The sequence below is a fragment of the Trinickia sp. genome (assembly GCF_036503415.1).
GTDB lineage: Bacteria > Pseudomonadota > Gammaproteobacteria > Burkholderiales > Burkholderiaceae > Trinickia.
On the sequence record NZ_DASXWY010000211.1, the window covers coordinates 1 to 56478 of the forward strand.

Consider the following 56478-nt stretch of genomic DNA (forward strand, 5'->3'; position numbering starts at 1 on the left):
CGCGAGCGCGGCGCGGCCCATGCGGGCACGGGCAAATGAGCACAGTGAGAGACCGACGATGAACGAGCAGCACCTGATCGAGATGGCCAACCGCATCGGCGAGTTCTTCGAGTCGATGCCCGATCGCGACGAGGCCCTCGCTGGCATCTCGGAGCATATCCGGCGCTTCTGGGAGCCGCGCATGCGGCGGGCGATTCTGGCGACACTCGACGATGCTCAAGCGAGCGCCGCGATGCTGCCGATCGTCAAAGACGCGCTGGTCCGGACACGCGAGAAGCTCACGCCGGCCGAAGCCGCTTGACGTTTTCCCCCGGGGAATCGCTCCCCGGGGAAACAGCAATCATCAACCGTTTTCGCGCCTCGCCGCGAACCAGCTCTCGCAATGCCTTGCCAGTGCACTGGCATCGGTTGCCGGACGGCCGCGCGCACAAATGTAGCCGTCGGGCCGCAGCAGATAGAACGCCGGGCGAGTCCTTCCGTAAGCCTCCATCAGCGGCGTGCCGCTTCCGCTTTGCGCATCGGTCACATGCCAAATGCGCACATTCCCCGCCAATACACGCTCGACGAGCGAGGCAAGCTTCTCGATGCTCGGATCGGGCGGGGTGGACCTCGCGGCAAGCGCGTCGGTGGCATCGAACCCCCTCGGATTGTCGCCGGGCGCGCCCACCAGTAAAAAGAGCGAAAAGTAGGCTGGGTCGTGCAGATCGAAAATGCAGCCGGTGCCCGGGGCCCGGCCGAGCGGGCCATCGATCACATGCACGAGTGCATCCGGCGCGCGCTCGCCGGCACGTGGGCCTCCATCGAGCACGCGCTCGAGCGTGAGCGCGCTGCGCCGGTACTGGATCGAGAGCTCGCTCACCATCAGGCGCGCCGCATCGCGCAGCGGCCCGAATGCCGCGAGGATCGGCATCGCCCGTTCGCGCAACAGCTTCAGCGCCCCCCGTTCGGCCTCGGCCAACTGAGTAATGAAGTTCGTCTGCCGCAGCACGTCGCGCTCGATGGGGTGACGCTCCGCCTGATAGGTATCGAGCAGATGCTCCGCGGCGTGCCCTTTGAGCACGCGCGCCAGTTTCCAGCCCAGGTTGAATGCTTCCTGGATGCCGGTGTTCATGCCTTGTGCGCCGGCCGGACTATGCACGTGCGCCGCGTCGCCCACGAGGAAAGTACGCTGCACGCGCAATCGCTCGACCATCCTGCTGTTCAATCGAAAGTACGACGACCATTCAAGCCCCGACAACTCGAGCGGACGATGGATGCGGCGCCCGGCAGTCTCGCGAAAAAGCGCGAGCGGTGGATCGCCGGGCGGATCGTCACCGTCGCGCGAACTCGCCTCGGCGTGCTCCCGTGGCTTTGCCTTTCCATCGGCGACCGGCTCCGGATGATCGGCGATGAACCGGTGGCGGCCGCCGCCCATCGGGAACAGGGCCGCCAAGCCTTCTCCCGATGCGAATAGATGGAACTCGTCGTCGGGCAAATCCCAATCGGCATGCAGGTCTGCCAACATGAACGTCTGTTCGAACGTCTTACCGGCAAAGCTGAGTCCGAGCAAGCTGCGCACCGTGCTATGAGCGCCGTCGGCCGCGACGATGAATGGGACGTGCACCGTCTCGCGCCGGCTGTCGGCATCAACGAGTTCGGCCTCGGCGCGCGCGGCCCCCTGCGTCAGGCCGACCAGTTCGGTACCGCGTTCCACCGTCACGCCGAAAGTGGCGAGATGCTCGGTCAGGATGCGCTCCGTCACCGTCTGATCGAGGCACATCAAGTAGGGATAGCGCGTGTGCAACGGGTCGAAATCGAGCCGCGCGAGCCGATGACCGTTCGAATACAGGTTGGCGGCTCGCAACCGGTGACCGGCCGCGAGAAACGGCTCGACGACGCGATGCTGCTCCAGGAGTTCGAGCGTGCGGGCTTGTATGCCGATCGCACGCGAGTGCGCCGCCGGTTGCGGCGCTCGATCGATGATGCGCACGGCGACCTGCGCACGTGCGAGGCTCATCGCGGCGGCAAGCCCGGTTGGGCCCGCGCCGACGATCAGCACGGGCTGCTCGTTTGCGGCGGCGGCCATGCGTTTTCCTCCGGCGAACCACGACTCGCCTAGTGTACGCTGGCCGCCCGCTGGCCGGCGCGGCGAACGCGCTTTTCGCGTGGCACGGCGAGTGTGGGAAAATGCCGCGTTCACCGCTTTTCCTGCCGTCATGGATTCTCTTTTCGCTCGCGCTTACGCGGCCCATCGTGACGGAAGGCTCGCCGACGCCGAGCGCGATTATCGCGCGGCGCTCGCCGCCGACCCCACGCACGCCGACGCCCTGCATCTGCTCGGGGTACTGCGCCATCAGCAAGGACGACACGCCGAAGCTGCCGATCTCGTCGGCCGCGCGGTACGGCTGCGTCCGGACGACGCCGGTCTGCAGCTCAATCTCGGCAATGCGCTGAAGGCGCTCGGCCAACTGGACGGCGCCATCGAGCGGTTTCGAAACGCGCTGACGCTTGCACCGGAGTTCCCGCTCGCGCATTACAACCTCGGCAACGCCTATGCAGCGGCGGGCCGGCACGCGGACGCCGTCGATGCATTCGAGCGCTCGCTGCTTCTTACGCCCGACGACGCGCCGACCTGGAACAATCTCGGCAACGCGCTGCACGCGGTCGGACGGCACGACGACGCGATCGAGGCGTTCAAGCAGGCGCTGGCCCTGCGCCCCGATCACGCAGGCGCTCATAACAACCTCGGCATGGCCTATGCGGCACTCGGCCGAGCCGATGACGCCATCGTCCATTTCCGCCGGGCCCTGGCGCTCGAGCCGCGCTTCATCGCCGCACACTTCAATCTGGGTAACACCCTCGACGCGACAGGCCAGCACGAGCAAGCCGTCGTGGCATTCGAGGCGGCACTGGCGCTGCACGCGCCATTTGCACCGGCACTCCTCGGGCTCGGCAATGCGCTCGCCGCGCTGGGCCGTCATGCGCACGCGATCTCCGCACTCGAGCGCGCGGTCGGGCTCGATCCGCGCATGAGCCTCGCCTGGCTCAGTCTCGGCAACGCGCACCACGCGCTTTGCGCGCACGATGCAGCGTTGCGCGCCTACGATCAGGCATTGCGGCTGCGTCCGGAACTCGCTTCGGCCCGGCTCAACCGGGCGCTGACGCTGCTTGCGCTCGGCGACTTCGCACGGGGCTTGCCCGAATACGAAGCCCGGCTGGAACTCGCGGCGACCGCCGACGCGGCGTCGGGCCGCGCGGTGCAACGTGCCCTGCCCCGCTGGCATGGCGAGCCGATCGAAACGCGGACGCTGCTCGTCGAAACCGAACAGGGCTTCGGCGATACGCTTCAATTCATGCGCTTCGTGCCGCTCGCGCGCGAACGCGCGGGGCGTGTCGTATTTGCCGTGCAGCCCGAGCTGCTGCCGCTCGTCGAGCCGCTCGGGCCGCTTTGGCGGGTCAAGATCGTCGCACGCGACGAAGCTCATCAAGTCGAAGCCGATCTGCAGTGCCCTCTACTGAGCCTGCCGCTTGCGCTCGGCACGAGGCGCGACACACTGCCCGCCCAACGCCGCTACGTCGAAGTACCCGGGGCTTACCGGCGCCGCTGGCGAGGCTCGCTGGGCGGTCACGCGCGTTTCAAGGTGGGGATTGCATGGGCCGGCCGCATTCAGGCCCATGAGACGCGCACGATGCCGGTCGACGCACTCGCGCCGCTTTTCGCGCTTGCGGGCATAGACTGGATCGTTCTGCAGCCGGCTATCGGCGAACTCGATGCGCAATCGCTGGCCATACACGCCAAGCGCGCGTCGATTCATCGTTACGAAGGCCGGATTCGCGACTTCGCCGATACGGCCGCCATCGTCGAAAGGCTCGATGCCGTGGTTTCGATCGATACGTCGATCGCCCACCTTGCCGGCGCCCTGGGCAAACCGCTTTTGCTGATGCTGCCGTTCGCCGCCGATTGGCGATGGTTCACTGCCGAGCCCCGCACGCCGGCGCAAGGCAACATGGCTGGGGAGCCCACTCCGTGGTATCCGAGCGCACGCCTGATTCGCCAACCGACGCCCGGTGCATGGCTGGAGGTGACGCAAGCCGCCGCGCGGCTTTTGCGGGGCGAACTCGGTCTTTGACGAGGCTGGATCCGTCGGAAACGTTTCGACGAACGACGAGAGCCTTGCGCCTTATGCCTACAGAATGCCGCCGCGCTCGCGAATTTGAGGCCAGGCAAGCTTCATGTAATACAGCATCGACCAGATCGTCAGGACGGCAGCGAGATAAATGAGCCAGACGCCCCACACGTGTGTCGCGATGACCCACCCGCCGATGCGCAGCGGCGCCCCGAAGAGCAGCATCGGAATCGCAACCATCTGGCAGGCTGTCTTGAACTTGCCGAGCTGATTGACCGCCACGCTTTTCGATGCTCCGATTTGCGCCATCCATTCGCGCAGGGCTGAGATCGCGATTTCGCGCCCCACGATCACGAGCGCGATCGCCGCTTCGATTCGGCCGAGCTGTACCAGGATCAGGAGCGCGGCCGTCACCATCAGCTTGTCGGCCACGGGATCGAGAAACGCACCGAACGCCGAAGTCTGATTCCATTTGCGGGCGAGATAGCCGTCGAACCAGTCGGTCAGCGCGGCGAGCACGAAGATGACGCACGCCGCCGCGTTGCGATGCGGCTCGCTCATCCACGCGTCCGGCACATAGAACACGCCAACGACGAGCGGAATCAGCACGATCCGCAGCCACGTCAGGAAAATCGGAAAATTGAACGGCATGAGCGAATGGCCGGCGGCCCCGCGAAGTTGACGGAACAAGGAGACGCCATTGTGCCGTGTCGACGGACCCGCCACAAGCCAAGCCGCAGCCAAGCCGCGGCGGTAGGCGGACTCGGCCGCCGATGCCCTTCGCGCCCCTTCAGTGCAGTTGCCTGTAGATCTGCTCGGCCAACGCGAGCGAAATACCTTCGACGCTTGCCAGATCCTCGACACTTGCCGCCACCACGCCGCGCAGCCCGCCAAATCGCGCCAAAAGCCGCTGCCGGCGTTTGGCGCCGATGCCCTCGAGCTCTTCCAGCCGCGAGGTCTGACGCGCCTTGGCACGCTTGGCGCGCATGCCGGTAATCGCAAAGCGATGCGCCTCGTCGCGAATCTGGGCGACCAGCATGAGCGCAGCGCTCTCCTTGCCGAGCTCCAGCGGTGCGCGGCCGTCGGCGAACACGAGGGTCTCGAGTCCCACCTTGCGCCCTTCTCCTTTCGCCACGCCGACGAGAATCGAGCGGTCGATCCCCAGCTCCGCGAAGACCTGGCGCGCGACCTCGACTTGCCCTTTGCCGCCATCGATCAGCACGATATTCGGCAGCGTGCCGCCGGCCGCGGTCGGTTCGGCCGCATCGGCGGCGAGCCCCGGATCGGCTGCCGCCTCGGGCTGCAGCTCGGCTGCGCGATCGTCCGCGTTGCCCGCGGCCGACTCGACCATCTTCTCGTAGCGGCGCGTCAACACCTGGCGCATGGCCGCGTAATCGTCCCCGGGCGTGATTCCGGTGATGTTGTAGCGCCGGTACTCGCTCGACTGCATCTTGTGATCGCGGTACACGACGCACGATGCCTGTGTGGCCTCGCCCATCGTATGGCTGATGTCGAAGCATTCGATACGCAGATGCGCGAGATCGTCGCATTCGAGACCGAGCGTTTCGGCGAGTGTGCGTGTACGCGCTTGCTGCGAGCCCTGCTCCGACAGCAGCCGCGTGAGCGCAAGACGTGCATTGTTCTCGGCCATTCCGAGCCAGACGCGTTTTTGGCCTTGCGGTTGACGCACGAGCGTGACCTTGTGGCCCGCCTGCTCGCTCAGGAGCTCGACGAGTTCGCGGCTCGCCGGAGCGTGGCTGACGACGAGCACCGGCGGTACCCGATTGCCGAGATAATGCTGCGCGATGAACGCTTCGAGGACCTCGGCTTCGATGCCCGCCGCGACGCCGGGTTCGGGCATGTCGTCGGCGTCGAGCGGCGCGGGCGCATCGAGCGCAGCCTCCAACGCCGCCTCCTCGACGCCGGGCGGGGTGTCGACATGCGCCGGGAAATAGGCCTTGTCGCCGAGGTGCCGCCCGCCGCGGACCATTGCCAGATTGACGCAGACGCGTCCGCCTTGCGCGACGACGGCGAGGATGTCCACATCGCTGTCGCTGCCGACTTCGATCGCCTGCTGATGCAGGACCGTCGACAGCGAACTCATCTGGTTGCGCACGGCCGCGGCCTGCTCGAACTTCAGCTCCGCCGCGAAGGCATGCATCTTGGCCTCGAGTTCTTTCATCACCTCGTTTTGGCGACCGAGCAAAAAGCGCGATGCGTTTTCGACGTCGCGCGCATAGTCCTCCTCGTTGATAGCACCGACGCACGGCGCGGTGCAGCGCGCGATCTGATGCAGCAGGCAAGGCCGCGTGCGGTTGTTGAACACCGAGTCCTCGCACGTGCGCAACTGAAACACGCGCTGCAGGATCTGGATGCTTTCGCGCACCGCCCACGCGCTCGGAAACGGCCCGAAATACTGATTCTTCTTGTCGACGGCTCCGCGGTAATACGCCATGCGCGGAAACTTGTGCCCCGTCAGCTTGAGATAGGGATAGGACTTGTCGTCGCGAAACAGGATGTTGTAACGCGGCGCCAGCGCCTTGATCAGATTGTTCTCGAGCAGCAGCGCTTCGGCTTCGGAGCGCGTCACCGTTGTTTCGATGCGTGCGATGCGCGTGACCATCATCGCGATGCGCGGCGAGAGCTGCGTCTTGGTGAAGTAGCTCGAGACGCGCTTTTTGAGGTCGCGCGCCTTGCCCACGTAAAGCACTGCACCGAGCTTGTCGTAGTACCGGTAGACGCCGGGCATATGCGGCAATTGCGCGAGGATGCGCTTGGGCTCGAAGGCGGGTTCGGGGGCGTGCGGTTCGGTCATGCGGATGTCGGACGGAAAGCGCCGCGCCTGGCTGCGAGCCGGCACGGCGTGCTTTAGAATCGCCAGTTTAGAACATTTGCGCCGGCTCCCGCGCCCGCGCGGCGCGCTGCATCATGTCCGATCCGTCCCATCCGAGCGCCTCGGCGCCAGCGAGCGCAGCGTCGTCCGTGCTCGCCTGCGACATCTTTTGCGCCGTCATCGATAACTTCGGAGATGTCGGCGTCTGCTGGCGTCTGGCCCGCCAGCTCGCCGGCGAACATGGCTGGCAGGTGCGCTTGATCGTGGACGATCTTCCTACTTTCGCGCGGCTCGAGCCGGCCGTCGATGTCGCCGCATCGAGACAGACAGTGGCCGGCATCGAGATCGAGCAATGGCATGACGTTCATGCCGGCGAAACGCTGCAAGTCGCCGATGTCGTCATCGAGGCGTTCGCATGCGAATTGCCGGCGCCCTATCTCGCCGCAATGGCACGACGCGAGCGCGTGCCGGTCTGGCTCAATCTCGAGTACCTGAGCGCCGAGGACTGGGTGGCCGGCGTCCACTTGAAGCCCTCACCGCATCCACGCCATGCGCTCGTGAAGACGTTTTTCTTCCCCGGTCTCGGGCAGGGCACGGGCGGTGTCATCAAGGAGCGCGATCTCGACGCGGCGCGCGCACGCTTCCTTTCGTCCAGCGAAGCGCGCCAGACGTGGTGGCAGCGCATGACGCTCGGGCCGCCCCCCGGCCCCGAGGCAACGGTCATCTCGCTGTTCGCGTACGAAAACCCGGCCGCGCAAGCACTGCTCGCGCAATGGCGCGACGCGCCGGGCCCCGTGATATTGCTCGTGCCGGAAGGACGCATCTCCGGTGCGGTCGCGCGCTTTTTCGATCTTGCTTCGTTCAAGGCCCCCGCACTGGCGGAGCGTGGCAACCTGCGCGCGCATGCGCTGCCGTTCGTGCCCCAGGCTGCCTTCGACGAGATGCTCTGGGCAAGCGACCTGAATTTCGTGCGCGGAGAAGACTCTTTCGTGCGCGCGCAATGGGCGCGGCGGCCGTTCGTCTGGCACATCTACCCGCAAGCCGACGCCGCCCATCTGCCGAAGCTCGATGCCGCGCTCGCCCACTATGCGGCCCCGCTGCCCGCCCCGGCTCGCGCGGCGATGGATCGCTTCTGGCACGCCTGGAACGGGGCCGGCACGCCCGACTGGGCGGACTTCTGGTCCCACCGGGAGGCCTTTTATGCGCGCGCCGCCAGTTGGGCCGATGAGCTCGCGACGCTCGGCGATCTCGCATCAAACCTAGCGCAGTTTGCAAAAAGCCAGTTAAAATAAGCGGTTATCTCCAACGGCGGTCTGGCGTTTTCAAGCGATGTCTTCAAGCGATCGATGCCGTTGAGCAACAGGAAACCTCATTCGCAAGGACAGTGTTTTTTATGAAGATCGCACAAGAACTCCGCACGGGCAACGTCGTGATGATCGGCAGCGATGCCATGGTCGTCCAGAAAGCCGAATACAACAAATCGGGCCGCAATGCCGCCGTCGTCAAGATGAAGTTCAAGAACCTGCTGACCGGCGCGGGCATGGAAACGGTCTACAAGGCGGACGACAAGTTCGACGTCGTCGTGCTCGACCGCAAGGAAGTGACCTACTCGTACTTTGCCGACCCGATGTACGTGTTCATGGACGCCGACTACAACCAGTACGAAGTCGAAAAAGAGATGATGGGCGATGCGCTCAACTATCTCCAGGAAGGCATGGTCTGCGAAGTCGTGTTCTACAACGAAAAGGCGATCTCCGTCGAACTGCCGACCACGGTCGTGCGCGAAATCATCTACACGGAACCGGCTGTGAAGGGCGATACGTCGTCGGGCAAGGTCCTCAAGACGGCCAAGATCAATACCGGCTTCGAGCTGCAAGTCCCGCTCTTTTGCAACATCGGCGACAAAATCGAAATCGACACGCGCACGCACGAATATCGCAGCCGCGCGTAAGCAGTTTGAAAGAAAAGTAAGGGCAAGCACCCTGCCGAACCGGGCGCCCCATCGGGGCGCTTTTTTTTTCGTATGAGTGGTGTATGGTTGAGAAAACTTTACCGGTCGTTTTTTCCGTCCCTGGCCCGACAAACCCGCAGCGATGCCTGGCGTTTTTTGCTAGCCCGCTGTTTTGAAAGCAAAAACTTTTATGGCGTGAAACCTGCTTGTCGCAATGATTGCCGCTTCGGCTCACGTTTTCGCCCGCCGGCCAAGCCCCGGCCCACTCCCGGCCCGGTCCGCCGGGCGAGCCGCTCCCTTGAATTGATTGATTGCCGCCCGCAATGCCACATGCTCTGATTGTCGAAGACGATCCCAACAGCCTGTCCGGCCTGTCCGCGATCGTCGCAGCAGACGGATTTTCCGTCGACACCGCCGTCTCGCTCGCCGAAGCGCGGGCCGCGTTGAGCCGCTTCATTCCCGATGTCGTGCTCATCGATCTGAACCTGCCCGACGGCAGCGGCCTCGATCTCCTTTCGCACCTGCCCGCCCAGCCGGATGGCGTACTGCCGGTGATCGTGATGACCGGCAATGCGACGGTCGAAAGCGCGATCGAAGGGCTGCGCCACGGCATTTGGGATTACCTGCTCAAGCCCGTCAACATCCCGCGCCTGCGCAGCCTGCTTGCACGCATTCCGCGGCCCTACGAGCTCACCGAGGAAGTCCAGGCATTGCGTGCGAAGTTGCGCCGGCTCGGCCGCTTCGGTCCGATGATAGGACGTAGCAATGCGATTCAGCACGTCTACGATTCGATCGAGCGCCTCGCACCCACCGAAAGCGCGGTACTGATTGCCGGCGAAGCCGGAGCCGGAAAGGAAGTGGCGGCCCGCACGCTGCACGAGATGAGCCGGCGTCGCAAGGGTCCGTTCGTGGTCTTCGATTGCCGCGGCTTCGCGCGCGACACCGACAACGATCGGCCGCTCGATAGCATCCTGCTCGGCCAGGAGCCCGGTATCGGCGCAGAGCGCCGCGAGCCGGGGCTGTTCGAGCAGGCGGCCGGCGGGACGCTGTTTCTGGACGAGATCGCCGAGCTGCCGCTCGCGCAGCAAGAAACGCTCGTTCGTGCGCTGGATTCGCAAACCTATACGCGTGTCGGCGGCGCGAATCCGATCAGTCTCGATTGCCGGATCGTCGCGACGATGCGCAAACCGCCTCGCGAAGCGGTCAACGCAGGCGTCTTGCGAGAGGACCTTTGGCTGCGACTCGATGCGGCTTCCGTGGCGCTGCCGCCGTTGCGTGAGCGCGACGACGATGCGGTGCTACTGGCGGAAGCCCTCGTCGACGATCTCAACCGCGAAATCAACGCAAGCGGGCTCGCCACCGTCAACAAGCGCATCGGGCCGAACCTCATGCGTGAATGTCTCAGTTACGACTGGCCGGGGAATGTGCGCGAGCTCCATGAGCGCGTGCGGCGCGCCTACAACGTCTCGGACGATATCGTCGACACACTGCGCGCCGACGAGGCCGCCACGATCGGCGGCCGGCGTTTGAACGGCGGCAGCGTTCAGGTGACGGTCGGCACGCCGCTTTCGGATGTCGAGGATTTGCTGATTCGCGCGACACTCGATGCGGTCGGCGGCACGCGCCACCGCGCGGCGACACTGCTCGGCATCAGCCCGAAGACGCTCTACAACAAGCTGCAGCGCATGAAGATGGCTTGAACCGAGCATCAGGCCGCGGCCCGCCGGGGTCGCGTCAGCCCAACGTGCTGCGCAGCAGCCTTTGCGCGGCCTGATAGTCGGCGCGCGCGACGAGCTTGCCCCATCGGGGCGGCTTGCCGCGCCCGCGCAATTGACCGATCCTGCGCCCCGATTCCTTCGACGGCGCATACCTGAGCTCCTCGAGCACCGTCTCGGCTGCTTGCGGCTGGTTGCAGATGAGCACCATGTCGCAGCCCGCTGCCAGCGCCGCCGCGGCCGCTTGCGTCAACGTACCGCCCGCGCGCGCGGCCTCCATCGACAGATCGTCGCTGAAAATGGCACCGGTGAAGCCCAGCTTGCCGCGCAAGATTTCTTCGAGCCAGATGCGCGAGAAGCCGGCCGGCTTGTCATCCACTTGCGTATAAATCACGTGTGCCGGGATGACCGAACCGAGCGCGAGATCGAGCCAGCCATAGGGTGCCGCGTCGTCACGCAGGATCGTATCGAGCGGACGATCGTCGCTCGGCAACGCCACGTGCGAATCGGCCGTCGCGAACCCATGCCCGGGGAAGTGCTTGCCGCAGTTGCTCATGCCCGCCAGCGCGAGGCCGTGGCTCAGACTCTTGGCGAGCAAGGTTACGACGCGCGGATCGCGGTGAAACGCGCGGTCGCCGATCACCTGCGAATGACCGTAGTCGAGATCGAGCACAGGCGTGAAGCTGAGGTCCACGCCGCAAGCGCGCAATTCGGACGCCAGGATATAGCCCGTCGCGGTCGCGACCTTCGTCGCCAGTAGCACGTCCTTGTCCCAGAGTTCGCCCAGCCGGCGCATGGGCGGCAGCACCGTAAAACCATCGGTGCGAAAGCGCTGCACGCGCCCGCCTTCATGATCGACCGCGATGATGAGCTCCTCGCGCACGGCGTGGATGGCGTCGGTCAGCGCCTTCAGTTGCGCGCGGTCCTCGAAGTGGCGGGCAAACAGGATGACGCCGCCCGTCATCGGGTGCGAGAGACGTCGTACATCGTTTTCGTTGAGTACCGTGCTCTCGACATCGAGCATGACAGGCCCGGGAATCCGCTTCATCGATTGAGATCCGTTGCGAAAAAATAAGGAGAGGACAGCGTGCGGTGCGTTCAGTCCGCCGGGGCACCCGTTTCGGCGACGACGAAGGAAACGGCATAGTCGCGTTCATCGCTGAGGGTCACGCTCGCGCTGATACCGCGCTCGGCGAGCCACGCGGCGAGCTCTCCCGACGCGACGACGAACGGCTTGCCGCTCGCCTCGTTCAGTGTTTGCAACGCGCGCCAGGTCATCGGCCAGTGCATGCCGAGCCCGATTGCCTTGGAAAAAGCCTCTTTCGCCGAAAAACGCGTCGCCAGATAAGCCAGCCCCCGAGCTTCCGAGCGAGCGCGCCTGGCATGATAGACACGCAATTCGTCCGGGCCCAATACTTTTTCCGCGAAGCGCCCATTCGTGCGCATCATCACCGCCGCGACGCGGCTTACCTGGATGAGATCCGTGCCGATGCCGTAGATCGCCATGCGTTTTTTTCGTCCTTGCAGCTTGCCCCGAAGGCCAATCAGTGCGTGGCCGCGAGCCGCGCGGCTACCATGATGGCTTTCATCTCGCGCACAGCGTTTTCCCATCCCGTGAACACGGCGCGCGCGACGATCGCATGCCCGATGTTGAGCTCGACGATGCCCTCGATCGCCGCGATCTGCTGAACGTTCGTGTAGTGCAGTCCGTGGCCGGCGTTGACCTTCAGACCGAGCGACGCGCCAAGCGCAACGCAGCGCACGATCCGCTCGTACTCCGCGCGTTGCTCGCGCTCGTCATGCGCATCGGCATAGCGCCCCGTGTGCAGCTCGATGACGGGCGCGCCGGCATCGTGAGCGGCGCGAATCTGCGCTTCGTCCGCATCGATGAAAAGCGACACGCGCGCACCCGCATCGGCCAGTTGGCGGCAGGCCGAACGCACGGCTTCCAGATGGCCGGCGACATCGAGCCCGCCCTCGGTCGTGAGCTCGGCACGCTTTTCGGGCACGAGACAGACATCGTGCGGGCGGACGTCGCACGCGATGTCGAGCATCTCCTGTGTCACGGCACACTCGAGGTTCATCCGCGTAGTGAGCTGCGAATGCAATGCACGGACGTCGGCGTCGCGGATGTGGCGGCGATCCTCGCGCAGATGCAGCGTGATCGCGTCCGCACCGGCATGCTCGGCCAGCAGCGCAGCCTCGATCGGATCGGGATAGGACGTGCCGCGCACGTTGCGCAGCGTGGCAACGTGATCGATGTTGACACCGAGATCGATCACGTGGGGTGACGTAAGAAAAAAGCTCATAGATTCTGGAGGTCGATCAGGATCTGGCGCGTCGCAAGCGGTGCGCCGCCAAGATAGGTGTTGAGCAAAAAGCGCATGAGCGTCTTGCTTTGCGCGACAGTCTGCACGCGATGGTAATCGTCGTTTTCCATATCGAGCAACGTCTGTCCTGCAACGACGGGCCAGTGGGCAGGCATATCGGGCGACGCTTCGCACACGCCGCGTTCGGGATCGAAGACATAGCGGCCCGCGGCGTCGACCGCACGGCGCGCGGTCGTGCGATCGAGGGCCATCGCATAGCCGGTTTCGCGCAGCAGGACCCGCTCGAACGAACGGAGCACCTGCACAGCCGGCTCATCGTGCGCAAGCCGGGTGAGCGTGACCACGTAGTGATGGAAAAGCTGGGGATGCGAGTCTTCGCGCGCGCAGAACTTGACGAGCAATTCGTTGACGTAAAAGCCGCACAACAGTGCGTCGCCGGAAAGCGGCAGCATGCCGCCCACCCATTCGGCGCCCGTCAGCGTACGCATTTCGGATTTGCCCGACCACGACATGGAAAGCGGCTGGAACGTCTGAAGCACGCCGCGCAATGCCGAATGTGGACGCTTCGCGCCCTTCGCCACGAGCGCGAGCCGGCCATGATCGCGCGAAAACACATCGATGACGAGACTCGTTTCGCGATAGGGATAGCTGTGCAGGACGAATGCCGGCTGCTCCGCGATGCGGTATTCGGACGCACGCGCGGATGTACGGGTGTTAGCGCGGGCCTCCCCGTGCGCCTGGCTGCCCTGACGCCGGGCGCGCCGGCGCGGCGGGGCGTTGGTCGGTGCGCTGCCGCCCTCGGGTTCACCGTGGCCAGATTGTCCGTCCGCGTCACCCGGCCCGAGGGCCGATTCGCTCACGCACGTGTCATTCGTACCCATAGGCACGCAGCCCGGCTTCGTTATCGGCCCACCCGCTCTTCACCTTGATGAAAGTCTCGAGGTAGACGGGCCCGTCGAACAGTTTTTCCATGTCCAGGCGCGCCTCGGTGCTGATCTGCTTGAGCTTCGCGCCCTTCTGACCGATGATCATCGCCTTGTGCGAATCGCGGTCGACGAGAATCGTCGCGAACACGCGACGCAGACGGCCCTCGGTCTCGAATTTTTCGATGAGCACCGTGCTCGTGTAAGGCAGTTCGTCCCCCGTCCAGCGAAACACCTTTTCGCGCAGAATCTCCGCGGCCAGGAAGCGCTCGCTGCGATCGGTCAGATCGTCCTCGCCATAGATCGGCTCGCCTTGCGGCAGATACGGCTTGATCGTCGCGAGCAATCGCGTGATGTCGTCAGTATGCTTGGCCGAGAGCGGAACGATCTCTTTGAAATCGCGCAATGCGCCCATTTTCTGAAAAAACGGGAACAGCGTTTTCTTGTCGCCCACACGGTCCAGCTTGTTGGCGATCAGCAGCGTCGGCACCGACGGCGGAATCAAATCGAGTACCCGCTGGTCGTCGGGACCGAAGCGCCCGGCTTCGATGACGAACAGGATCGCATCGACCGAAGTGAGCGTCGACGTCACGGCACGGTTCAGCGAACGGTTCAGCGCACCGCTGTGCTGGGTCTGGAACCCCGGCGTATCGACAAAGATGTACTGAGCATCGTCAAACGTATGGATACCCGTGATGCGATGGCGCGTCGTTTGCGCCTTGCGCGACGTGATGCTGATCTTCTGGCCGACGAGTGCGTTCATCAGCGTCGATTTGCCGACGTTCGGACGGCCGACGATCGCGATCATGCCGCAGCGAAAACCGGTGGAGAGGGGGTCGTTCATGTGGCTGGCTGCCGGTTCGGATAGGGGTGCGTCGTTCGCTCGGGGCGACGAACGCACGGTTTCGCTCATGGATGATCGGGTTCGGCCGCGTGCGGCCGGGCACCGCCGGCGATGTCGGAGACGAGTTCCGTATCGCCACCGGCGGCCGCGTCCGGCGCGACGTTCGAAGCGTCCGCCTTGGCCGCCACCTCCGCCGGCTTGGCCGGCGCCTCGCCTTGTCCGCGCGAAGCGGGCTTGTGCTCGACGTGTGCCGCGCGGATCATCGCCGGCGGCACGGCTGGCGCGCGCTCGGCCGATTCGGCGTCCGCCGTGGCGGCCCTGGCTTCGCCGCGCGCCGCTTTGTCCTTTCGCTCGGGCGCTCGCAGATCGAGCGCAGCCTGCACGCCCTTCACGCCCGGCACGACCTCGGGCTCACCCTGCTTGGCCGTACGCGCGCCGCGCGAGCGCTTCGTCTTCACGCCCATGGCCGGCATCAGAGCCAGCACTTCGTCGAGCGCCTTTTTCGCCGCGGCCTGCTCGGCCGCACGCCGGCTTGCACCGGACCCCGAGACCTTCACCTCGAGCTTCGGCACCGTGCATTCGACTTCGAACTGCTGGTTGTGGGCGGCACCGTGGGTAGCCACGACGGTGTATGTCGGCAGCGCGATCTTGTGGCCTTGCAGGTACTCCTGCAGCAGCGTCTTCGAATCCTTGCCGAGCGTGCGCGGGTCGATGTGATCGAGAATCGGCACGTACAGACGCTTGATGACCGTCTGGGCGGCCTCGAAACCGCCGTCCAGGAAGATGGCACCGAGAATTGCCTCGAACGCGTCCGCAAGGATGGAAGGGCGCCTGAAACCGCCGCTTCTCAGTTCTCCCTCGCCAAGCCGGAGGCTGTCCGCGATATTAAGGGCCTGAGCAATCTCGTATAGCGACTGCTGTTTGACGAGGTTGGCTCGCACGCGGGAAAGATCGCCTTCGTCCAATTTGCCGAATCGCTGAAACAATAGTGCGGCCACCGCGCAATTTAGAACGGAATCGCCCAAAAATTCGAGCCGTTCGTTGTGCGAGGCACTGTGACTGCGATGAGTTAACGCCTGGCGCAATAATTCCGCATTGCGAAATTCGTAGCGCAACCGGCTTTCCAGCGGAGATAGCGGCATGTGCAGAGTATAACGCGCACGTCAGCCCGGTCGATTGGGCGTGGTTGGTGCGCGCAAAGCGTAACGCGAGTGGCGTCGAAAACGATCCGACGCCACGATTGAATGCGAGGCGCGGTGTCGAGCGAGAGTGAGAACGAAACGGCGGGGCCGGCGATGCCCGGCCTCGTAATCACTCGAACGAGCCGATGCGTTTCAGATTGCTGAAGTTCATCCAGATGAAGAACGCACGGCCCACGATGTTGGCATCGGGCACGAAACCCCAATAGCGGCTGTCGGCGCTGTTATCGCGGTTGTCCCCCATCATGAAGTAATGTCCGGGCGGCACCTTGCAGATGACGCCGCGGCTGTTGTAGGTGCAGTTGTCGCGATACGGGAAGTCCTCGGCGCCGATGACGAAAGGCGGCACCGCCGGATTGTTCAGAATCGCGTTCTTGCGCGAGCCGAACGACTCTTCGAACCGCTTGGCGTAACCGATGCGCTCTTCATCGAAATAATCGGGCAGCGGCGTCTCGGGCACCGGCTGGCCGTTGATCGTGAGTTTCTTGTCCTGGTAGGCGACAACGTCGCCGGGCAGGCCGATCGCGCGCTTGATGTAGTCGACCGACTCGTCCTTCGGATAGCGGAACACGACGACATCGCCGCGTGCGAGCGGCCGCCCCGCCGTGATCTTCGTATTGACGATCGGCAACCGCAGACCGTACTCGTATTTATTGACGAGGATGAAATCGCCGACGAGCAGCGTCGGCACCATCGAACCCGATGGAATCTTGAACGGCTCGACGACGAACGAGCGCACGAGGAACACGACGAGGATCACCGGGAAAAAGCTTGCCGTGTATTCGAGCCCCCAGGGCTGGCGCAGCTTTTCTTCGCGCAGCCGCGCACGGGTCTGCGGAGCGTTTTCGTCGGCGAAGCGCTCGCCGACGCGGGCTTGCTGGCGATCGAACTCGGCTACCGCGGCATCGGCCGCGCGCCGCCGCTGCGGCAGAAAGATCAGTTTGTCGGCAACCCAGGCCACGCCAGTCAAAATGACCAGCACAAAAAGAATCAGTGCAAAATTCATGAAAGTCGGGATCCTTTGTTATTTGTCTTCCACGCGCAAGATTGCGAGAAAAGCCTCCTGCGGGATCTCGACCGACCCGACCTGCTTCATTCGCTTCTTGCCTTCTTTTTGCTTTTCGAGGAGCTTCTTCTTGCGCGTGATGTCGCCGCCGTAACACTTCGCGAGCACGTTCTTGCGCAATGCCTTGATATTTTCGCGCGCAACGATATGCGCGCCAATGGCCGCCTGAATGGCCACATCGTACATTTGACGCGGAATGATCTCGCGCATCTTGGCCGCCACTTCGCGCCCGCGATACTGCGACTGCGAGCGGTGCACGATCACCGAAAGCGCATCGACCTTGTCGCCGTTGATCAGCATGTCGACCTTGACGACATCGGACGCGCGATACTCCTTGAATTCGTAATCCATCGACGCGTAGCCGCGCGAGACGGATTTCAGGCGATCGAAGAAGTCGAGCACGATCTCGGCCATCGGAATTTCGTAGGTGAGCTGCACCTGCCGGCCGTGATACTGCATGTTGATCTGCGAGCCGCGCTTTTGCGTGCACAACGTGATGACCGAGCCGACATAGTCCTGCGGCATATAGAGGTTCACAGTGACGATGGGCTCGCGAATCTCTTCGACTTTCGACGGGTCGGGCATCTTCGCGGGATTTTCGACCATCATCGTCGTACCGTCGCGCTGCACGACTTCATAGACGACCGTCGGGGCGGTCGTGATGAGATCCATGTCGAATTCGCGCTCGAGCCGCTCCTGCACGATCTCCATATGGAGCAGGCCGAGAAAGCCGCAGCGAAAACCGAAGCCGAGCGCTTGCGAAACCTCGGGCTCGTATTGCAACGATGCGTCGTTGAGCTTGAGCTTTTCGAGCGATTCGCGCAGCGCGTCGTACTGATTCGCTTCGACGGGGTAAAGCCCGGCGAAGACCTGTGGCTTGACTTCCTTGAACCCAGGCAGCGGCGCAGGGGCCGGCTTCGCCGCGAGCGTGACCGTATCGCCGACCTTCGCGGCCGTCAGTTCCTTGATCCCCGCGATGATGAAACCGACCTGCCCGGCCGAAAGCGATTCGAGGTTCTTCGACTTGGGCGTGAACACACCGATGTGTTCGACCGGAAATTGCGCATCGGTCGCCATCAGCTTGATCTTGTCCTTCGGGCGCAACGTGCCGTTGACGATGCGCACGAGCATGACGACGCCGACATAGTTGTCGAACCATGAATCGATGATGAGGGCTTGCAACGGCGCGGACGGGTCGCCCTTCGGGGCCGGCACTTTCGCGATGAGGGCCTCGAGCACGTCTTCGACGCCGAGCCCCGTCTTGGCACTGCACCGCACCGCATCGGTCGCATCGATGCCGATCACGTCCTCGATTTCGGCAATCGCGTTCTCGGGGTTGGCCGCCGGCAAGTCGATCTTGTTGAGCACGGGCACGACTTCGACGCCGAGTTCGATCGCCGTGTAGCAATTCGCGACGGTCTGGGCCTCGACGCCCTGGCTCGCGTCGACGACGAGCAGTGCGCCCTCGCAAGCGGACAGCGAGCGGCTCACCTCGTAGGAAAAGTCGACGTGGCCCGGCGTGTCGATCAGATTCAGGTTATAGACCTTGCCGTCGCGCGCGCGATAGCTGAGCGCCGCGGTCTGAGCCTTGATGGTGATGCCGCGCTCGCGTTCGAGGTCCATCGAATCGAGCACTTGCGATTCCATTTCACGGTCGGACAAGCCGCCGCAGATTTGGATGATGCGATCGGCGAGCGTCGACTTGCCATGGTCGATGTGCGCAATGATCGAGAAATTACGAATATGATCCATTCAGTGCCGATCAAGCAAAAAAGGCGCGCTCGGACAACCGCGGAGCACGCCTCGTAAGTACGTGAAAAACCGGGCTATTTTAGCTGAAATGGCCGTCCGACGGGGGATTTCGGCGACAAGCATGGCACAAACGCTGCTGGGCGCGCGTGCCGTGCCCGCGCCGATGCTCATCGTGGAGTACGCGTTGCGGCGAGCGCCGTGCGCACCCGTGCCGCATCGAGCCGGTGATGGCAAAGCTCGACGCCGTCATGCACGAGCACCGGCACCAGTACGTCATAGCGCGCTTCGAGTCCGGGATCGCTGTCGATATCAATCACGTCGACCTGCGCGCCGAACTCGGCGGCAAGCGGTGCAAGGGCCGCGAGCATGTCGTCGCACAGATGACACCAGGCCCGTCCATACAGCGTCAGCCGCGGGCCGCCCGTCACTTCTGAGCCGGCGCCGCGCGAGGGCGCATCGGCACGAACTGTGTGTTGTCCCCGCGCCGCACGAGCACCGCTACCGTCTTTTGCGGATCGAGATGCGCCACGGCCTGATCGAAATCTTTCGCCGTCGCGATGTCCGTATCGCCGATGCGCAAGATGATGTCGCCTTTTTGCAGTCCGACGCGCGCGGCCGGGCCTTCGACGCTCTGCACTTCCACGCCGCCGTTATGCAGCTTGAGCGCCTTTTGCTGATCGGCCGGCAGGTCGGCCACCGTGACGCCAAGCAGGTTGCGCGGCCGCGCTTTCGGCGGCGGCGCGCGACGCTCCGTGGTTTTGACCGTTTTATCGGTGGGCGTCTCGGCGACCACGACAGGCAGCTCGGTCGTGTGGCCCTTGCGCCAGATCGTGACCGTCGACTTGGTGCCGGGCTTCGTATCGCCGACCATGCGCGGCAGGTCGGTTTCCGCCTCGACGGGTACGCCGTTGAACTTGAGGATGATGTCGCCGGGCTGGATGCCCGCCTTGTCCGCCGGCCCGCCCGGCTCGACGCTGCTCACCAGCGCGCCGCCCGCCTTCGGCAGCCCGAGCGAATCGGCGACATCCTTCGTGACCTGGCCGATGGCCACCGCGATACGTCCGCGCACCACCTTGCCCGTTGTCTTGAGCTGTTCCGCCACACGCATCGCTTCGTCGATCGGAATCGCGAACGAGATGCCCATGAAGCCGCCGGTTCGGCTATAGATCTGCGAATTGATACCGATCACCTGCCCCTGCATGTCGATGAGCGGGCCACCCGAGTTGCCGGGATTGACCGCAACGTCGGTCTGGATGAACGGCAGGTAGTCGCCCGTGTCGCGTCCCTTTGCGCTGACGATGCCGGCCGTCACCGTGTTGTCGAGGCCGAACGGCGAGCCGATCGCGACGACCCACTCCCCGACGCGGACCTTGTTCGAATCCCCGATCGTCACCGTCGGCAGATTCGCGGCGCTGATTTTCACGACGGCCACGTCCGTCCGATCGTCGGCGCCGATCAGCTTGGCCTTGAACTCGCGCTTGTCCGTCAGCGTGACATAGATGGTGTCCGCGTCGTCCACGACGTGCGCGTTCGTCATCACGTAGCCGTCGGCCGACAGAATGAACCCCGAACCCACGCCCGCGCTTTGTTCGGAATCGCCGTTGTCGGAGCCGTCCTGGCCACCGCCGTTGTCGCCCCGGTCGCCCCGGTCGCGCGGTGCGTTGGGTGCGTTCGGCGTATTGGGCGTATTGGGCAACGGAATGCCGAAGAAGCGCCGGAAGAACTCGGACATGTCGCCTTCGTCGGCGCCGGGGGGCAGCGCCCGCTGAGTCGGCGAACTCGACACGCGCGCGGTCGTGCGGATATTGACGACGGCCGGCCCGACCTTGTCGACGAGATCCGTGAAATCGGGCAGATTGGCCGCCGGCGAGGCCGCTGCCGCAGGCGAAATGAGCGGCAGGCACGCGAGCATCGCCGCGGCCGCGAGAAAGTTGCGCACCGAATGAATCGTCATAAAGGGATCGACCGAAGTGTTACTTGCCCGGGTATTTTATGGCAGAGGCAAAGAGCTGCAGTGTGCCTTGCGGAACCTCGCCGAGCAAGGTGATCCAGTAATCCCCGTGCCGCGTGACGAGCACATGCGTCGCGCCGCTCGCGCCGGCTCCCTCCTTGCGCGAGCTTTTCTCGACCGGTTCGACGAAAACGGACACCGTCGCGAGGCCATCCGAAAACACTGCCTGATCGACCGGAATCGGCGGCGCGCCGGCTTCGCGGGCCGCCATCGGCCGCCGCAACTCGCGAATCTTGCGAAAACCCGGTACTTCGGGACCGAACCGCCAGCCTTGCGCCTCCATATCGACGGGCTGCAACGGGGGGCGAACGAGCGTCCAGCCCGCCGTATTACGGATGCCCGCCGCAATCGGCGCCTTGTTGACCGGTACGCCGATGCGCAACTGCGTGAACGATATCTGCTCGAGGACCTGCGCGCTCGCGTCGAGCGTCTGGGCCCGCAGCAAAAGCCCCGTCTTCGCATCGGTCCAGAACTTGTAGGCAAAGCGATAGGCGTCCTTGGGGTCGAGCTCGATCACTTGCGCATCGATGCCGGCAACCCGATCGGGGCCCAGCAGCTTCGGCTCGTAAGTCGCCAGCACCTGCTGGCCACTTTCGCTCAGCAAAGCCGGGAACGAATCCTTGTTCTGGCGCTGTTCGAGGATGCAAAGATGGCGTTCCGGGACGAACGTGTAGAGGCTGTCGTCGTGGCGCAGAAGTTTGCGCGGCTTGCCGTCGAGGCTTTCGAGCGACTCGAACTCGCCGTCGCCGCGCGTCGCATAGTGCGCGATACGCGAAGACTGGACGAACGTGCCGCGCTGATAAACGAACACGCCCTCGTAATTTTCCTGCTGCGCCGCGCGCGGAATCCTGTCGAGCCAGGCCGCGGCGCGCTCGTGGACGGCGGCCGCGGTGGCGGAGTCGGAGGCTGGGGCCGTCCCGGTCTGCGCGAATGCCCCTGGCGCCACCGGCAACAACACAGCCACGGAAAACAATGCGACGCGCCGCCGCGCCGAGGCGGCAAGACGCCCTGCTCGCGAGGTCGGCATCAGTTTATTGACCTTGCGTCGTCATCGCGGCGGCGCGAATGAACGGAGCCGAACCCGGCACCATCGGCTGCTGCGCGAACTGCTGGTGCGCCTCGAGGTATTGGTCGAGCCCTGCATCGCGAATGATGTTGCCGTCGGAGCCGGCCGGGCCGCCCGCAGCGGCCACTTGAAGCGCGGCATCGTGGTGGGCAGGCTGAGCGGCCATCTGCACTGCGGCGTGCGGTGCATCCGCGCGCTGCAGCTGAGGCAGCACGATCCAGCTCAGCGTCGCTGCAGCGGCGGCCACGGCGAGCCCCGGAATCACGCGGCGCTTCACTGCCCGCAGCGCCGATGCACGCGCGCCAGCCGCGGCGGGTGCCAGCACATGCGGTTCGGCTTCGAGCCGGGCCGCGAAACCGCGCAAAAAGTTGCTGCTCGCGACCGGATGCACAGCCAGGTCATCCGAGCGCAACGCATCACCGATGAGGTGGTACTCGGACCACGCGGCGCGCTCGGCGCCGCTCAGCTCCGCAAGAAATTCGCCGATATGCCCGGGCCCACCGGCCCATTCACCATCCACAACGGCAGATAGATGCTCGCTGCGCGAGCCCACTTGCGATTGCATCGAGACCGACCCCATGACGCTCCCCATCTCACAAACACCCCGTAATCTACCTACCCATGTCCGCCGCCACGCCGGTACTTCAAGCGCGCCGGTTCTACCAGCGCCTTCCTTCCGGCGTATCCAGCAACGGACGCAATTTTGCCGCAATCGCCTCGCGTGCGCGAAAAATACGCGAACGCACGGTGCCGATCGGGCACCCCATCATTTCGGCGATTTCCTCGTAACTCAAGCCTTCGATCTCGCGCAGTGTAATCGCCACGCGCAATTCCTCCGGCAGCAGCGCCATCGCGGCGTTGACCGTCTGGGCGATCTGCTTGCTCATCAACATCGACTCGGGCGTGTTGATATCCCTTAGTTGATCGGCGTCCGAGAAAGTTTCAGCCTCTTCCGCGTCAGCTTCGGTCGAAGTGGGGGCGCGCCGGCTTTGCGTCGCCAGATAGTTCTTGGCCGTGTTCACCGCGATGCGGTAGAGCCAGGTATAGAAGGCCGACTCGCCGCGGAATTGCGGCAAGGCACGATAGGCCTTGATGAACGCGTCCTGAGCGACATCCTCGACCTCGGCGGGATCGCGCACGAGGCGCGAGATCAGCCGAATGATCTTGCGATGGTATTTGGCGACCAGGAGTTCGAACGCGGCTTTATCGCCCTTTTGCACGCGCTCGACCAGCACCTGGTCAATTTCTTTTTCGCTCACTGAATGGGTCCGTTTGCCTGGAAAGATGCGCTTCGCGGGAGCGCTATTGTAGCGTCCCCATCAACGCGGCATGCCGCATCTGTAACGGCCGTTACTGTCTTTACAGATGGTGATGCGCGGCGTTGCGCGCCCGCACGGCCAGCGAGCGGAACGTCTCGGCATCGAGCGAATCCGCTGCGACGACGAGCGATGCCGCCCGGGTTCGCCCCTCCGGCCGGATGGCGACGACGAGCAGGCGGTTCGCCCACTGAGTGCAGCCCACGATGGGGCCACGCACAAGAGTATGCCCCCGGCGATCGTAGGCGGCGATCGAGTCGGACTCGATACCGAGCGCGACGACCCGCCCCCACAGCTGCGCACGCGCCACGAGCATCAGCGCGGCGTAGCACGCCAGGGATAGTACGAGCCCGGCAGCGGCGCCCGCGAGCGGTGCCAGCATCGCATAAAGGCCGAACGCGGCGACCGAGGCGAACCCGAGCGTTGCCGCGAGGAGTGCAGACGAACGTCGCAACGCAACGACCGCTGACGGCGAATACGCCGCCAGCGTAGCGCGACTATCGGCCAATGGCTCGCCGATCGCTTACACCCGCTTGAACACGAGCGTACCGTTGGTACCGCCGAACCCGAACGAGTTCTTCAGCGCCACGTCGATCTTCGCATCGCGCGCCGTATTGGCGCAGTAATCGAGATCGCACTCGGGGTCCTGGTTGAAGAGATTGATCGTCGGCGGCGACACCTGATGATGCACGGCGAGCGCCGTGAAGACCGACTCGAGCCCGCCCGAACCGCCGAGCAGATGGCCCGTCATCGACTTCGTCGAATTGACGATCACGCGCTTGGCCTGCTCGCCGAGCGCCCGCTTGATACCGGTCGTTTCGGCGATATCGCCGAGCGGCGTGGACGTGCCGTGCGCGTTGACGTAGTTGACTTCGTCGGCATTGACGCCGGCATTGCGCAGCGCGGCCTGCATGCAGCGGCGCGCGCCGTCGCCGTCTTCGAGCGGCGCCGTCATGTGATAAGCGTCCGCACTCATCCCGTAGCCGGCGACTTCCGCATAGATCTTCGCCCCGCGCGCCTTCGCGTGCTCGTACTCCTCGAGCACCATGACACCGGCGCCTTCACCGAGCACGAAACCGTCGCGATCCTTGTCCCACGGACGGCTCGCCGTGGCGGGATCGTCGTTGCGCTGCGAGAGCGCACGCGCGGCCGCAAAGCCGCCGATGCCGAGCGGAGAGACCGTCGCTTCCGCGCCGCCCGCCAGCATGATGTCGGCATCGCCGTACTCGATGAGGCGCGAAGCCTCGCCGATGCAGTGCAGGCCTGTCGTGCAGGCGGTGACGAGCGCCAGGTTCGGGCCCTTCAGGCCGAACCTCATCGACAGATGCCCCGAGATCATATTGATGATCGAAGCCGGCACGAAGAACGGCGAAATACGCCGCGGGCCGCGATTGAGCAGCTCCGTCTGCGTGACTTCGATCAGCGGCAACCCGCCGATGCCCGAACCGACGACGACGCCGAAACGCTCGGCGTTCGCCTCCGTCACCTCGAGGCCGCTGTCTTGCATCGCCTGAACCCCGGCCGCCATGCCGTAATGGATGAACGTATCCATATGGCGGGCCTCTTTGGCCGGCATGTAGTCCTCGACGTTGAAACCCTTCACTTCGCCGGCGAAGCGGGTCGAGAAGTTCGCAGCGTCGAACTTCGTGATGGTGGCGATGCCGGACTTGCCGGCCACCAGATTGGCCCACCCGTCGGCGACATTATTGCCAACAGGCGACACCAGCCCCAGGCCAGTAACGACAACACGACGGCGGCTCACGATAACCCCTTTTTCATAAATGACAAAAGCAAAAGCCACAGCGGCCACAGGGACCTGCCCCTGTGAGCCCTGTGGCTATGAATTCGGCACCCGCTTAGGCATCAGATGCGACTCGCGCGTCGGACGCGGGCAGTGCGGGAAGTATGCGACAGGCCTTAGGCCTTGACGTTGGCGCGCGCGTAATCGATCGCTTGTTGGACCGTCGTGATCTTTTCCGCTTCCTCGTCGGGAATTTCCATGCCGAATTCGTCTTCGAGTGCCATGACGAGTTCGACCGTGTCGAGCGAGTCCGCGCCGAGGTCATTCACGAACGAGGCTTCGTTCTTGATTTCGGCTTCCGCGACGCCCAGTTGTTCGGCGACGATCTTCTTGACGCGCTGTTCGATGTTGTCCATTACCCCTCCGAGGGAAAAAAGTTCAAAAATCCAAGTGCGCGCATTTTATCAGGTTTGCTCTGGCAAAAAAGCGCGCGCAAGACTAGCCGATGGGCCGCGCCGAAGGCGCCTTTTAGAGTCGGAGCCACCAAGGCGCGGATGGTACCTGAATTCGGTTACGACATATACATGCCGCCGTTGACGTGCAGCGTCGTGCCCGTGATGTAGCCCGCGAACGGCGAGGCCAGGAACGCCACCGCATGGGCGATGTCTTCGGGGCTGCCGAGCCGTCCGAGCGGAATCTGGGTCTTGAGCGCCGTTTGCTGCTCCTCGGGCAGCACCTTCGTCATGTCGGTGTCGATGAAGCCCGGCGCCACGCAGTTGACCGTGATGCCGCGGCTGCCGATCTCGCGCGCGAGCGCACGCGTCATGCCCGCCACGCCGGCCTTGGCCGCCGCATAGTTCACCTGTCCGGGATTGCCCGCCGAGCCGACCACCGAGGTGATATTGATGATGCGACCGCCACGCGCCTTCATCATCGGTCGCAATACCGCGCGCGACAACCGGAAGACGGCTTTCAGGTTCGTGTCGATCACGGCGTCCCACTCGTCGTCCTTCATCCGCATGGCCAGTTGATCCTGCGTGATGCCTGCATTGTTGACGAGCACGTTCAGCGCACCGAATTCCTTGACCGTGGCATCGATGAGCGCATCGACCGCCGCCGCGTCGCGCACATCCAATACCGCACCGCGCCCGGCGACGCCCGCAGCCGCAAATGCTTCGTCGATGCCCTTCGCACCGGCTTCGCTCGTGGCGGTGCCGATTACCGTGGCGCCTTGCCGCGCGAGCTCCAGCGCAATGGCGCGCCCGATGCCGCGCGAGGCGCCCGTGACGAGGGCGGTCTGTTTGTCGAGTGCTTTTTCCATGTTCTATCCGAGTAATCCGCCCGCATCGGCGCTCGGCTCATGCCGCGCCCGGACGTTGGATCTGTATCGCAAAAATGGGTGAACGGTACGCGCCGCTCGCGCGCGGGGCAGCGCCGCCCCGTCCCTGCCGCCGCTTAACCGGCGACGAGCTTGAGCGTCTCTTCGAGCGAGGCCGGATCGACGATTGCGCCGCCGACGAGGTTGCCATCGATGCGCTTCGTCAGGCCGGCCAGCACTTTGCCGGGGCCGCATTCGATGACGTGCGTCGCGCCCCCCTTGGCGATCGCCTGCACGCATTCGACCCAGCGGACGGGTCCGGCCGCCTGGCGCACGAGCGCATCCTTGATCGCGGCGGGCTCCATGGCCGTGGCGACATCGACATTGTTCATGACGGGGATTTGCGGGACGCTCACTTCCACGCTGGCGAGGTACTCGCGCAGCCGATCGGAAGCGGGCTTGAGCAACGACGAGTGAAACGGCGCGGACACCGGCAATGGCAATGCGCGTTTTGCGCCCTTCGCTTTGGCCAGCTCACAGGCTTTTTCGATGGCGGCCTTGTGACCGGCGATCACGACCTGTGCCGGTGCATTGAAGTTCACGGCCTCCACGACACCTGCGCTTTGCGCGGCCGCTTCGGCACAGACCGCGCGAACCGTGTCGTCATCGAGACCGAGAATGGCGGCCATGCCGCCGACCCCGACGGGCACCGCCGTTTGCATTGCCTGCGCGCGAAAGCGCACGAGCGGAACGGCATCGCGAAAGGCGAGCGCGCCGGCCGCGACGAGCGCCGTGTACTCGCCGAGACTATGGCCCGCCACGATTGCCGGAACCGCCCCCCCCGCGTCGCGCCAGGCACGATAGATCGCATAGGCGGCGCTCAGCATGACGGGCTGGGTATTCGTCGTCAGATTCAATTCATCCGCCGGGCCGTCCGCGATCAGCTTGCCGAGGTCCTGCCCGAGCGCGTCGGACGCTTCCTGGAGCGTCTCACGCACGACCGCGCGATCGGCGAACGCGTTCAACATGCCGACAGCTTGAGAACCTTGTCCCGGAAAAACAAACGCAAATTTCATATCGTCCCCAGTTGCCGAGGTCATAAGGGATGCGCGCGAGGCATGGCAGAGCGCGCCAGAGGCTTGGTTCGAGCGCCGCAGCCGAATACCGCGGCCCCCCCCGCGTCAGTAGCGGATAACGGACGCGCCCCAGGTGAAGCCGCCGCCCACGCCTTCGATCAGAACCGTCTGACCGCGCTTGATGCGCCCGTCGCGCACGGCGAGGTCGAGCGCGAGTGGAATCGACGCGGCGGAGGTATTGCCGTGCTCGCCGACGGTCACGACCATGCGTTCCAGCGGCAGACGCAGCTTGCGGCACGTGCTGGTCATGATACGGATATTGGCCTGGTGCGGAATTAGCCAATCGACCTGGTCGGGCGACAGATGCGCCTTCTCGAGCGCCTCCACGGCAACTTTTTCGAGCACATGCACGGCGAGCTTGAATACGGCTTGACCATCCATATGGAGAAAGGCGTTACCCGCCACGGCGCCGCCGTTGACATGCCCAGGGACACAGAGGATGTCCGCGTGGCTGCCGTCGGCATGCAACGCGCTGGCGAGCACACCGGGCTCTTCCGATGCGGACAGAATCACGGCACCGGCGCCATCGCCGAACAGCACGCAGGTGGTGCGGTCGTCGAAGTCCAGAATGCGCGAAAACGTCTCGGCACCGACCACGAGCGCCGTGCGATGCTGACCGCTGCGGATGAGTGCGTCGACGGTGGCAAGCGCATACGCGAAACCGGAGCAGACGGCCTGGACGTCGAACGCGGCGCCGTTGTTCTTGATTTGCAGCTTGTTTTGCAACAAGCACGCCGTGCTCGGAAAAACGAAATCGGGCGTGGACGTGGCCACGACGATGAGATCGATCGACTGCGGATCGATATCGGCTGCTTCGATGGCGCGCAGCGATGCCGCGAGGGCGAGATCGCTAGTCGTTTGATCGGGCGCGGCGAAGTGGCGCGCGTGGATGCCCGTGCGCGCGACGATCCATTCGTCGCTGGTCTCCACACCATGCTCGGCGAGACGCTCCGCCAGGTCCTGATTCGTGACGCGGTTGGCCGGCAGATAACTGCCGGTGCCGAGCACGCGGGAATAGATTGTCGATTGGGCCATTATGCTTTCGAAGATACCGCAGCGTAGGGCTCGGCCGAGCGGCCTGGAGCGTTCGCGGAGCCGGCGCCGCCCGCATCGCGCGCGGCCTGCTCGAGCGGGTAGGCGTTTTCTTCCATCGCGCGCGCGAGGCGTTCGAGGACGCCATTTTTGACGGCATCATACCCCCGTTTGATAGCCCACTCAAACGCGTAGGCATCCGCCGAGCCGTGGCTCTTGATCACGAGACCGCGCAGACCGAGCAACGCCGCACCGTTGTACTGCCGATGATCGACACGCTTTTTGAAACGCAGCAGCACCGGCAGCGCGAGCAACGCCATCAATTTCGTGAGCAGCGAGCGGCCAAATTCTTCGCGAATGATTTCGGAGAGCATCTGGGCGAGCCCCTCCGACGTCTTCAGCGCGACATTGCCGACAAAACCGTCGCAGACGATCACGTCGGTCGTGCCCTTGTAGATATCGTTGCCTTCGACGTTGCCGTAGAAGTTGAGCGTGCTCGCCCGCAGCAGTTCGCCCGCGCGCTTGATCGTTTCGTTGCCCTTGATGACCTCTTCGCCGATATTGAGCAGCCCGATCGTCGGCCGCTCCTTGCCTTCGAGCGCCGAGACGAGCGCGTGTCCCATTTCGGCGAACTGCAGCAGGTGCTGCGGCTCGCAATCGACGTTCGCGCCGAGGTCCAGCATCATCGTGTAGCCATGCGGGTTGGGCAGCGCCGACGCGATCGCCGGCCGCTCGATGCCCGCGAGCGTCTTCAGCACGTAACGCGACACAGCCATCAGCGCGCCCGTGTTGCCGGCCGACACGCAGGCCTGCGCCGCCTCCTCTTTCACGAGGTTGAGCGCGACGCGCATCGACGAATCTTTCTTTTTGCGCAGCGCGACTTCGACGGGATCGTCCATGGCGACGACTTCCGATGCCGCGACGACGGACAGGGCGTCGAGATCCTGTGCCTTGAGCTTCTTCAGTTGAGCGCGGATCGGGGCTTCGAGGCCGACGAGCACGAGGTGGGCGTCGGCATGCGAGCGAACGAAGCTGACGGCAGCGGGAACGGTCACGGACGGGCCGTGATCGCCACCCATGCAATCGATCGTGAGCTTTATGGTCATTGACTGCGGCGAATTTCAGGCGCGGTGCATGAAACTGGAGTCGGCACGCAAAGCGCGCGCATTCCAGTCGACGCAAAAAAGCGGCAGTTGAATGCCGCCTTTTCGTTGAACCGGGAAAATGTCAGACAAGCGGTCCGACAAGCCGCCGGCCACGCGATGCGCGACCGAGCCGGACAAGCATCGCACCAATCGCGATTAGTCGTTTTTCGTCTTGACGACTTTCTTGCCGCGGTAGTAGCCATTCGGGCTGACGTGGTGACGCAGATGCACCTCGCCCGTGCTCGGTTCGACAGCGAGCGGCGCTGCATTCAGGAAATCGTGCGAGCGGTGCATGCCGCGCTTCGACGGCGACTTCTTGTTTTGCTGAACTGCCATGGTAACTCCTAAAAATTTTCGGGATTCTAACACAGCGCAACAGGCGCAATGCCACTGGCCATCAGGCCGGGCCCTCGCGTGCTGCCGCGCGTTCCACTCATGCGCCGCACGGTACGGTCAGTGCGTATTGCCGCCCGTACCGCCGTCGCGCTTCAATGCTTCGAGCGCCGCAAACGGATTCGGCTTGCCGCCTTCGCCGTCTTTGCCACCCTCGCCTTCATCCGACGATTGCTCGCCCGCCTCGCCCGCCAATTCCCCGCCGGCTCCGGAGCTCAAGCTCTCGTGTACCTGCGGACATACGTCGTGCTTGGGAACGAGCGGCAACGACAGCAACAGTTCCTCTTCGATCAAATCGACGAGATCGAACTGGCGCGAGCCAACGATCACGTCGAGTTCATCGTCATCGAGCGGATAAGCCTCGGCCTCTTCCTCGGTCTCGACGAGCCGATAAGTGGCATCGACATCGAACGACTGCTCGTACGGCGCGAGGCAACGCTGACATTCGAGCCAGGCCGAACCGTGCACCGCCAGCCGCAAATACGGCTGCGGGGCCTCACTGCCGTCGTCCTGCAGTTCCGGTTGCGTCGAACCCTCGGCTTGCCAGGTGAACGACGCCTCCCGCTCGCGGGCATCGGCCGGCACCTCGTTCGACAACCGCGGCAATTGCGATATCCGCAAACCGCCAGCGGCCTGCCGCCCGCTTCGCGCGAATTCGAATACGTCGAGCGCGCGCGGATCCACGACGCCGCCTGCACCGCCTGATTTACCAGCCTGCTGAGTCATGAACACGCTCCTCGGCCGAAGGCGCGAACTGGCCGTGAAAAGCCAGCTAGAATAATGCTTTTGCCGTTTCCCGTCAAATACTTAACAGGTCACCCCGGATGTCGATTCGATCCGCCCAGCTGCCGCGCCTCATTCTCGCTTCGAGCTCGCCCTATCGCCGCGCGCTGCTCGAGCGGCTGCGCATCCCGTTCGAGGTGGCCGCGCCGTCACTCGACGAAACGCCTCATCCCGGAGAAGCACCGGCCGCCACGGCGCTGCGGCTCGCCGAGGCCAAGGCCCGCGCCGTCGCCGCGCGCGCAGCCGATGCCCCTGACTCGCCGGGGGCGGCCGGCATGCTCGTCATCGGCTCCGATCAGGTCGCCACGTTCGACGGACGCCAGATCGGCAAGCCCGGCGGCCACGAGGCTGCGCTCGCTCAATTGAAAGAGATGCGTGGGCGCACCGTCGAATTCCATAGTGCGCTCACGCTGTTCGACGCCGCGCGCGACATCGTCCAGATCGAGGACGTCGTCACGCGCGTACGCTTTCGCGACTTGCCGCAAGAGGAGCTCGAGGCCTACTTGCTTGCCGAGACGCCATACGATGTCGCCGGCAGCGCGAAAGCCGAAGGGCTCGGCATCGCACTCGTCGACGCCATCGACTCCGACGACCCGACTGCGCTCGTCGGCCTGCCGCTGATCGCACTCACCCGCATGCTGCGAACCGCCGGCTATCCGCTTTTCGGCACCGCGCGAGGTGTGCAATGAGCGGCACCCTCTATTTGATTCCGAACGCATTGGGCGACGGCGACGCCACCGCGCTCGCGACCGTCCTTCCGGCCAGTGTCATTGCGCGCACCGCGCAACTGCGCTACTTCATCGGCGAAAACGCGAAAACGACGCGCGCGTTTCTGAAGCGCGTCGGTACCGAGCGCCCGATACAGGAGATCGAGATTCGCGAGCTGAACGTCAACACGCCGGCCGCCGGCATCGAGCAATTGCTCGCCCCCGTGCTCGCGGGCGCCGACGCGGGCCTCGTCTCGGAGGCAGGGTGTCCCGCGGTCGCGGACCCGGGTGCGCTGCTGGTGCGCCGCGCGCACGAGCGCGGCATCAAGGTCGTCCCGCTCGTCGGACCGAGTTCGATCCTGCTTGCGCTGATGGCATCGGGCCTCGACGGTCAGCGTTTCGCCTTTCACGGATACCTGCCGGTCGATGCCGGCGAACGAACGCGCAAGCTGCGCGAGCTCGAAGCGCACTCGCGCAAGGCCAGGGAAACGCAGATATTCATCGAGACGCCGTACCGCAATCGCGCCCTGCTCGACGCGATACTGGCCGGCTGCGCGCCGTCGACGCTCGTCGCCGTTGCCGTCGACCTGACGCTCGAGACCGAAACGATCGTGAGCCGGCCCGTATCGGCCTGGAAAAAGGCCGGGGCGCCCGAACTGCACAAGCGGCCCGCCATCTTTCTGATGCTCGCGACCTGAACGGGCCGCGAGCAAGGCGGCGCTATCAGCGCAGCGATACACCGGCACCCGCCAGCGCGTGCACGGCTGCGGCACCGAAGGCGGTGCCGAATTTGCGCGCGATCCGATCGGAAATGCTCTCCTTCACCGTGTAATCGACGACGCGCGGCGCCTTGATGACGTCGCGCGCGACGTAACCCGTATCGCCAATGCCGTCCGCCAGGCCGAGCTCGACGCTCTTTTCGCCGGTCCAAAAGAGCCCCGAGAACAGATCGGGCGTCTCGTGCAGCCGCTTGCCACGGCCTTCGCGCACGGCATCGATGAACTGCCGGTGGATCGCGTCGAGCATCACTTGCGCGTGCTCGTTCATGGCGGGCGTTTCGGGCGAGAACGGATCGAAAAAGCCCTTGTTGGCGCCCGACGTATGCAGGCGCCGCTGGATGCCCAGCTTGTCCATCAACCCTGTAAAGCCGAAACCGTCCATCAACACGCCGATCGAGCCGACGATACTTGCACGGTCGACGTAGATCTTGTCCGCCGCCGCGGCGATGTAATAACCGCCCGATGCGCACATGTCCCCCACGACGACATACAGCGGGATCGACGGGTATTTCGACCGCAAACGGCGAATCTCGCGGTTGATCATGCCTGCTTGCACGGGCGAGCCGCCGGGACTGTTGATCTGGAGCACGACACCTGCCGTGTCCGTGTCTTCGAAGGCCCGGCGCAACGACGTGGCGACGTCTTCGGCGTTGGCGTTCTTGTCCGAGGCGATTTCGCCGTCGATCCTGACGAGCGCGGTGTGGCGGCCAGCCACCGCGACCTTTTCGCCCGGCACGTCGAACAAGGCGAATGCGATGAGCGCCAGCACGAACAGAAACGCGAAGCGGAAAAAGATCCGCCAGCGCCGCGCGGCCCGCTGCTCCCGAACGGCGGCGAGCGCCACGCGCTCGAGGACGGCGCGCTCCCAGTTGGGCTCGCGCGAAGGCGGCGTCTGCGGCGTGGGTGCGGCGCCGGAGGGGCGATCGGCGTTCTCGCCGGATTCAGGAGTCAAATTGTCGGTCATGCTCGATGATGAATCGCCGCGGAGGAAAGGAAGTGAATGACGGTGGGAACCGATGCCCGGCCCCGCTTTGTACCCTACTCGGGAGCCGGACGAAGCGATTCGTCCGGAAGCCAGAATACCGCCCGGCCATCGGGCGTTTCGCGCTCTTCGACCGTCACGGGCCGCAAGCGGCCGCCGCGGCACGGCCCGCCGACGCAGCGCCCGCTATCCGGCGCATAGATGGCGCCATGGGTGGCGCACATCAAGTATAAGCCTGACGATTCGAAGAACTGGCCCTCGACCCAGTCGAGCTCCATCGGTACATGCGCGCACTGATTCAGGTATCCGTAGACGACCTCGCCGAAGCGCACGAAAAAAACCACCGCGTCCTGGCCGTCGTAGCGCGCCGCAACCCGCACGCCCGCCCCGCCATCGACGAGCGCGCCCGAAGCGCACACGCGCACCGCCTCGGGGCCCTCGGCCCGACCGCCCTGCGGCCGAGCGTCGCTCATGCGTGCTCCCTGAGCCAAGCGGCCAGCGTCGCCACGCTGTCGGCCACGAACCGCGGCGCGAGCGCCTCGAGCGCATCGGCCCGATGCGCGCCGTAAGCCACGCCGATGCCTGCCGTTCCGGCGTTTTGCGCCATCTGCAGATCGTGCGTCGTATCGCCGATCATGACCGTGCGCGCGAGATCCTGCCCCAATTCGCGCGTCAACTCATGCAGCATGGCCGGGTGCGGCTTCGAGAACGTCTCGTCCGCGCAACGCGTGCCGTCGAACATCCGCAAGAGGCCCGCGCCGTCGAGCGCGCGATTCAGCCCGACCCGGCTCTTGCCGGTGGCCACCGCGAGCAGATAGCCCGCATCGCGCAACTCTTCCAGCAACTCGCGCACCCCATCGAAAAGCGCGATCTGCGCGTCTTTGAGCAGGAAGTGATAGCGGTAGCGCTCGGCCAGACGCGGATACCCGCTCGGGTCGAGCGTCGGCGCCGCAATTTGCAGCGCGTCGCGCAACCCGAGTCCGATCACGTAGCTCGCCGCCTCGTCGGCCGGCACGGGCAGCCCGAGATCGCGGCAGGCCGCCTGGATGCTGCGCGTGATATGCGCGGTGGAATCCATCAGCGTGCCGTCCCAATCGAAAACGATCAGGTCAAAGAGTTCTCGGGCCATCGGCTCGCGCCTCGTCGGTCGATTCGTTCAGTTGATCCAGAAAACGCCGGCATTGCGCGGGCAATGGCGCCTCGAACGTCAGCGGCTCGCCTGTGACCGGATGCAGGAGACTCAAGCGGTGTGCGTGCAAAAACATGCGTTTGAGGCCCGGACGGGCGTCCGCGCGCGCCAGCGCCTTGTTCAGCGCAAAATCGCCGTACTTCGCATCGCCGACGATCGGCAAGCCGAGATGCGCGAGATGCACACGAATCTGGTGCGTGCGCCCCGTTTTCAGCTCCGCTTCGACGAGCGCATATCCGGGCCACCGCTCGACGAGATTGAGCACGGTATGTGACGCAAGCCCATCCGGATCGACACGCACGCGACGCTCGCCGTCCGCCGTCAGGTATTTGGTGAGCGCGACCTTGACCGCGCGCCGCTGCCCCCAATCTGGCGCCCATTCGCCGTGCGCGCAGGCGTAATAGCGCTTGTCCATGCGGTTCTCGCGAATCTGTTCGTGCAAGCCGACGAGCGCGACACGCTTTTTCGCGAGCATCAGCACGCCCGAGGTTTCGCGATCGAGCCGGTGCACGAGTTCGAGAAACTTGCCGAGCGGCCGCGCCTCGCGCATTTGCTCGATGACGCCGAACGCGACGCCGCTGCCCCCGTGCACCGCCACCCCGGCCGGTTTGTCGATGACGAGAAGGTATTCGTCTTCGAACAGCACCGGAAACTCGGCGGCCGGCGCCGCCGGTACGAATGCGGCCGCCTCGCTCAGCGCGACGCGAATCGGGGGCACGCGGACGAGATCGCCCGTGACGAGACGATATTTCGCGTCGACACGCCCCTTGTTGACCCGCACTTCCCCGCTGCGCAGGATCCGGTAAATGTGACTTTTCGGCACCCCTTTGCAGACTTTCAGCAAAAAATTGTCGATCCGCTGGCCGGCAACGCCGTCATCCACCTGTATGATCGAGACTTGGTCGCTCGCGACCAATTTCTGGGATATTTTGCCTAACTCATTCATTCTGAATATAATTTGCCCCAGCAGCCTGCGGCTGCCGGCGTGTTGGCCGGCGAATCCGGCGAGCTGCGCGGGGGCGAAGCGAGAAGCTGCTATTTTACTTGCTTGGCGGTACCCCAGGGCGCGTTGCTTGCCCTTTCAAAAGTAGCAACGAGTTGCACGCACGGAATTGGCGAGCGGCAAGGACGGCGCCCGCAGGCGCGTTCGGTCGCAGCCGGTTCCGACGGTAACGGAAGGTTGGTAAAAAAGAATTCATCAGGCGAGCCTCGGTATCGGACGATGTCGTAGGTCACGAGGCTCCCGATTGCGAAAACTACGGCGAGCGCCCGCGAGCGTTCCGCGAAGAGCGGAGCTTTTGGCGACGTCAATACTGGCGAGACATCCCGCGCGGCTGTCGAGCGTCATACGGGCTTCGTGCCGCGTCGCTGACGACGCGGCACCGCTCCGGCCGGCAGGCGTGCGCCGCACGCCACGAGCCGCGGCACGCGAGGCACTGCGACGCAAAGCGCGCCCTGTGCATCGCCGTTATTTGAAGCCGTGTTCGCATGCGCCCGGCGGTTCGCGGCCCATTGGACCCGCAGCGAACCCCATCCAGGCAATTCTCCCCGCCATCGTTCCTGCTCCAGCGTGCTTGTGACAACAAAACGAAGACGCGGCGCGCCTTCGCGAATGCGGTCGCGGCTCCATGCCTCGCCCGCCCTCGCCGGCCAAGCCGCTCTGGAGCCGTTCAATGAAACGCATGCTGTTCAATGCGACGCAGCAGGAAGAACTGCGCGTCGCCATCGTCGATGGGCAAAAGCTCATCGATATCGATATCGAGACCGCCGGGCGCGAACAGCGCAAAGGCAACATCTACAAAGGCATCGTCACCCGGATCGAGCCGTCGCTCGAAGCCTGCTTCGTCAACTACGGCGAAGACCGCCACGGCTTCCTGCCGTTCAAGGAGGTCGCCCGTCAGTACTTCCGCGACGGCGTGGAAATGCGCTCGGCGCGCATCCAGGATGCCCTGCGCGAAGGTCAGGAGTTGATCGTCCAGGTCGAAAAGGAGGAGCGCGGCAACAAGGGCGCGGCCCTGACCACGTTCATTTCGCTGGCCGGCCGCTATCTGGTCCTCATGCCGAACAACCCTCGCGGCGGCGGCGTGTCGCGCCGAATCGAGGGCGACGATCGCCAGGAACTGCGCGAAACGATGGCGCAGTTGCAACTGCCCGACGGCATGAGCATCATCGCGCGCACGGCCGGCATCGGCCGCAGCGCCGAAGAGCTGCAATGGGATCTGAACTATCTGATGCAGCTGTGGCGCGCGATCGAAGCCGCCTCGCAAAGCGGCCAGACCGGCCAGCCCATGCTGATCTACCTCGAATCGAGCCTCGTCATCCGCGCGATTCGCGACTATTTCCAGCCCGATATCGGCGAAATACTGATCGATACGACCGAAATCCACGATCAGGCCCGCGCCTTCATGGATATCGTCATGCCGGACAACGTCGGCAAGGTGAAGCGCTACCACGACGACGTTCCGCTCTTCTCGCGTTTTCAGATCGAGCACCAGATCGAAACGGCGTACTCGCGCACGGTGCCGCTGCCCTCGGGCGGCGCGATCGTGATCGACCACACCGAGGCGCTCGTCGCCATCGACGTCAACTCGGCGCGTGCCACCAAGGGCGCGGACATCGAGGAGACGGCCACGCGCACGAACCTCGAAGCGGCCGACGAAGTGGCCCGGCAGTTGCGTCTGCGCGATCTGGGCGGCCTCATCGTCATCGATTTCATCGACATGGAATCGGCCAAGAGCCAACGCGAAGTCGAACAGCGGCTCAAGGATGCCCTCAAGCACGACCGCGCCCGTGTGCAAATGGGCAAGATTTCGCGCTTCGGCCTCATGGAGCTGTCCCGCCAGCGCCTGCGCCCGGCGCTGTCCGAGGGTAGCCACGTCACCTGCCCGCGTTGCAACGGCACCGGCCACATCCGCGATACCGAATCGTCGGCCCTTCAGGTGCTGCGCATCATCCAGGAAGAGGCGATGAAGGAAAACACCGCGGCGATTCATTGCCAGGTGCCCGTGGAGGTCACGGCGTTTCTGCTCAACGAGAAGCGTCAGGAAATCAACAAGATCGAATCGCGCTTCAAGGTCAACGTCGTCCTCATTCCGAACAAGCATCTCGATACGCCGCATTACAAGCTCGAGCGCCTGCGCCATGACGACGCCCGCCTCGACGATCCGCGCGCTTCATGGAAAATGGCCGAAGAAGCCGCGCGCGAGCTCGAATCGGAGACCGGTTACAGCAAGCGCAGCGAAGACCTCAAGCCCAAACAGGAAGCGGCTGTCAAAGGCATTACGCCCGAGAAGCCGGCGCCGAGCGCGCCCACCCGTCCGGTACCTGTCGCGCAGCCCGTCATCGCACCCGCGCGCACAGGCGGCGGCGGATTCTTCGGCTGGCTCAAGGGACTGTTCGGCGCTGCGCCGGCTGCTCCGGCGCCCGCCACCCCGGAACCCGTGCAACAGCCGAAGCCCGCGCGCGAGCGCAGCGAGCGTAGCGGCGGCGAGCGTGGCAGAAACAACCGTCGTGGCGGCGCGGGAGGCCGAGACGGCGCAGCACGCGCCGAAGGGACAGGCGCGCGCCAGCAAGCCGCGGGGCAACGCCGCGACGAGCAGTCGCCGCCGCGCGAGCCGCGCGAAGGTCGCGGCCAGCGCGAGCAACGCGAAGGCCGGGAAGGTCGGGAGGCCCGCGATGGCCGCGAGCGCGCGCAGGAGCGTACCGAACAAGGTGCCGAAACGACCGCACGCGCCGAACGGCAAGAACGCGGCGAGCGCCGGGAGAGGCCCGAACGCGGTGAACGGCCGGAACGCGGCGAGCGCCGCAAACCGCTGACCGAAATCGCACCCGAGACGGTCCTGCGCCCCGAGGCGCCTGTCGTCGAAGCCGGAGCTTCAGCCGCGGCTACGGCGGGAGGACCCGTCGCTGCCGCCGAGCAGGATGCCGGTGCCGCCCGTGAAGGAGAAGAGCGTCGTCGCCGTCGCCGCGGCCGCCGCGGCGGGCGTCGCGAGCGCGAAGAAGATGGCGTGAACGTCACGCATGCGGCCGATGTCGCCGAAGCCGAGGGCGCCGTGGCCGAAGTCGCACCGCAAGCGCCGGCTACCGCTCATGCCGAGCCGGCCGCCGCAACGCACGCGGGCGATGCCGTCGTCACCCCCGTGCCGATGCAAGCAGCACCCGTCGCAACGCCGCTGCCGGAGACCGAAGCCCCCGCGGCGCCTGTCGAGGCGCGCGAGCCGACGCCGGCCATTCCCGCCGAGGCGCCGATTGCCGCCGCCGAGCCAGCGCCGGAGGTCGTACCGCACGCCGAGCCGCTGCCGGCCGCAGCCGAAGCTGCGCTCGAGCGCATTCCCGTCGAAGCCACCCCTGCTGCCCTCGGCGCGGTCGAGCAACCCGCAGCTGCCGCAGCCGAACCGGTGTCGGCGGTGTCAGGCGGCGCGCTGTCCGATCCGAACGTCGCCGCGAAGCTCGCGCCGACGCACGCCGAACCGGCAATCGAAACGCCCGCGGCAGCCGCTCAGCCGACTGCCGTGGCCGAAGAACCGGCACAGCGACAGGCAGCGGCCGAAACGACATCCGCAGCCGCGCCCGCCAAGCGGGCAAACGGTCTATCGGTGGGCGACCTGCAGCCGATGCTCGAATCGGCCGGCCTCGTCTGGGTCAGCACCGACGCCGAAAAACTGCGCAGCGCGCAGGAGGCGGCCGCGCGGATTGCTCCGCCCGCTCGAGCGCCGCGCGAGCGCAAGCCCCTGCCGCCCGTCGACACCACGCCGATGCAGCAGATCGAAACGCGCAAGTCCGAGTAATCCGAATCCGGTTGTTGTCCGGCCGCGCCAGCCCGCCTCCTCGAGGCGGGCTTTTTTGTGCCGACGGCGACCCGAAGCCCGGATCTCTCGGCTCGCCGATACCCGCAACACCGACCGGGCAAAACCGGCCGAATGTTGCGGGTTCGGCTAGAATGGCCTTCTGACCTTTTCCAGATTCGACCATGTCCCGCCGTATCATTCCCGTCGCCGATATCAGCGCGGTCCCCGATATCGCCGGCGCCGCGTTCGCGCCCCGCGGGACACTGACCGATGCACGCAGCCGTCCCATGCGCGATTTGCGCATATCGATCACCGACCGGTGCAATTTCCGCTGCGTCTACTGCATGCCGCGCGCCGTGTTCGACAAGGATTACCCGTTCCTGCCCCATAGCGCGTTGCTGACGTTCGAGGAAATCGAGCGTCTGGCGCGTATTTTTGTCGCCCACGGCGTCGAAAAGGTCCGGCTGACCGGCGGCGAGCCGCTTTTGCGCAAGAACATCGAATGGCTCATCGAACGGCTCGCGCGTATGAGTACGGCCAGCGGCCGGCCGCTCGACGTGACACTGACGACGAACGGCTCGCTGCTCGCGCGCAAAGCCCGTTCGCTCAGGGACGCCGGGCTCACGCGCGTCACGGTCAGTCTCGACGCGCTCGACGATGCGCTCTTCAAACGCATGAACGACGCCGACTTCGCGCCGTCGGCCGTCCTCGACGGCATTGCCGCCGCCGAGGCGAGCGGCCTCGCGCCGCTGAAGGTCAACATGGTCGTCAAACGCGGCACCAATGACGGTGAAATCCTCCCGATGGCCCGGCATTTCAAGGGCTCCGGTGTGGTGCTGCGCTTCATCGAATACATGGACGTCGGTACGTCCAACGGCTGGAACATGACCGAAGTGCTGCCTTCGGCCGAAGTCGTAGCGCGAATCGGCGAAGTCTTTCCGCTCGTTCCTCTCGAGCCGAATAGCGCGGCCGAAACGGCTCAACGCTGGGGTTACGCGGACGGCACGGGCGAAATCGGCGTCATTTCGAGCGTCACGCGGGCCTTTTGCGGTAGCTGCACACGGGCGCGGCTCTCGACCGAAGGCAAGCTGTACCTCTGTCTTTTCGCCTCATCGGGGCACGACCTGCGTGCGCTCGTGCGCAACGGATCGTCCGACGCCGATATTGCGACAGCCATCGCGCGTATCTGGCAAGCGCGCGAGGATCGCTACTCGCAGTTGCGAGGCAGCGGCGTGCCGGCCGGCCGCGACAACGATGCACCGCGCGTCGAAATGTCCTATATCGGCGGTTGATACCGCCATGGCTCGCATGGAGCGCTCACCCTCCTCCCTCGTCACCGGCCTGATCCTCGCGGGCGGGCGCGGTACACGCATGGGCGGCCTCGACAAGGGGCTGCAGCCGCTGCGCGGCGAACCGCTGGCGCTGCATGTCGCTAGACGCCTCGCACCGCAGGTCGGCGCGATGCTCATCAGTGCAAACCGTAACCTCGATGCCTATGCGTCGCTTGGCACGGCGTTTCAAGCGAACATCGTCAGCGACGCCAGCGGCGACTTCCCTGGCCCGCTCGCCGGCATACTGGCCGGACTGCGCGCGGCGCGCACGCCACTCGTTCTCGCGGTGCCCTGCGACGCGCCGAACCTGCCGTCCGATCTCGCCGAGTGTCTCGGCAAGGCGCTCGATGCCGCGTCAGCGGACATCGCCACCGTCATCACACGGGACGGCACCGGCCGAACCACGCTGCACCCCGTCTTCGCGTTGCTGCGCACATCGCTTGCCGACGACCTCTCAGCCCGGCTCGCGGCCGGGGAGCGCAAGGTTCGCGCGTGGTACGCGCGCCACAGGCACGTCGAAGTCGCATTTGCCGACGAGCACGCGTTTTACAATGCCAACTCCTTGCAGGAGCTCGCCGACCTCGAGCGTGCCTGATATCGAAGGTGTGGACCGGGCCAGGCATGCAAGCCGCCGGTACGCGCACCGCGCCGACGGCCGGGCTAGCCCAAAAAGAAGGACGTTCGCGGCCAATCGCAGATAATCGCCGCGTCCAATCATCGATGACCACCTCCGAAGACATTTCCCGCTGCGTCCCCGCACATGACGCCCAGGCACTGCCGGTCGCGCAGGCGCAAGCCATCGTGCGTCGCTGGGCGCAGCCGGTCGCCACGGCGGAGCGCGTTGCATTGCGCGCCTCGCTCGACCGCGTGCTGGCCGAAGATGTGATTTCCCCGATCGACGTGCCGTCGCACGACAACGCCGCCATGGACGGCTATGCGTTCGACGGCGCCGTCCTCGCCGATCCAGCCTCCGGTCCACCGGAGCTCGAACTCGAAGTCGCCGGGCAGGCGCTGGCCGGACATGCGTTCACTGGCCCCGTGGCGCGCGGTCAATGCGTGCGCATCATGACAGGCGCGCCGATTCCAGCCGGATGCGATACGGTCATCGCTCAGGAGCAAACCGTGCGCACCGGCGAGCGCATTGCCTTCGACGCACAGAAGATCTCCCGAGGCGCCAACTGCCGCCGCGCCGGCGAAGACCTGGCGCGCGGACGCGCCGCGCTCAGTGCGGGGCGTATCGTCCGCGCCGCCGATGTAGGTCTGCTTGCTTCGCTCGGCGTGGCGGAAGTCGCGGTGCATCGCCGGCTGCGCGTCGCTTTCTTTTCGACGGGCGACGAACTTCGCTCGGTAGGCGAGCCGCTCGATGCGGGATGCGTCTACGACAGCAACCGCTACACGCTCGGCGCGATGCTCGCGCGCCTGAATGTCGAGGCACTCGATCTCGGCATCGTACGCGACGAGCCGGCGGCGCTCGAAGCCGCATTGCGAAGTGCCGCGTCCTGTGCGGACGTGGTTCTGAGCTCGGGCGGCGTCTCCGTTGGCGATGCCGATTTCACGCGCCGCCTGTTCGAAACGCTGGGCGATGTGGGGTTCTGGCAACTCGCGATGCGCCCCGGACGTCCGCTCGCATTCGGCCGGCTCTGGCCCACACACCGGGACGACGATCTGCGCCCCGCGCTTTTTTTTGGCCTGCCGGGCAACCCCGTTGCCGTCATGGTGACGTTCTATCAATTCGTGCGCGAAGCGCTGCTGGCGATGTCGGGAGCGAAAGTCGACGCACCTTTGCAGTTGCGGGCGATCAGTTCGACATCGATCAAAAAACGCCCGGGCCGCACCGAATATCAGCGCGGCGTTGCGACACGCGCAGCCGACGGCACGTGGCTCGTCGCACCGACCGGCTCACAAGGCTCAGGCGTTTTGAGCTCGATGAGCCGAGCCAATTGCCTCATCGTGCTTGCGCACGAGCAAGGCGACGTCGCGGCCGGCACGCCAGTCGAGATCGTGCCCTTCGACGGCCTGATCTAATCGTCCAATCGAAAATATCGTCTCCAACGGGGCCTGCTCCACATGAAAAAACAAATCCTTTCGATCGCACCCGGTCAGACCGCCAAAGCGCTCATCCTCGTCTATCTCACCTTCAGCGTACCGATCGTGCTGCTCGGCATGCTCGTCGCGTTCATCAAGTACGGTTCCGTCGAACTGAGCACGATTTTCAGCGCGCTGCTGCTCAACGCGATCCTCGGCTTCGTACTGCTGTGGATCGCCTGCCACGCTTATAACTGGGTGGCCTCGCGTTTCGGCGGCATCGAGATCGTTCTGGCGGACGTGCCGGAAGAAGCCTGACGGCCATTGTCACGACCGCCCTCACGCGTCCGATTCCGACCCGCCCAAGTCCGCCTCGCCGAGCAAGCCCTGCGCTTCGTCTCCGGGCAAGGCTTCGACCGTGCGCAGCTTGGTACTCATGACTCGCGTACGGCGCTCGGCCGCCTCGATCGAGCGTGTCACCGTCTCCAACTGCGATTTCGTCTTTGCGAGCACGTCGCCGAACTTGCCGAATTCGGTCTTCACTGCGCCGAGCACCTGCCAGACTTCGCTCGAACGTCTTTCGATCGCAAGCGTACGGAAACCCATCTGCAGGCTGTTGAGCAATGCACTCAGCGTCGTGGGACCCGCAACCGAGACCCGGTAATCCCGCTGCAACAAGTCGGTGAGCCCGGGGCGGCGCAACACCTCGGCGTATAGCCCTTCCGTGGGCAGAAAGAGTAGCGCGAAATCGGTCGTATGCGGCGGCGCCAGATATTTTTCGGCAATCGTGCGCGCCTCGTTGCGCACACGCGTCTCGAGTGCGCGCGATGCCTCCTCCACGGCCACAGGATCGGCGCGCTCCTGCGCGTCGATGAGCCGCTCGTAGTCTTCCCGCGGAAACTTCGCGTCGACGGGCAGCCAGACAGGTGCCGCGGCGCCCTCGCCGTTACCCCGCTCCGATCGTCCCGGCAGCTTGATCGCGAATTCGACCCGCTCGCCGCTTCCTGGCACCGTCGCAACGTTCTTGGCGTATTGGTCCGCCGTCAGCATCTGCTCGAGCAGCGCTTCGAGCTGGACCTCGCCCCAGGTGCCGCGTGTCTTGACGTTCGTCAGCACCTTCTTGAGATCGCCCACACCGGCCGCGAGCGTCTGCATCTCGCCCAACCCCCGGTGCACCTGCTCGAGCCGATCCGATACGAGCTTGAACGATTCGCCGAGGCGCTGCTCGAGCGTCGCATGCAGCTTTTCATCGACGGTACGGCGCATCTCCTCGAGCTTCGCCGCGTTATTCGCTTCGATGTCCTTCAGGCGCGCTTCGAGCGTTGCGCGTACTTCGGCAAAACGGCGGTCGTTGGCTTCCATGAGCTGCGCCAGTTGCTGCGCGAGCGTGTCGCCAAAACGTTTGAGCGTGGCGCTTTGCTCTTCGCGAGACTGGAGCGCCTGACGTTGCAAGCTCTCGCGCATCGATTCCAGTTGCTTCGCATTCGTATCGATGAGCAACGCGAGACGCTCCGAGAACCCGTTGATCTGCTGGTTCTGAACCGCGGCGACGCTCGTCAACTGCGTTGCAAGCGTCTGCTGGAACTGCGCGAAACCGCCGCCGAGTTCCACGCGGGACAGCCGCGCCGTTTCCGCGATTTCCGAGCGCAGCTCGCGTTCGAGCCGCTCGTATGCCTGCGCCTGGTGCTGCCCGGCGGCCTCGACGCGCTCCCCAAGTTCGGCGAGCGGGTCGAGGCCGCTGGCCCGCGTGAGACCACGCAGGGCCAGTGCCAGCGAAAAAGCGAGGATAAGAACCGCGATCGCGAGCGCGACGGTAAGCAGTGTCGTCATGAGCGCGCCTTCCCGAGCACTTGCGGATTGATCGGATTGGGCGGCTGCGTCGCATTCGGCCCGACGCCGAGCCCCGCTATCAGATTGTCCGCCGCGAGATTGGCCATCGCCCGGCGCGTCGTCTCGCTCGCGCTGGCAATGTGCGGCGTCAGCACCACGTTCGGCACCGCAAGCAGGCCGGGATGCACGCCCGGTTCGCCTTCGAAGACATCGAGGCCTGCGGCGGCGATGCGCCGTTCGCGCAACGCGACGGCGAGCGCCGCATCGTCGACGATCCCGCCGCGGGCGATATTCGTCAGGGTGGCCGTACGTTTCATCAGCGCAAGCTCGGCCGCGCCGATGGTATGGCGATTCTCGGGTGTGTACGGCAAGACCAGGACGACGTGATCGGCTTCACGCAGCAAATCCGCCTTCGGCCGGTACTGGGCGGCAAGCTCGGCTTCGACGTCGGGCGCGACGCGCGAGCGATTGTGATAGATGACGTGCATGTCGAAGCCGCGCGCGCGTCGAGCGAGCGCCTGACCGATGCGTCCCATGCCGATGATCCCGAGCGTCGAACCATGTATATCGACGCCGAGAAAGCCGTCATGGCGCCAGCCCTGCCATTGCCCGTCGCGCAGCCAGTGCTCGCTCTCCGTGATTCTGCGCGCCGCCGCCATCATCAGTGCCCAGCCGAAATCGGCCGTCGATTCGTTGAGTACATCGGGCGTGTTGGTGGCGAGCACGTTTGCCGCGTTGAATGCGGCGATATCGAAATTGTTGTAGCCCACCGCCATATTGGCCACCACGCGCAGGCGAGGCGCGGCGGCGAGGACGGCCGCATCGATCATGTCGCCGGCCGTCAGCGCGCCGTCCTTGTCGGCGAGCCGGCGCACGAGTTCGTCAGGCGCAAGCGCGGGGCCGTCGTTCCAATCGACCTCGAAATGCGCTTTGAGCCGCTCGACGACTTCCGGAAAGATCGGGCGCGCGACAAGAATTTTTTGCATCGGGTGTCTCCGTCACTGAGGCCGCGCGTTCGTCACGGCCCCCAAAAAAACATCCACGTCGTCAACAGGAAAACCGGTACGAGGACGATCCCCGACCAGGCAAGATACGCGAAGAAGCTGGGCATGCGTACGCCGCGCGCCTCGGCCATCGACTTCACCATGAAATTCGGTGCGTTGCCAATGTAGCTCATCGCGCCCATGAACACCGCGCCGGCTGAAATGGCCGCGAGTGTCGTCGCGCCTGACGTCGTCAGCACCTGCGCGTCGCCACCCGCAAGATTGAAGAACACGAGATAGGTCGGCGCATTGTCGAGAAACGACGACAAGAGCCCCGTGGCCCAGAAGTACATGGCGTCGATCGGCTGGCCGCGCGCATCGGTGACGAGATCGATGACAGCCGCAAACGGCCCGTGCGGCCCCGCGCGCAACATCATGATGACGGGCGCGATGGTGACGAAGATGCCGGCGAACAGCTTGGCGACTTCCTCGATCGGCGCCCAGTTGAAGGCGTTGCCGACCCGTGCCGAGCGCGGCGTGAGCGCAAGCGACGCCAGCGTCAGCGCAACGAGCAGGACATCGCGCGCCGCGTTTTGCAGCTCGAGATGGGCACCCAGTACTTCGAGCGCCAGGCCGGGCCGCCAAAGCCCGCTCGCCAGCACGGCGGCGATGACGAGCGCAAGCAGCGCGAAGTTCGCTTTGCCCTCGATGACGAGACCCCGCGTATCGGGCGAGGGATCGAGAAACGGCGAGCGCTCCTCACCTTCGCGCCGATAGAAGTAGCTGTCGAGCACATAAAAGAGCGCGAGCAGCAGGCCGCAGACGACGAGCATCGGCGCCACCAGATGCTGCGTCGTCCAAAAGAAACCGACGCCGTTCAAAAAGCCGAGAAAAAGCGGCGGGTCTCCGAGGGGCGTAAGGGAGCCGCCCGCATTGGCGACGAGAAAGATGAAGAACACGACGACATGGACGACGTGCTTTCGATTGTCGTTCGCACGCAAGACCGGCCGAATGAGGAGCATCGCCGCCCCCGTGGTGCCCATGATGCTGGCAAGCAAAGTTCCGAGCGCGAGCATGACGGTATTCGTCGTGGGCGAACCGTGCAGGTTGCCGCGCACGCAAATCCCGCCGGCGATCGTATAAAGCGCCGTCAGCAGCACGATGAACGGCAGATATTCCTCGAAGAGCGCATGCGCCAAGGTTGCCAGTGCCGCCCCGCCGCCATGCGCATAGCCGAAGGGCACGACGAACAGCGCGGCCCAGGCCGCCGCGATCTTGCCGAAATGGCGATGCCATAACGCCGGTGCCACGAGCGGAGCGATCGCGATCGACAGCAAGATGCCGGCAAACGGCAATGCCCAGACGGGTGAAAGCGCCGCGCCGTCGAGCGTTGCCGCATCAGCGGGCGCTGGCAATACAACGCTTGCGAGCGCCACCACCAGCATGATCGCAAAACGACCGTCGAACGGCATGCGCGGCATCGCCGCATGTCGTGGTTTCATTGACTTCCTCTTGTGATGCGGTGTGCGGTGCGCAGGACGCCCGTGGCCTGCCGACGCGTCAAAGCGTCGCGAGGCCTGCCGCATACCCGGTACCGGAGCGCTCAGGCACCCCGGACGACGATCGCGTGAACGCGATAGGGACCGTGCGCGCCCAGCACGATGGTTTGCTCGATATCGCCCGTGCGCGAAGGTCCCGAAATGAAATTGACCGCGCGCGGCAACTGCCCGCGCTCCGCACGCATGAGCGCGAATGCCTCCTCATGCCCGGCAACGATGCGCGAAGCGGACACGACGGCGATATGAGTCTCGGGCAGAAGGCCCGCCGAGACCTCCATGCCGGGCCCTGAAAGCAGCGCGAGCGAGCCCGTTTCAGCCGTCGCGCAAAAGCAGCCGGTGATACCGATCAGATCGGCGTCTTGCGGTTTGCGAAACTCGATCGACAGCCCCGCCTGCGCCCACGGCAGCGGCTCCAGATCCCGCCATGCAACGGCGCGCGCCGGCAAACCGCCCGCCGTCAGATAACGCGCGGCAGCCTCGGGGACCTCGGCGAGCGTCGCCACTTCGTCGACGGTGGTGCCCATGAGACGCGCTTCCGCGATGAACCGCGCGACAAGCCCGGCGGCATCCTCGGGCATCGGAGGACGCGGCCCGGCGGGATGCCGCGCGAGATAATCGGCCGCAGCCTCGAGCTCGTCCGCCTCCGGCTGCGCCGCACGACCGCTCGCGGCACGTATGCGCGAGAGGATGTTGCGGCGGGCAGCCGTTGTATCCATGACGATTCTCCTTGGCGACATCGAATGGCCGATTATACCGATGGACTTTTTCGAGATATACCGTCCCGACGGACGAACCGGACGAAGCGCCGCAAATGAGACGATTCTCGACGATGCCGGCGAACCGCCGCGCTACTCGCCACCGACGTCGATCGGTGTCGTGATGCCGAAGACCTGTCGCAAATAAGCGATGTAGGCTTTGTCGTCGCACATGTTCTTGCCCGGCGAATCGGAGAGCTTCGCGACGGGCTGGCCGTTGCAGCGGACCATCTTGATGACGATCTGCAGTGGACTGTAGCCGAGATCGTTGGTGAGATTGGTGCCGACGCCGAACGCGAGCCTGCAGCGTCCGCGAAACCGTTCATAGAGTTGCAGCACCTTGGGAATATCGAGCGCGTCCGAGAAGACGAGCACCTTGGTCCGCGGATCGCAGCGATTCTCCTCGTAGTGGCGCAGGAGCTGCTCGCCCCATTCGAAAGGATCGCCCGAATCGTGGCGCGCGCCGTCGAACAGCTTGCAGAAATACATGTCGAAGTCGCGCAGGAACGCCTGCATGCCGTAGACGTCCGACAGCGCGATGCCGAGATCGCCCCGGTACTCTTTTGCCCAGACCTCGAAACCGTAGGTCTGCGAGTCGCGCAGGCGCGGCCCGAGCGCCTGGCAGGCCTGCAAGTACTCGTGGGCCATCGTGCCGAGCGGCGTGAGACCGTGCTTTTTCGCGTAATAGACGTTGCTCGTGCCGGCAAACTGCTCGCCGATCCCGCTCATCAGCGTGAGCAGCACTTCTTCGTGCCAGCGCCGCGAGAAGCGCCGCCGCGTGCCGTAATCGGCGATCTTGCAATCGGCGAACTCGGGGCGCGCGCCGAGCAGCGCGATTTTCTCGCGCAGGCGCTCGCGACCGATCGCGTAATCGGGCTGACGCTGCGTATTGCGGAAGTAGACCTCGTTCACGATGGCCAGCACCGGAATCTCGAAGAGAATCGTGTGCAACCAGGGGCCGCTGATGCCGATGTCGATCTCGCCGTTGCGTTTGGGGGAAGGCGAAACCGAGATGTACTTCTCGTTCAGGTGAAAGAGCGCGAGAAAGTCGACGAAATCGCTTTTGATGAAGCGCATCCGGCGCAGATAGTCGAGCTCGTCCTCGCTGAACGAAACCCGGCAGAGCTGGCGGATCTCCTCGCGGATCTCTTCGACGTACGGCGTGAGATCGACGTTCGGCGTACGGCAGCGGAACCGGTATTCCACGTTCGCCGCGGGGAAATGATGCAGCACCACCTGCATCATCGTGAATTTGTAAAGATCGGTGTCGAGCAGCGAGGTAATGATCATGGAACGCACGTGCCAGAGAACCAGTCGATGGGAAACCGTATTCTTGCACTACTTTGCCCGCGAATAGCAATGCCTCGGACATCGTGCGCAACTCGAAACACTGACGCATCCGCCGCTGTCCGGCCCGCGGCGGACGCGACCGGGCGCCGATCGACGGCCGCCGTGGCGCCCGGCTCTTGCTTGCCCGGGTCATGCGCACGAAGCCGCAGCAGCTCGTCGAGCCAGAGCGCCCGCGCGAAGCTGTCGGACACGAAGCCGAAGCCGCGCGCGCCATAAACTAATCACGAATCAATCTAAAGCGGAGTCGGGGGGTTTGGCCGATCGGGCCTTTACCTTACGCTACAATATCTCGTTTGCTCGCCTGGCATCCGCTTCCCCCGATATTCCGTATGCAGGAGTTTGAATGACTCACGTTGTGACCGAAAGCTGCATCAAGTGCAAATACACCGACTGCGTGGACGTCTGTCCGGTCGACTGCTTTCGCGAAGGTCCCAACTTCCTCGCGATCGATCCCGATGAATGCATCGACTGCGCCGTGTGCGTGGCCGAATGCCCGGTGAATGCGATCTACGCCGAGGAAGACGTCCCCGGCGATCAGCAGCAGTTCATCGAACTGAATTCCGAGCTTGCCAAAGGCTGGCCGAGCATTACGAAGACCAAAGGCGCACTGCCCGAAGCCGATCAGTGGAAAGACGTCACGGAAAAGCTGAGCCAGCTCGAACGATAACGCGTCGGAACGCTCGCCCGATGCGCCGGTTCGTGCGCGCGCCGGCGTGTTCGTCTCCGGCGCCGCAGGCCCCGCTCCTCGCGCGGCTTGCACGGCTTTGCCCCAGATGGCAGTCCCTGCTTGGAGCACCCCGGGGTATTGACAGTACCCGCATCACCCCATAGAATCTCGCTTCTCTGCTGTTGTTCCCCGATAGCTCAGTCGGTAGAGCGCCGGACTGTTAATCCGTAGGTCCCTGGTTCGAGCCCAGGTCGGGGAGCCAAAGAATGCACGCGAAGAGCCCGTTCTCAAGACGGGCTCTTTTGCATCGAGCTCGTTCGATTCAGCACCCAGTCTTTTCCCCGATAGCTCAGTCGGTAGAGCGCCGGACTGTTAATCCGTAGGTCCCTGGTTCGAGCCCAGGTCGGGGAGCCAAACACGCGCAGACAAGCGAAAGGCCCGCCCATCCGGCGGGCCTTTCGCTTTGGCGGTCCCATGCGCCTTCGCCACCTGTGGTACCGTTTTGAGATGATGCTCGCCCCCTCCCAGCGAGCTTTTTAGCGGCTCGCGCGCGCTTTTTCATCGATGCCCATGACTTTGTCCCGCTTTCGCGACTCAGCCCGCTACTGGCGCACGCCGCTCGTGCCCGGAGCCGAGATGCTGACTGCCGAGTACCGCGAGCACACGTTCGCGCCGCACTGGCACGAGGCGTACACCGTGGCGGTCATCGAGGCGGGCGCCGAAGGCTACGACTATCGCGGGGCCCATCATGTCGCCGATGCCGGCACGGTACCCGTCATCAATCCGGGCGAGGTTCACACCGGCTCGCGCGCGGTCGAGGCTGGCTGGCGCTACCGTGTGCTGTATGTGCCGATCGACTATGTCGAACGCCTCGCCGAACAGGTTGCGAACAAGCGGCAGGCGATGCCGTGGTTTCCGCTCGAGCCGATACGCGATACCGATCTGGCCGTGCGCATTGCGCGCGCGCATCGTCTGCTGGAGAACGGTGCGGATCCGCTTGCCGCCGAGATCGCCCTTCTCGACGCGTTCACGACGCTCGTCACCCGCCATGCGCAAGCGCGGCCCGATGCCGCACTCGCCGGCATCGATCATCCGCGCGTCGCCGCGATGCAGGCGCGGCTTGCTGCCGATCTAACGGAATCGCTGAGCCTCACCGAACTCGCAAGCGAAGTCGGGCTTTCCGCGTTCCACGCGGCGCGCCTGTTCGCGCGCGCGACTGGCCTGCCACCGCACGCATGGCGCAACCAGCTCCGGCTGCAACGCGCGCTCGCCCCGTTGCGGGCCGGCGTGCCCGTCACCGAAGTCGCCGCCGCAAGCGGGTTCACGGACCAAAGCCACTTCACCCGGCACTTCCGGCGCATGTTCGGCGTGCCGCCGGGCCGCTGGCAGACGAGCTGAACGCTCCCTCGCCGCGGTCCGGGGCCGCCTGCGTAAGCGCCCGGGGCAAGAACCCAGAGCAAGAACATACAAGCTCCTTTTCCTGTGCACGGCTAAGCTCGGCGGAAAAGGAGGATTCGGCAGTGAACCCACGCACTTCCCTCAACGAATTTGCCGACGGCGCGCGCGACATGGTCCCGATGATGGTCGGGGCGGCGCCGTTCGGCGTCATCTTCGGCACGCTCGTGAGCTCCGGCCCGCTGCATCCGTGGCAGGGCCAGCTGATGTCGCTGACGGTATTCGCCGGCTCGGCCCAGTTCATCGCGCTCGGCCTGATCGCCGGTCACGCCGGGCTCGCCGTGGTATGGGCGACCACGTTCATCGTCAATCTGCGCCACCTGCTCTACAGCGCGACGCTCGCACCGTATGTCGCCAAGCTGCCGGCGCGCTGGCGATGGGCGCTTGCGGCAGTCCTGACCGACGAGGTCTTCGCCGTCGCCTACGCGCACTACCGTCACGCCCCGCCCGGGGCGATCGGCCCGCATTACTTCCTCGGCGCCGGGGTCGCCATGTACGTGAACTGGCAGATCTGGACCCTCGTCGGACTGCTGTTCGGGGCCGCGTTTCCGCGTCTTCAATCGATGGGCCTCGATTTCGCCATGGTCGCCACCTTCATTGCGATCGTCGTGCCGCAGCTCGTCGCCCTGCGCTTCATCGCGGCCGCACTGATGGCCGGCGTACTCGCCCTCGCCTGCGCCGCATGGCCCTACAAGCTCGGGTTGCTCGCGGCCGTGGCGGGGGGTGTCGCCGTCGGCGTCGTGCTTTCGCGTCCATGGGCCCGCCGGCCGGCGCATGCGGAGGCCACCCGATGAACGCGGTCGTCCTCATCCTCGGCATGGCCGTCATTACGTGCCTGATCCGGGCCACGCTCTTCGTACTCGGCGAGCGCGTTACGTTCCCGCCGCTCGTGCGCACCGCGCTCGGCTTCGTGCCCGTTACCGTCCTGACGGCCATCATCGTACCGATGGCCGTGGCGCCGCATGGCGGGCAGCCGGAGCTCACCTGGCGCAACCCGCAGCTCGTCGGCGCACTGGCCGCCTGCGTCGTATCGGCCACCACGCGCAGACCGCTCGTCACGATCGCGGCCGGGCTCATCGTGTTCTTCGCCTGGCAATGGCTCGTCGCGCACTGATCCGGTGCACGAAAACCGCCTCAAGTTCCGGCTCGCGCGGCCGATAAACAGACGAAACGCGTGCGCCGGACAGCAGCCGGACTGCACGCATCGTACTGGGGTACATCGACGCCGCGTGGAATTGGCGGATTGCGCACGCGCCCGCACCCGGCCGCGAGGCGAAGCGCACGGCATGCCGATGTCCCGCCCGCGCGTCGGCGCCGGCGCACACGCACGGACGAGCTATCAGGACATGCCATGGGTCAGATCACCCTTTCTCTTCGAGATGAGACCATCGCCTCGCTGCACAAGGACTTCGAAGCCTTCGTGCGCGTGTCGCTGAAGCTCGACCCGCAATTCGCGACGCCGTCGTTCGAGGATTTCCTGCGCGCGAAGCTGCTCGACAACATGGTGCCGCTCACCGAGCACGCCGTGCAGCGCATGCTTCAGGGCGGTCAATACGCATGGGCCAAGCGCACGCTCGACAAGGAATTCCCCGACGTCGTCGGCATCCTCGTGCGACAAGCCGAGGAGTTCGGCTTCGCATTCGCTTACCGCTCGCAATGGACGCCGGAGGAGCTGGCCAAAGCCTGCCGCGACTGGGCCGCGGCCATCGTCAAGGAAGCCGGCGGCGACGCGGCGCTCGTCGATCCGCTCTCGGCGCAAATCAAATCGTCGGCCAAGGACATCCTGGCGCTCGAAGAAAAAATGCAGACGCCCGCCTGGCGTCTTGCGGAATCGTTGCGCCAGCGCGTCTACGAGGCGAAGATCGCCTGTGAGACGAGCGTCGGCAGCACCGCGCGCGAGAAACTCGGAGAGCTACGCGGTCTGCTCAAGCTGGGGCTCGCGCACGGTTCGTTCCAAAAGCAGGAAGCTCAGCAGATCATGGAATTCCTGCGCCTGCTCAAGCCCGAAATCTTTGTCGAAGAGCCGTACGACATTTTTTCGCGCATGGCAGTCTGGCTGCGCAATTTCTTTATGCCACCCGCGCAGCAGCCGCGCGCCCAGGAGCGCCGCCAGCGCTAACGGAGCGGGCCCGCGCGCCCGGCATTGCACGAATGCGGTCCGGGTCGGCCGACGCGAATCGGACTTGTCCTATTCCCGCACCCCGCTACTTGGCTTATGATGCGTGCCCTGTCTTCCCTCGGTGCGCGCATTTGCCATGGCCAACCTCAATTTCACGCTCACCGGCGAATACGTCGAATTGCACAACCTGCTCAAGCTGACGGGGCTGGCCGATAGCGGCGGCTCGGCGAAGATGCTCGTCGCGTCGGGCGCCGTCAAGGTCGATGGCCGCCCCGAGCTGCGCAAGACGTGCAAGATTCGCGCAGGCCAGGTCGTCATGTTGGGCGATACACGGATCGCCGTGCTCGAAGCGCCGTGAACCGCTCGCGCCGCTTGTAAGCGGCGCGGGTACCGCCCCGCCGTTCGCCGCCATTCGCCGCCATTCGCCGCCATGCGTTGCACCTGCCGCGGACAGGGGCATCCATCGACACACACGCCGCAACGCAATAAGCTTTCCGTTCTTTCGACCCAATCCATCGCCCGTCTATCGCAGCCGCTTTGGCTGGCGCTTTGCGCCTTCGATCTCTCATGTCGCACTCAGGTCTTTCGCACGCCGCCGGCGCGCCACCCACATTCTCCCGCCACGCAGCCGAAACAGCCCGGCTGGCGGCGCCGCTCGCAATCTCCCAGCTCTCGCAAATGGCGATGGGCGTGACCGACACCATCCTGCTGGGCTCGCTCGGGGCAGACGCACTCGCGGCCGGCGGCCTCGGCGCCGGCGTCTTCTTTGTCGTCGTGACGCTGTTGCAAGGGGTGCTCACTTCGGTCAGCGTCACCGTTGCCAACGCGCGCGGCGCCCAAGCCGACGATCGCGTGCCGCATATTTATTGGACCGGCCTCGTACTGTCCGCGCTGCTCGCCGTGCCGGCGTTCGTTCTACTGTCGCTCAGCCAGCCGATCCTGCTGGCATTCGGCGAACCGGCCGCGCTCGCGCGCGACGTCGGTGCCTACACCGGCGTGCTGCGCTGGGCATCGCTCGGCAGTCTCATCGGCATCGGCATGATGCGCGCCTTCTTGCCGGCCATCGGCGCGGCCAAACGGCTGCTCTGGATATCGATTGCCAGTGTCGGTGTCAACGCGGTGCTCAACTACGGTCTCATTCATGGCGCCTACGGATTGCCGCGGCTCGGCCTGCTGGGCTCCGCGGCGGCTACGTCGATCACCGTCTGGGCCACCGCGCTGGCACTCGTCATCTTGCTGCACGGCCGCCGGCGCTACCGCCACTTCGTCAGCGCCGCGCGCCCCAACATGCCGCTCATGGGCGAGCTCTTCGGCATCGGCTGGCCGGTGGCGATCACCTACGGTGTCGAGTCGATGCTCTTTCTGGGCACCGGTCTCATGATCGGCCTGCTCGGCGAGACGCAGCTCGCCGCGCATCAGATCGCGCTCAACGTGGCCTCTGTTTCGTTCATGGTGCCCCTCGCGATCGGCCAGGCCGCCAATGTTCGCGTCGGCTACTGGCTCGGCGCCGGGCAACCTGTCGCCGCGCGGCACGCGGGCTTCGTCGCGCTCGGTCTCGGCATCGCGTTCATGTCGCTCTCCGGACTCGTCTTGATCGTCGCGCCGCGCGCCATCGTCGGGCTCTACCTGCGCCTCGACGATCCGGCCAACGCCCCGACGGCGGCCATCGCGGCGTCGCTGCTCGGCGTGGCGGCGGTCTTCCAGATCGTCGACGGCATGCAGACGATCGGTTCCGGGTGCTTGCGCGGCTTGAAAGACACGCGCATCCCCATGCTTGCCGCCGCGTTCGGCTATTGGGGCGTCGGCTTTCCAACCGGTTATGTGCTTGCATTCCATGCCGGCCTCGGCGCGCGCGGATTGTGGTGGGGACTCGCCGCCGGGCTCGCGAGCGTCGCGCTTCTCATGACACTGCGCTTTCACCGCATGACGCGCGCGGCGCCGCCCCGACAGCCAACGACGCAAGGCTGAATCCGCCAAACTCCAGGCTCCTACCCGCGTGGGCCTTCTTCTTGCATGGATTGCGGGCAGTGCGCATAGAATGAGTTTTCGTGCCAGAGCAGAAGGTTTTACTGCGGCGCAATAACCATTCTTGGCGACGGAGGGTCTGTAACGTGTTCGAATCGAGGCGAAAACGGTCCGCGCCGCATCCCGCGGGGTTGCCCGTTCAGCCACGCCTCGACATCGCTCGCTGCGCCGCGGCGCGAGAGGCGGCACGGCGTGCCCTCACCTTCACGCTTGGTTTCGCCCTCGCGCTGCTGGCTGCATGTTCGACGCTGCCGCCCGCCACTTCGCTCCATCGCACCGAAAGCCACGCGCTCGCCGACCCGCAAAACACACCGCTGGGCAAAGCGCTCGCCCCGCTCGATGCGGCGCATCCCGGCCAAACGGGCTTTCGTCTGCTGACCGATGGCACCGATGCGCTCCAAATGCGCGTCGCACTCGCACGCGCCGCAACGAAAACGCTCGATCTGCAGTACTACATCGCCTCCGAGGATACGACCGGGCGGCTCCTGCTCGCCGCCGCGCTCTACGCGGCAGACCGCGGCGTACGCGTGCGCATGCTCGTCGACGATCTCAATTTCCATGACAGCCAGCGCCTCATGGCAGCCCTCTCGACGCATCCGTCGATCGAGGTACGCGTGTTCAATCCGTTCGGCAGCACCCGCAGCAGCGTCTTCGCTCGTACCGAAGACGTCTTCACGCGCATCGACCGCTTCACGCGACGTATGCATAACAAGGCGATGATCGCCGATGGTTCCGTGGCCATCGTCGGCGGGCGCAATCTCGGCGACGAGTATTTCAGCGCGAGTCCGACGCTGCAGTTTCGCGATCTCGACGTACTCGCCGCCGGCCCCATCGTGCAGCAGGTTTCGCGCAGTTTCGACATTTTCTGGTCGAGTGCACTCGCCTACCCCGTCGGCGCGCTCGAGAAACACCGTTACGCACCCCAGGAGCTGCACGATGTTCGCGAGGCATTGCGCGCGCATTGGCGAGCGCAAGCGCAAGCGGTCGGCGCAAAACCGCTCAACGGCGAATCGCTGGACGTGCAGATCTCGAAGAAAGAACTCGGCCTCGTATGGGCTCCGGCACAGTTTGCCTTCGATTCGCCGCGTAAAGTCACCGATGACGATGGCAGCTACCGCAGTCCGCCCATGCACCGGCTCGCGGATCTGCTGAAAAATGCACAGCACGAAGTGCTGATTCTTTCCCCGTACTTCGTGCCGCACGATGCGGGCGTGAACATGCTCGGTTCGCTCACGCAGCGCGGCGTGCGGGTAGCGGTGGTGACCAATTCGATGG

At 65.0% G+C, this 56478-nt stretch carries 54 protein-coding genes and 2 tRNA genes (1 of these 56 only partly in view); 22 read left to right on the top strand and 34 right to left on the bottom strand.

The annotated features are described in order from the left end of the window. The first annotated feature begins 58 nt into the window (after positions 1–58). Positions 59–301: a formate dehydrogenase subunit delta gene (locus tag VGL01_RS24335; protein WP_331574090.1), complete on the top strand. Its 243-nt coding sequence runs from the start codon at positions 59–61 to the stop codon at positions 299–301. Positions 302–343: 42 nt separating this feature from the next. Here the strand turns inward: VGL01_RS24335 and VGL01_RS24340 are convergent, their stop codons facing one another. Further along, on the bottom strand, positions 344–2065 hold the full coding sequence (locus VGL01_RS24340; protein ID WP_331573961.1) for an FAD-dependent monooxygenase: 1722 nt from the start codon (positions 2063–2065) through the stop codon (positions 344–346). A 130-nt stretch (positions 2066–2195) separates the two neighbouring features. On the opposite strand from VGL01_RS24340, the gene VGL01_RS24345 reads away from it, so the two are divergent. Continuing rightward, positions 2196–4109, top strand: a complete 1914-nt coding sequence (locus VGL01_RS24345) for a tetratricopeptide repeat protein (RefSeq protein WP_331573963.1) — start codon at positions 2196–2198, stop codon at positions 4107–4109. A gap of 57 nt (positions 4110–4166) precedes the next feature. On the opposite strand, the gene pgsA is transcribed toward VGL01_RS24345, so the two are convergent. Together pgsA and uvrC are read right to left on the bottom strand one after the other, a co-directional pair. Beyond that, entirely contained in the window at positions 4167–4757 is a 591-nt protein-coding gene (gene pgsA / locus VGL01_RS24350) for a CDP-diacylglycerol--glycerol-3-phosphate 3-phosphatidyltransferase (protein ID WP_331574092.1), read from the bottom strand. Positions 4758–4896: 139 nt separating this feature from the next. Beyond that, on the bottom strand, positions 4897–6921 hold the full coding sequence (gene uvrC, locus VGL01_RS24355; RefSeq protein WP_331573965.1) for an excinuclease ABC subunit UvrC: 2025 nt from the start codon (positions 6919–6921) through the stop codon (positions 4897–4899). A gap of 113 nt (positions 6922–7034) precedes the next feature. Between uvrC and earP the strand changes: the two genes are divergently transcribed. The 3 genes from earP (at position 7035) to VGL01_RS24370 (ending at position 10590) form a co-directional block, all read left to right on the top strand. Then, positions 7035–8231, top strand: a complete 1197-nt coding sequence (gene earP, locus VGL01_RS24360; protein ID WP_331573967.1) for an elongation factor P maturation arginine rhamnosyltransferase EarP — start codon at positions 7035–7037, stop codon at positions 8229–8231. A gap of 101 nt (positions 8232–8332) precedes the next feature. Continuing rightward, positions 8333–8890, top strand: coding sequence for an elongation factor P (gene efp / locus VGL01_RS24365; protein WP_331573969.1), 558 nt, complete (start codon positions 8333–8335; stop codon positions 8888–8890). 323 nt (positions 8891–9213) lie between these two features. Then, complete coding sequence (locus VGL01_RS24370) at positions 9214–10590, top strand: sigma-54 dependent transcriptional regulator (protein ID WP_331573971.1); 1377 nt, start codon at positions 9214–9216, stop codon at positions 10588–10590. A 34-nt stretch (positions 10591–10624) separates the two neighbouring features. Here the strand turns inward: VGL01_RS24370 and nagZ are convergent, their stop codons facing one another. The 22 genes from nagZ to VGL01_RS24480 form a co-directional block, all read right to left on the bottom strand. Next, entirely contained in the window at positions 10625–11653 is a 1029-nt protein-coding gene (nagZ, locus tag VGL01_RS24375; RefSeq protein ID WP_331573973.1) for a beta-N-acetylhexosaminidase, read from the bottom strand. A gap of 50 nt (positions 11654–11703) precedes the next feature. Continuing rightward, positions 11704–12111 (bottom strand): holo-ACP synthase, encoded by a 408-nt coding sequence (gene acpS / locus VGL01_RS24380; protein ID WP_331573975.1) that lies wholly within the window; start codon positions 12109–12111, stop codon positions 11704–11706. A 38-nt stretch (positions 12112–12149) separates the two neighbouring features. Then, positions 12150–12914 (bottom strand): pyridoxine 5'-phosphate synthase, encoded by a 765-nt coding sequence (gene pdxJ / locus VGL01_RS24385; RefSeq protein ID WP_331573977.1) that lies wholly within the window; start codon positions 12912–12914, stop codon positions 12150–12152. Next, positions 12911–13816: a DNA repair protein RecO gene (gene recO, locus VGL01_RS24390; protein ID WP_331573979.1), complete on the bottom strand. Its 906-nt coding sequence runs from the start codon at positions 13814–13816 to the stop codon at positions 12911–12913. The genes pdxJ and recO overlap by 4 nt, the downstream gene beginning before the upstream one ends. Then, positions 13803–14702: a GTPase Era gene (era, locus tag VGL01_RS24395; protein WP_331573981.1), complete on the bottom strand. Its 900-nt coding sequence runs from the start codon at positions 14700–14702 to the stop codon at positions 13803–13805. The genes recO and era overlap by 14 nt, the downstream gene beginning before the upstream one ends. A 65-nt stretch (positions 14703–14767) precedes the next feature. Further along, positions 14768–15844: a ribonuclease III gene (gene rnc / locus VGL01_RS24400; protein WP_331573983.1), complete on the bottom strand. Its 1077-nt coding sequence runs from the start codon at positions 15842–15844 to the stop codon at positions 14768–14770. Positions 15845–16013: 169 nt separating this feature from the next. Then, a complete protein-coding gene (gene lepB, locus VGL01_RS24405; RefSeq protein ID WP_331573985.1) occupies positions 16014–16907 on the bottom strand; it encodes a signal peptidase I in 894 nt (297 codons plus the stop codon). An 18-nt stretch (positions 16908–16925) separates the two neighbouring features. Next, on the bottom strand, positions 16926–18719 hold the full coding sequence (gene lepA / locus VGL01_RS24410) for a translation elongation factor 4 (protein ID WP_331573987.1): 1794 nt from the start codon (positions 18717–18719) through the stop codon (positions 16926–16928). 167 nt (positions 18720–18886) lie between these two features. Continuing rightward, complete coding sequence (locus tag VGL01_RS24415; protein ID WP_331573989.1) at positions 18887–19147, bottom strand: glutaredoxin family protein; 261 nt, start codon at positions 19145–19147, stop codon at positions 18887–18889. Beyond that, positions 19144–20673, bottom strand: a complete 1530-nt coding sequence (locus tag VGL01_RS24420) for a DegQ family serine endoprotease (RefSeq protein ID WP_331573991.1) — start codon at positions 20671–20673, stop codon at positions 19144–19146. The genes VGL01_RS24415 and VGL01_RS24420 overlap by 4 nt, the downstream gene beginning before the upstream one ends. 19 nt (positions 20674–20692) lie before the next feature. After that, positions 20693–21757 (bottom strand): MucB/RseB C-terminal domain-containing protein, encoded by a 1065-nt coding sequence (locus tag VGL01_RS24425; protein ID WP_331573993.1) that lies wholly within the window; start codon positions 21755–21757, stop codon positions 20693–20695. A 4-nt stretch (positions 21758–21761) separates the two neighbouring features. Continuing rightward, positions 21762–22376 carry a sigma-E factor negative regulatory protein gene (locus VGL01_RS24430; protein ID WP_331573995.1) on the bottom strand — a complete coding sequence of 205 codons (615 nt, stop codon included), beginning with the start codon at positions 22374–22376 and terminating at the stop codon, positions 21762–21764. Positions 22377–22455: 79 nt separating this feature from the next. Further along, positions 22456–23055 (bottom strand): RNA polymerase sigma factor RpoE, encoded by a 600-nt coding sequence (rpoE, locus tag VGL01_RS24435; RefSeq protein WP_173258364.1) that lies wholly within the window; start codon positions 23053–23055, stop codon positions 22456–22458. A 100-nt stretch (positions 23056–23155) separates the two neighbouring features. Beyond that, positions 23156–23620, bottom strand: a complete 465-nt coding sequence (locus VGL01_RS24440) for a hypothetical protein (protein WP_331573996.1) — start codon at positions 23618–23620, stop codon at positions 23156–23158. Between the two features lie 15 nt (positions 23621–23635). After that, complete coding sequence (gene fabF / locus VGL01_RS24445) at positions 23636–24874, bottom strand: beta-ketoacyl-ACP synthase II (protein WP_331573998.1); 1239 nt, start codon at positions 24872–24874, stop codon at positions 23636–23638. 155 nt (positions 24875–25029) lie between these two features. After that, complete coding sequence (gene acpP / locus VGL01_RS24450; RefSeq protein ID WP_004197638.1) at positions 25030–25269, bottom strand: acyl carrier protein; 240 nt, start codon at positions 25267–25269, stop codon at positions 25030–25032. A gap of 155 nt (positions 25270–25424) precedes the next feature. Beyond that, positions 25425–26174: a 3-oxoacyl-ACP reductase FabG gene (gene fabG, locus VGL01_RS24455; RefSeq protein WP_331574000.1), complete on the bottom strand. Its 750-nt coding sequence runs from the start codon at positions 26172–26174 to the stop codon at positions 25425–25427. 134 nt (positions 26175–26308) lie between these two features. Continuing rightward, positions 26309–27247, bottom strand: coding sequence for an ACP S-malonyltransferase (gene fabD / locus VGL01_RS24460; protein WP_331574002.1), 939 nt, complete (start codon positions 27245–27247; stop codon positions 26309–26311). A gap of 105 nt (positions 27248–27352) precedes the next feature. Continuing rightward, on the bottom strand, positions 27353–28342 hold the full coding sequence (locus VGL01_RS24465) for a beta-ketoacyl-ACP synthase III (RefSeq protein ID WP_331574004.1): 990 nt from the start codon (positions 28340–28342) through the stop codon (positions 27353–27355). Then, positions 28342–29445, bottom strand: coding sequence for a phosphate acyltransferase PlsX (gene plsX, locus VGL01_RS24470; RefSeq protein ID WP_173258374.1), 1104 nt, complete (start codon positions 29443–29445; stop codon positions 28342–28344). Before plsX ends, VGL01_RS24465 begins: the two co-directional genes overlap by 1 nt. Positions 29446–29640: 195 nt before the next feature. Further along, entirely contained in the window at positions 29641–29820 is a 180-nt protein-coding gene (gene rpmF / locus VGL01_RS24475) for a 50S ribosomal protein L32 (RefSeq protein WP_007741736.1), read from the bottom strand. Positions 29821–29937: 117 nt separating this feature from the next. Further along, positions 29938–30603: a DUF177 domain-containing protein gene (locus VGL01_RS24480; protein ID WP_331574006.1), complete on the bottom strand. Its 666-nt coding sequence runs from the start codon at positions 30601–30603 to the stop codon at positions 29938–29940. Positions 30604–30701: 98 nt separating this feature from the next. On the opposite strand from VGL01_RS24480, the gene VGL01_RS24485 reads away from it, so the two are divergent. Both VGL01_RS24485 and VGL01_RS24490 read left to right on the top strand, forming a co-directional pair. Then, entirely contained in the window at positions 30702–31349 is a 648-nt protein-coding gene (locus VGL01_RS24485; protein WP_331574008.1) for a Maf-like protein, read from the top strand. Continuing rightward, entirely contained in the window at positions 31346–32065 is a 720-nt protein-coding gene (locus tag VGL01_RS24490; protein ID WP_331574010.1) for an SAM-dependent methyltransferase, read from the top strand. Before VGL01_RS24485 ends, VGL01_RS24490 begins: the two co-directional genes overlap by 4 nt. A 25-nt stretch (positions 32066–32090) precedes the next feature. Here the strand turns inward: VGL01_RS24490 and VGL01_RS24495 are convergent, their stop codons facing one another. The 4 genes from VGL01_RS24495 to VGL01_RS24510 form a co-directional block, all read right to left on the bottom strand. After that, the gene (locus VGL01_RS24495) at positions 32091–33110 is read right to left on the bottom strand and encodes a S49 family peptidase (protein WP_331574012.1); all 1020 of its coding nucleotides are present in this window, start codon (positions 33108–33110) and stop codon (positions 32091–32093) included. A gap of 74 nt (positions 33111–33184) precedes the next feature. Then, positions 33185–33601 carry a Rieske (2Fe-2S) protein gene (locus VGL01_RS24500; RefSeq protein ID WP_331574014.1) on the bottom strand — a complete coding sequence of 139 codons (417 nt, stop codon included), beginning with the start codon at positions 33599–33601 and terminating at the stop codon, positions 33185–33187. Then, entirely contained in the window at positions 33598–34257 is a 660-nt protein-coding gene (locus tag VGL01_RS24505) for an HAD-IA family hydrolase (protein ID WP_331574016.1), read from the bottom strand. The genes VGL01_RS24500 and VGL01_RS24505 overlap by 4 nt, the downstream gene beginning before the upstream one ends. Continuing rightward, a complete protein-coding gene (locus VGL01_RS24510; protein ID WP_331574018.1) occupies positions 34238–35263 on the bottom strand; it encodes an RluA family pseudouridine synthase in 1026 nt (341 codons plus the stop codon). Before VGL01_RS24510 ends, VGL01_RS24505 begins: the two co-directional genes overlap by 20 nt. Positions 35264–35990: 727 nt before the next feature. Between VGL01_RS24510 and VGL01_RS24515 the strand changes: the two genes are divergently transcribed. The 5 genes from VGL01_RS24515 (at position 35991) to VGL01_RS24535 (ending at position 42778) form a co-directional block, all read left to right on the top strand. Continuing rightward, positions 35991–39104, top strand: a complete 3114-nt coding sequence (locus VGL01_RS24515; protein ID WP_331574020.1) for an Rne/Rng family ribonuclease — start codon at positions 35991–35993, stop codon at positions 39102–39104. 182 nt (positions 39105–39286) lie between these two features. Then, complete coding sequence (moaA, locus tag VGL01_RS24520) at positions 39287–40396, top strand: GTP 3',8-cyclase MoaA (RefSeq protein WP_331574022.1); 1110 nt, start codon at positions 39287–39289, stop codon at positions 40394–40396. A gap of 7 nt (positions 40397–40403) precedes the next feature. Then, positions 40404–41030 carry a molybdenum cofactor guanylyltransferase MobA gene (gene mobA, locus VGL01_RS24525; protein WP_414720342.1) on the top strand — a complete coding sequence of 209 codons (627 nt, stop codon included), beginning with the start codon at positions 40404–40406 and terminating at the stop codon, positions 41028–41030. A gap of 125 nt (positions 41031–41155) precedes the next feature. Next, complete coding sequence (gene glp, locus VGL01_RS24530) at positions 41156–42460, top strand: gephyrin-like molybdotransferase Glp (protein ID WP_331574024.1); 1305 nt, start codon at positions 41156–41158, stop codon at positions 42458–42460. 42 nt (positions 42461–42502) lie between these two features. Next, a complete protein-coding gene (locus tag VGL01_RS24535) occupies positions 42503–42778 on the top strand; it encodes a hypothetical protein (RefSeq protein ID WP_173258395.1) in 276 nt (91 codons plus the stop codon). A 21-nt stretch (positions 42779–42799) separates the two neighbouring features. Here VGL01_RS24535 and rmuC read toward each other — a convergent pair whose 3' ends face one another. From rmuC to pncB, 5 genes are all read right to left on the bottom strand, one after another. After that, positions 42800–44290, bottom strand: a complete 1491-nt coding sequence (gene rmuC, locus VGL01_RS24540) for a DNA recombination protein RmuC (RefSeq protein ID WP_331574026.1) — start codon at positions 44288–44290, stop codon at positions 42800–42802. Beyond that, the gene (locus tag VGL01_RS24545) at positions 44287–45276 is read right to left on the bottom strand and encodes a D-glycerate dehydrogenase (protein ID WP_331574028.1); all 990 of its coding nucleotides are present in this window, start codon (positions 45274–45276) and stop codon (positions 44287–44289) included. Before VGL01_RS24545 ends, rmuC begins: the two co-directional genes overlap by 4 nt. 32 nt (positions 45277–45308) lie before the next feature. After that, complete coding sequence (locus VGL01_RS24550; protein ID WP_414720343.1) at positions 45309–46745, bottom strand: sodium:proton antiporter; 1437 nt, start codon at positions 46743–46745, stop codon at positions 45309–45311. Between the two features lie 131 nt (positions 46746–46876). Then, positions 46877–47548, bottom strand: a complete 672-nt coding sequence (locus VGL01_RS24555; RefSeq protein WP_331574030.1) for a lactate utilization protein C — start codon at positions 47546–47548, stop codon at positions 46877–46879. Between the two features lie 132 nt (positions 47549–47680). Beyond that, positions 47681–48877, bottom strand: coding sequence for a nicotinate phosphoribosyltransferase (gene pncB, locus VGL01_RS24560; protein WP_331574032.1), 1197 nt, complete (start codon positions 48875–48877; stop codon positions 47681–47683). A 403-nt stretch (positions 48878–49280) separates the two neighbouring features. Between pncB and fdxA the strand changes: the two genes are divergently transcribed. From fdxA to VGL01_RS24610, 10 genes are all read left to right on the top strand, one after another. Beyond that, positions 49281–49604 (top strand): ferredoxin FdxA, encoded by a 324-nt coding sequence (gene fdxA / locus VGL01_RS24565; protein ID WP_331574034.1) that lies wholly within the window; start codon positions 49281–49283, stop codon positions 49602–49604. Positions 49605–49790: 186 nt separating this feature from the next. Beyond that, positions 49791–49866 (top strand) — tRNA-Asn (locus VGL01_RS24570). 76 nt (positions 49867–49942) lie between these two features. Then, positions 49943–50018 (top strand) — tRNA-Asn (locus VGL01_RS24575). 156 nt (positions 50019–50174) lie between these two features. Further along, complete coding sequence (locus VGL01_RS24580) at positions 50175–51002, top strand: AraC family transcriptional regulator (RefSeq protein WP_331574036.1); 828 nt, start codon at positions 50175–50177, stop codon at positions 51000–51002. Positions 51003–51172: 170 nt separating this feature from the next. Further along, a complete protein-coding gene (locus VGL01_RS24585; protein ID WP_331574098.1) occupies positions 51173–51853 on the top strand; it encodes an AzlC family ABC transporter permease in 681 nt (226 codons plus the stop codon). Next, positions 51850–52173 carry an AzlD domain-containing protein gene (locus tag VGL01_RS24590; RefSeq protein WP_331574038.1) on the top strand — a complete coding sequence of 108 codons (324 nt, stop codon included), beginning with the start codon at positions 51850–51852 and terminating at the stop codon, positions 52171–52173. Before VGL01_RS24585 ends, VGL01_RS24590 begins: the two co-directional genes overlap by 4 nt. Before the next feature lie 237 nt (positions 52174–52410). Continuing rightward, a complete protein-coding gene (locus VGL01_RS24595) occupies positions 52411–53178 on the top strand; it encodes a DUF4088 domain-containing protein (RefSeq protein ID WP_331574040.1) in 768 nt (255 codons plus the stop codon). Between the two features lie 136 nt (positions 53179–53314). Next, positions 53315–53536 carry an RNA-binding S4 domain-containing protein gene (locus tag VGL01_RS24600; protein WP_331574042.1) on the top strand — a complete coding sequence of 74 codons (222 nt, stop codon included), beginning with the start codon at positions 53315–53317 and terminating at the stop codon, positions 53534–53536. A 209-nt stretch (positions 53537–53745) separates the two neighbouring features. Continuing rightward, positions 53746–55146, top strand: coding sequence for an MATE family efflux transporter (locus tag VGL01_RS24605; protein WP_331574044.1), 1401 nt, complete (start codon positions 53746–53748; stop codon positions 55144–55146). A 188-nt stretch (positions 55147–55334) separates the two neighbouring features. Further along, positions 55335–56478, top strand: partial view of a phospholipase D-like domain-containing protein gene (locus VGL01_RS24610; RefSeq protein WP_414720344.1) — the 5' portion only. The gene runs 518 nt beyond the window's last position; the window shows 1144 of its 1662 coding nt (coding positions 1–1144); its start codon is at positions 55335–55337; its stop codon lies beyond the right edge, outside the window.

Coding starts and splice junctions, on each gene's coding strand:
- VGL01_RS24335 (WP_331574090.1), top strand. CDS start 59: ATGAACGAGCAGCACCTGATCGAGATGGCCAACCGCATCGGCGAGTTC.
- VGL01_RS24340 (WP_331573961.1), bottom strand. CDS start 2,065: ATGGCCGCCGCCGCAAACGAGCAGCCCGTGCTGATCGTCGGCGCGGGC.
- VGL01_RS24345 (WP_331573963.1), top strand. CDS start 2,196: ATGGATTCTCTTTTCGCTCGCGCTTACGCGGCCCATCGTGACGGAAGG.
- pgsA (WP_331574092.1), bottom strand. CDS start 4,757: ATGCCGTTCAATTTTCCGATTTTCCTGACGTGGCTGCGGATCGTGCTG.
- uvrC (WP_331573965.1), bottom strand. CDS start 6,921: ATGACCGAACCGCACGCCCCCGAACCCGCCTTCGAGCCCAAGCGCATC.
- earP (WP_331573967.1), top strand. CDS start 7,035: ATGTCCGATCCGTCCCATCCGAGCGCCTCGGCGCCAGCGAGCGCAGCG.
- efp (WP_331573969.1), top strand. CDS start 8,333: ATGAAGATCGCACAAGAACTCCGCACGGGCAACGTCGTGATGATCGGC.
- VGL01_RS24370 (WP_331573971.1), top strand. CDS start 9,214: ATGCCACATGCTCTGATTGTCGAAGACGATCCCAACAGCCTGTCCGGC.
- nagZ (WP_331573973.1), bottom strand. CDS start 11,653: ATGAAGCGGATTCCCGGGCCTGTCATGCTCGATGTCGAGAGCACGGTA.
- acpS (WP_331573975.1), bottom strand. CDS start 12,111: ATGGCGATCTACGGCATCGGCACGGATCTCATCCAGGTAAGCCGCGTC.
- pdxJ (WP_331573977.1), bottom strand. CDS start 12,914: ATGAGCTTTTTTCTTACGTCACCCCACGTGATCGATCTCGGTGTCAAC.
- recO (WP_331573979.1), bottom strand. CDS start 13,816: ATGGGTACGAATGACACGTGCGTGAGCGAATCGGCCCTCGGGCCGGGT.
- era (WP_331573981.1), bottom strand. CDS start 14,702: ATGAACGACCCCCTCTCCACCGGTTTTCGCTGCGGCATGATCGCGATC.
- rnc (WP_331573983.1), bottom strand. CDS start 15,844: ATGCCGCTATCTCCGCTGGAAAGCCGGTTGCGCTACGAATTTCGCAAT.
- lepB (WP_331573985.1), bottom strand. CDS start 16,907: ATGAATTTTGCACTGATTCTTTTTGTGCTGGTCATTTTGACTGGCGTG.
- lepA (WP_331573987.1), bottom strand. CDS start 18,719: ATGGATCATATTCGTAATTTCTCGATCATTGCGCACATCGACCATGGC.
- VGL01_RS24420 (WP_331573991.1), bottom strand. CDS start 20,673: ATGACGATTCATTCGGTGCGCAACTTTCTCGCGGCCGCGGCGATGCTC.
- VGL01_RS24425 (WP_331573993.1), bottom strand. CDS start 21,757: ATGCCGACCTCGCGAGCAGGGCGTCTTGCCGCCTCGGCGCGGCGGCGC.
- VGL01_RS24430 (WP_331573995.1), bottom strand. CDS start 22,376: ATGGGGTCGGTCTCGATGCAATCGCAAGTGGGCTCGCGCAGCGAGCAT.
- acpP (WP_004197638.1), bottom strand. CDS start 25,269: ATGGACAACATCGAACAGCGCGTCAAGAAGATCGTCGCCGAACAACTG.
- fabG (WP_331574000.1), bottom strand. CDS start 26,174: ATGGAAAAAGCACTCGACAAACAGACCGCCCTCGTCACGGGCGCCTCG.
- fabD (WP_331574002.1), bottom strand. CDS start 27,247: ATGAAATTTGCGTTTGTTTTTCCGGGACAAGGTTCTCAAGCTGTCGGC.
- VGL01_RS24465 (WP_331574004.1), bottom strand. CDS start 28,342: ATGGCCCAATCGACAATCTATTCCCGCGTGCTCGGCACCGGCAGTTAT.
- plsX (WP_173258374.1), bottom strand. CDS start 29,445: ATGACCATAAAGCTCACGATCGATTGCATGGGTGGCGATCACGGCCCG.
- rpmF (WP_007741736.1), bottom strand. CDS start 29,820: ATGGCAGTTCAGCAAAACAAGAAGTCGCCGTCGAAGCGCGGCATGCAC.
- VGL01_RS24480 (WP_331574006.1), bottom strand. CDS start 30,603: ATGACTCAGCAGGCTGGTAAATCAGGCGGTGCAGGCGGCGTCGTGGAT.
- VGL01_RS24485 (WP_331574008.1), top strand. CDS start 30,702: ATGTCGATTCGATCCGCCCAGCTGCCGCGCCTCATTCTCGCTTCGAGC.
- VGL01_RS24490 (WP_331574010.1), top strand. CDS start 31,346: ATGAGCGGCACCCTCTATTTGATTCCGAACGCATTGGGCGACGGCGAC.
- VGL01_RS24495 (WP_331574012.1), bottom strand. CDS start 33,110: ATGACCGACAATTTGACTCCTGAATCCGGCGAGAACGCCGATCGCCCC.
- VGL01_RS24500 (WP_331574014.1), bottom strand. CDS start 33,601: ATGAGCGACGCTCGGCCGCAGGGCGGTCGGGCCGAGGGCCCCGAGGCG.
- VGL01_RS24505 (WP_331574016.1), bottom strand. CDS start 34,257: ATGGCCCGAGAACTCTTTGACCTGATCGTTTTCGATTGGGACGGCACG.
- VGL01_RS24510 (WP_331574018.1), bottom strand. CDS start 35,263: ATGAATGAGTTAGGCAAAATATCCCAGAAATTGGTCGCGAGCGACCAA.
- VGL01_RS24515 (WP_331574020.1), top strand. CDS start 35,991: ATGAAACGCATGCTGTTCAATGCGACGCAGCAGGAAGAACTGCGCGTC.
- moaA (WP_331574022.1), top strand. CDS start 39,287: ATGTCCCGCCGTATCATTCCCGTCGCCGATATCAGCGCGGTCCCCGAT.
- mobA (WP_414720342.1), top strand. CDS start 40,404: ATGGCTCGCATGGAGCGCTCACCCTCCTCCCTCGTCACCGGCCTGATC.
- glp (WP_331574024.1), top strand. CDS start 41,156: ATGACCACCTCCGAAGACATTTCCCGCTGCGTCCCCGCACATGACGCC.
- VGL01_RS24535 (WP_173258395.1), top strand. CDS start 42,503: ATGAAAAAACAAATCCTTTCGATCGCACCCGGTCAGACCGCCAAAGCG.
- rmuC (WP_331574026.1), bottom strand. CDS start 44,290: ATGACGACACTGCTTACCGTCGCGCTCGCGATCGCGGTTCTTATCCTC.
- VGL01_RS24545 (WP_331574028.1), bottom strand. CDS start 45,276: ATGCAAAAAATTCTTGTCGCGCGCCCGATCTTTCCGGAAGTCGTCGAG.
- VGL01_RS24550 (WP_414720343.1), bottom strand. CDS start 46,745: ATGCCGTTCGACGGTCGTTTTGCGATCATGCTGGTGGTGGCGCTCGCA.
- VGL01_RS24555 (WP_331574030.1), bottom strand. CDS start 47,548: ATGGATACAACGGCTGCCCGCCGCAACATCCTCTCGCGCATACGTGCC.
- pncB (WP_331574032.1), bottom strand. CDS start 48,877: ATGATCATTACCTCGCTGCTCGACACCGATCTTTACAAATTCACGATG.
- fdxA (WP_331574034.1), top strand. CDS start 49,281: ATGACTCACGTTGTGACCGAAAGCTGCATCAAGTGCAAATACACCGAC.
- VGL01_RS24580 (WP_331574036.1), top strand. CDS start 50,175: ATGACTTTGTCCCGCTTTCGCGACTCAGCCCGCTACTGGCGCACGCCG.
- VGL01_RS24585 (WP_331574098.1), top strand. CDS start 51,173: ATGGTCCCGATGATGGTCGGGGCGGCGCCGTTCGGCGTCATCTTCGGC.
- VGL01_RS24590 (WP_331574038.1), top strand. CDS start 51,850: ATGAACGCGGTCGTCCTCATCCTCGGCATGGCCGTCATTACGTGCCTG.
- VGL01_RS24595 (WP_331574040.1), top strand. CDS start 52,411: ATGGGTCAGATCACCCTTTCTCTTCGAGATGAGACCATCGCCTCGCTG.
- VGL01_RS24600 (WP_331574042.1), top strand. CDS start 53,315: ATGGCCAACCTCAATTTCACGCTCACCGGCGAATACGTCGAATTGCAC.
- VGL01_RS24605 (WP_331574044.1), top strand. CDS start 53,746: ATGTCGCACTCAGGTCTTTCGCACGCCGCCGGCGCGCCACCCACATTC.